This is a genomic window from Pigmentiphaga humi (genome assembly GCF_900606115.1).
GTDB classification, from domain to species: Bacteria; Pseudomonadota; Gammaproteobacteria; order Burkholderiales; family Burkholderiaceae_B; genus Pigmentiphaga; species Pigmentiphaga humi.
The window spans coordinates 1-56,208 of the sequence record NZ_UWPJ01000024.1; the positions used below are offsets into that span (position 1 = coordinate 1).

49 protein-coding genes (1 of these 49 only partly in view) are annotated in these 56,208 nt (G+C 67.4%); 18 read left to right on the plus strand and 31 right to left on the minus strand.

Going from position 1 to position 56,208, the window contains the following annotated elements; translation table 11 throughout:
• The coding region (mltA, locus tag PIGHUM_RS15350) for a murein transglycosylase A (RefSeq protein WP_124080447.1) at positions 1-1,184 on the plus strand (1,184 nt) is incomplete at its 5' end.
• Positions 1,185-1,268: 84 nt separating this feature from the next.
• Here mltA and PIGHUM_RS15355 read toward each other — a convergent pair.
• Genes PIGHUM_RS15355 through PIGHUM_RS15365 form a run of 3 tightly spaced genes read right to left on the minus strand, consistent with a single transcriptional unit; the run spans position 1,269 to position 4,157 of the window.
• Entirely contained in the window at positions 1,269-1,997 is a 729-nt protein-coding gene (locus PIGHUM_RS15355) for a DsbC family protein (protein ID WP_124080448.1), read from the minus strand.
• Positions 1,998-2,045: 48 nt separating this feature from the next.
• Positions 2,046-3,272: an FAD-dependent monooxygenase gene (locus PIGHUM_RS15360; RefSeq protein WP_124080449.1), complete on the minus strand. Its 1,227-nt coding sequence runs from the start codon at positions 3,270-3,272 to the stop codon at positions 2,046-2,048.
• A 30-nt stretch (positions 3,273-3,302) separates the two neighbouring features.
• The gene (locus PIGHUM_RS15365) at positions 3,303-4,157 is read right to left on the minus strand and encodes a mechanosensitive ion channel family protein (RefSeq protein ID WP_124080450.1); all 855 of its coding nucleotides are present in this window, start codon (positions 4,155-4,157) and stop codon (positions 3,303-3,305) included.
• A 355-nt stretch (positions 4,158-4,512) separates the two neighbouring features.
• On the opposite strand from PIGHUM_RS15365, the gene PIGHUM_RS15370 reads away from it, so the two are divergent.
• A complete protein-coding gene (locus PIGHUM_RS15370; RefSeq protein WP_160142296.1) occupies positions 4,513-5,262 on the plus strand; it encodes a DUF481 domain-containing protein in 750 nt (249 codons plus the stop codon).
• A gap of 108 nt (positions 5,263-5,370) precedes the next feature.
• Here PIGHUM_RS15370 and PIGHUM_RS15375 read toward each other — a convergent pair whose 3' ends face one another.
• Entirely contained in the window at positions 5,371-5,694 is a 324-nt protein-coding gene (locus tag PIGHUM_RS15375) for a DUF4148 domain-containing protein (protein WP_160142297.1), read from the minus strand.
• Positions 5,695-5,838: 144 nt separating this feature from the next.
• On the opposite strand from PIGHUM_RS15375, the gene PIGHUM_RS15380 reads away from it, so the two are divergent.
• A complete protein-coding gene (locus PIGHUM_RS15380; protein WP_124080453.1) occupies positions 5,839-6,780 on the plus strand; it encodes a LysR family transcriptional regulator in 942 nt (313 codons plus the stop codon).
• Positions 6,781-6,789: 9 nt separating this feature from the next.
• Here the strand turns inward: PIGHUM_RS15380 and PIGHUM_RS15385 are convergent, their stop codons facing one another.
• The 6 genes from PIGHUM_RS15385 to PIGHUM_RS15410 all read right to left on the minus strand — a co-directional run bounded on the left by PIGHUM_RS15385 (position 6,790) and on the right by PIGHUM_RS15410 (position 14,065).
• Positions 6,790-8,394, minus strand: a complete 1,605-nt coding sequence (locus PIGHUM_RS15385; RefSeq protein ID WP_124080454.1) for a bifunctional 3-(3-hydroxy-phenyl)propionate/3-hydroxycinnamic acid hydroxylase — start codon at positions 8,392-8,394, stop codon at positions 6,790-6,792.
• A gap of 5 nt (positions 8,395-8,399) precedes the next feature.
• Positions 8,400-9,161: an IclR family transcriptional regulator gene (locus PIGHUM_RS15390; RefSeq protein ID WP_124080455.1), complete on the minus strand. Its 762-nt coding sequence runs from the start codon at positions 9,159-9,161 to the stop codon at positions 8,400-8,402.
• Between the two features lie 7 nt (positions 9,162-9,168).
• Positions 9,169-9,996: a VOC family protein gene (locus tag PIGHUM_RS15395; RefSeq protein WP_124080456.1), complete on the minus strand. Its 828-nt coding sequence runs from the start codon at positions 9,994-9,996 to the stop codon at positions 9,169-9,171.
• A 210-nt stretch (positions 9,997-10,206) separates the two neighbouring features.
• Complete coding sequence (locus PIGHUM_RS15400) at positions 10,207-11,184, minus strand: Bug family tripartite tricarboxylate transporter substrate binding protein (RefSeq protein WP_160142298.1); 978 nt, start codon at positions 11,182-11,184, stop codon at positions 10,207-10,209.
• A 108-nt stretch (positions 11,185-11,292) separates the two neighbouring features.
• Entirely contained in the window at positions 11,293-12,774 is a 1,482-nt protein-coding gene (locus PIGHUM_RS15405) for an aldehyde dehydrogenase family protein (RefSeq protein WP_124080458.1), read from the minus strand.
• 22 nt (positions 12,775-12,796) lie between these two features.
• A complete protein-coding gene (locus PIGHUM_RS15410; RefSeq protein WP_124080459.1) occupies positions 12,797-14,065 on the minus strand; it encodes an aromatic ring-hydroxylating dioxygenase subunit alpha in 1,269 nt (422 codons plus the stop codon).
• 337 nt (positions 14,066-14,402) lie between these two features.
• Here PIGHUM_RS15410 and PIGHUM_RS15415 point away from each other — a divergent pair, with 337 nt between their 5' ends.
• From PIGHUM_RS15415 to PIGHUM_RS15440, 6 genes are all read left to right on the plus strand, one after another.
• Entirely contained in the window at positions 14,403-15,596 is a 1,194-nt protein-coding gene (locus tag PIGHUM_RS15415) for an FAD-dependent monooxygenase (protein WP_124080460.1), read from the plus strand.
• On the plus strand, positions 15,593-17,350 hold the full coding sequence (locus tag PIGHUM_RS15420) for a thiamine pyrophosphate-requiring protein (RefSeq protein ID WP_160142299.1): 1,758 nt from the start codon (positions 15,593-15,595) through the stop codon (positions 17,348-17,350). The genes PIGHUM_RS15415 and PIGHUM_RS15420 overlap by 4 nt, the downstream gene beginning before the upstream one ends.
• 27 nt (positions 17,351-17,377) lie before the next feature.
• Positions 17,378-18,352 (plus strand): tripartite tricarboxylate transporter substrate binding protein, encoded by a 975-nt coding sequence (locus PIGHUM_RS15425; protein WP_124080462.1) that lies wholly within the window; start codon positions 17,378-17,380, stop codon positions 18,350-18,352.
• Positions 18,353-18,376: 24 nt separating this feature from the next.
• A complete protein-coding gene (locus PIGHUM_RS15430) occupies positions 18,377-18,895 on the plus strand; it encodes a cupin domain-containing protein (RefSeq protein ID WP_124080463.1) in 519 nt (172 codons plus the stop codon).
• Positions 18,892-19,707 (plus strand): alpha/beta hydrolase, encoded by an 816-nt coding sequence (locus PIGHUM_RS15435; protein ID WP_124080464.1) that lies wholly within the window; start codon positions 18,892-18,894, stop codon positions 19,705-19,707. Before PIGHUM_RS15430 ends, PIGHUM_RS15435 begins: the two co-directional genes overlap by 4 nt.
• Before the next feature lie 93 nt (positions 19,708-19,800).
• Positions 19,801-20,331, plus strand: coding sequence for a MarR family winged helix-turn-helix transcriptional regulator (locus tag PIGHUM_RS15440; RefSeq protein ID WP_160142300.1), 531 nt, complete (start codon positions 19,801-19,803; stop codon positions 20,329-20,331).
• A gap of 198 nt (positions 20,332-20,529) precedes the next feature.
• On the opposite strand, the gene acnB is transcribed toward PIGHUM_RS15440, so the two are convergent.
• The 3 genes from acnB to mhpA all read right to left on the minus strand — a co-directional run bounded on the left by acnB (position 20,530) and on the right by mhpA (position 25,506).
• The gene (gene acnB / locus PIGHUM_RS15445; protein WP_124080466.1) at positions 20,530-23,115 is read right to left on the minus strand and encodes a bifunctional aconitate hydratase 2/2-methylisocitrate dehydratase; all 2,586 of its coding nucleotides are present in this window, start codon (positions 23,113-23,115) and stop codon (positions 20,530-20,532) included.
• Positions 23,116-23,241: 126 nt separating this feature from the next.
• The gene (locus PIGHUM_RS15450) at positions 23,242-23,994 is read right to left on the minus strand and encodes an IclR family transcriptional regulator (protein ID WP_124080467.1); all 753 of its coding nucleotides are present in this window, start codon (positions 23,992-23,994) and stop codon (positions 23,242-23,244) included.
• A gap of 9 nt (positions 23,995-24,003) precedes the next feature.
• The gene (gene mhpA / locus PIGHUM_RS15455; protein WP_246013224.1) at positions 24,004-25,506 is read right to left on the minus strand and encodes a bifunctional 3-(3-hydroxy-phenyl)propionate/3-hydroxycinnamic acid hydroxylase MhpA; all 1,503 of its coding nucleotides are present in this window, start codon (positions 25,504-25,506) and stop codon (positions 24,004-24,006) included.
• A gap of 124 nt (positions 25,507-25,630) precedes the next feature.
• Between mhpA and PIGHUM_RS15460 the strand changes: the two genes are divergently transcribed.
• Positions 25,631-26,605 (plus strand): Bug family tripartite tricarboxylate transporter substrate binding protein, encoded by a 975-nt coding sequence (locus tag PIGHUM_RS15460; RefSeq protein WP_124080469.1) that lies wholly within the window; start codon positions 25,631-25,633, stop codon positions 26,603-26,605.
• 124 nt (positions 26,606-26,729) lie between these two features.
• Positions 26,730-27,020 (plus strand): CCDC90 family protein, encoded by a 291-nt coding sequence (locus tag PIGHUM_RS15465; RefSeq protein ID WP_124080470.1) that lies wholly within the window; start codon positions 26,730-26,732, stop codon positions 27,018-27,020.
• Between the two features lie 19 nt (positions 27,021-27,039).
• Here the strand turns inward: PIGHUM_RS15465 and PIGHUM_RS15470 are convergent, their stop codons facing one another.
• The 3 genes from PIGHUM_RS15470 to PIGHUM_RS15480 all read right to left on the minus strand — a co-directional run bounded on the left by PIGHUM_RS15470 (position 27,040) and on the right by PIGHUM_RS15480 (position 29,217).
• On the minus strand, positions 27,040-27,351 hold the full coding sequence (locus PIGHUM_RS15470; RefSeq protein ID WP_124080471.1) for a non-heme iron oxygenase ferredoxin subunit: 312 nt from the start codon (positions 27,349-27,351) through the stop codon (positions 27,040-27,042).
• A gap of 10 nt (positions 27,352-27,361) precedes the next feature.
• Entirely contained in the window at positions 27,362-27,835 is a 474-nt protein-coding gene (locus PIGHUM_RS15475; RefSeq protein WP_124080604.1) for an aromatic-ring-hydroxylating dioxygenase subunit beta, read from the minus strand.
• 122 nt (positions 27,836-27,957) lie between these two features.
• A complete protein-coding gene (locus PIGHUM_RS15480; protein ID WP_124080472.1) occupies positions 27,958-29,217 on the minus strand; it encodes an aromatic ring-hydroxylating dioxygenase subunit alpha in 1,260 nt (419 codons plus the stop codon).
• 248 nt (positions 29,218-29,465) lie between these two features.
• Between PIGHUM_RS15480 and PIGHUM_RS15485 the strand changes: the two genes are divergently transcribed.
• A complete protein-coding gene (locus PIGHUM_RS15485) occupies positions 29,466-30,371 on the plus strand; it encodes a LysR family transcriptional regulator (RefSeq protein WP_124080473.1) in 906 nt (301 codons plus the stop codon).
• A gap of 28 nt (positions 30,372-30,399) precedes the next feature.
• Here the strand turns inward: PIGHUM_RS15485 and PIGHUM_RS15490 are convergent, their stop codons facing one another.
• The 3 genes from PIGHUM_RS15490 to PIGHUM_RS15500 are packed head-to-tail and all read right to left on the minus strand — an operon-like array spanning position 30,400 to position 34,453.
• A complete protein-coding gene (locus tag PIGHUM_RS15490; RefSeq protein ID WP_124080474.1) occupies positions 30,400-32,058 on the minus strand; it encodes a thiamine pyrophosphate-binding protein in 1,659 nt (552 codons plus the stop codon).
• On the minus strand, positions 32,055-33,506 hold the full coding sequence (locus tag PIGHUM_RS15495) for a sulfatase family protein (RefSeq protein ID WP_124080475.1): 1,452 nt from the start codon (positions 33,504-33,506) through the stop codon (positions 32,055-32,057). Before PIGHUM_RS15495 ends, PIGHUM_RS15490 begins: the two co-directional genes overlap by 4 nt.
• 5 nt (positions 33,507-33,511) lie before the next feature.
• A complete protein-coding gene (locus tag PIGHUM_RS15500) occupies positions 33,512-34,453 on the minus strand; it encodes a tripartite tricarboxylate transporter substrate-binding protein (protein WP_160142301.1) in 942 nt (313 codons plus the stop codon).
• 121 nt (positions 34,454-34,574) lie between these two features.
• On the opposite strand from PIGHUM_RS15500, the gene PIGHUM_RS15505 reads away from it, so the two are divergent.
• On the plus strand, positions 34,575-35,504 hold the full coding sequence (locus PIGHUM_RS15505) for a LysR family transcriptional regulator (RefSeq protein WP_160142302.1): 930 nt from the start codon (positions 34,575-34,577) through the stop codon (positions 35,502-35,504).
• Positions 35,505-35,517: 13 nt separating this feature from the next.
• Here the strand turns inward: PIGHUM_RS15505 and PIGHUM_RS15510 are convergent, their stop codons facing one another.
• From PIGHUM_RS15510 to PIGHUM_RS15550, 9 genes are read right to left on the minus strand one after another with little or no spacing between them, the layout of a single operon-like run.
• On the minus strand, positions 35,518-36,945 hold the full coding sequence (locus PIGHUM_RS15510) for an NAD-dependent succinate-semialdehyde dehydrogenase (RefSeq protein ID WP_124080478.1): 1,428 nt from the start codon (positions 36,943-36,945) through the stop codon (positions 35,518-35,520).
• Between the two features lie 23 nt (positions 36,946-36,968).
• The gene (locus PIGHUM_RS15515) at positions 36,969-37,946 is read right to left on the minus strand and encodes a Bug family tripartite tricarboxylate transporter substrate binding protein (RefSeq protein ID WP_124080479.1); all 978 of its coding nucleotides are present in this window, start codon (positions 37,944-37,946) and stop codon (positions 36,969-36,971) included.
• Positions 37,947-38,005: 59 nt separating this feature from the next.
• Entirely contained in the window at positions 38,006-39,622 is a 1,617-nt protein-coding gene (locus tag PIGHUM_RS15520; protein WP_124080480.1) for a sulfatase-like hydrolase/transferase, read from the minus strand.
• Positions 39,619-41,283, minus strand: a complete 1,665-nt coding sequence (locus PIGHUM_RS15525; RefSeq protein WP_124080481.1) for a bifunctional 3-(3-hydroxy-phenyl)propionate/3-hydroxycinnamic acid hydroxylase — start codon at positions 41,281-41,283, stop codon at positions 39,619-39,621. The genes PIGHUM_RS15520 and PIGHUM_RS15525 overlap by 4 nt, the downstream gene beginning before the upstream one ends.
• A 19-nt stretch (positions 41,284-41,302) precedes the next feature.
• Entirely contained in the window at positions 41,303-41,602 is a 300-nt protein-coding gene (locus PIGHUM_RS15530) for an NIPSNAP family protein (RefSeq protein WP_246013226.1), read from the minus strand.
• A 25-nt stretch (positions 41,603-41,627) separates the two neighbouring features.
• Positions 41,628-42,110 (minus strand): VOC family protein, encoded by a 483-nt coding sequence (locus tag PIGHUM_RS15535; protein WP_124080482.1) that lies wholly within the window; start codon positions 42,108-42,110, stop codon positions 41,628-41,630.
• 9 nt (positions 42,111-42,119) lie between these two features.
• Complete coding sequence (locus PIGHUM_RS15540; protein WP_124080483.1) at positions 42,120-43,163, minus strand: WD40/YVTN/BNR-like repeat-containing protein; 1,044 nt, start codon at positions 43,161-43,163, stop codon at positions 42,120-42,122.
• Between the two features lie 37 nt (positions 43,164-43,200).
• Positions 43,201-43,995 carry an SDR family NAD(P)-dependent oxidoreductase gene (locus PIGHUM_RS15545; protein WP_124080484.1) on the minus strand — a complete coding sequence of 265 codons (795 nt, stop codon included), beginning with the start codon at positions 43,993-43,995 and terminating at the stop codon, positions 43,201-43,203.
• A gap of 44 nt (positions 43,996-44,039) precedes the next feature.
• Positions 44,040-45,584: an acetolactate synthase large subunit gene (locus tag PIGHUM_RS15550; protein ID WP_124080485.1), complete on the minus strand. Its 1,545-nt coding sequence runs from the start codon at positions 45,582-45,584 to the stop codon at positions 44,040-44,042.
• A 202-nt stretch (positions 45,585-45,786) separates the two neighbouring features.
• On the opposite strand from PIGHUM_RS15550, the gene PIGHUM_RS15555 reads away from it, so the two are divergent.
• On the plus strand, positions 45,787-46,536 hold the full coding sequence (locus tag PIGHUM_RS15555; protein ID WP_187697797.1) for an IclR family transcriptional regulator: 750 nt from the start codon (positions 45,787-45,789) through the stop codon (positions 46,534-46,536).
• An 18-nt stretch (positions 46,537-46,554) separates the two neighbouring features.
• On the opposite strand, the gene PIGHUM_RS15560 is transcribed toward PIGHUM_RS15555, so the two are convergent.
• A complete protein-coding gene (locus PIGHUM_RS15560) occupies positions 46,555-48,189 on the minus strand; it encodes an FAD-dependent monooxygenase (RefSeq protein ID WP_246013228.1) in 1,635 nt (544 codons plus the stop codon).
• A 151-nt stretch (positions 48,190-48,340) separates the two neighbouring features.
• Here PIGHUM_RS15560 and PIGHUM_RS15565 point away from each other — a divergent pair, with 151 nt between their 5' ends.
• The 3 genes from PIGHUM_RS15565 to PIGHUM_RS15575 are packed head-to-tail and all read left to right on the plus strand — an operon-like array spanning position 48,341 to position 52,149.
• Positions 48,341-49,273, plus strand: a complete 933-nt coding sequence (locus tag PIGHUM_RS15565; RefSeq protein ID WP_124080487.1) for a LysR substrate-binding domain-containing protein — start codon at positions 48,341-48,343, stop codon at positions 49,271-49,273.
• Positions 49,274-49,307: 34 nt separating this feature from the next.
• Complete coding sequence (locus PIGHUM_RS15570) at positions 49,308-50,729, plus strand: DUF2868 domain-containing protein (protein WP_124080488.1); 1,422 nt, start codon at positions 49,308-49,310, stop codon at positions 50,727-50,729.
• The gene (locus PIGHUM_RS15575) at positions 50,719-52,149 is read left to right on the plus strand and encodes a DUF3482 domain-containing protein (protein WP_124080489.1); all 1,431 of its coding nucleotides are present in this window, start codon (positions 50,719-50,721) and stop codon (positions 52,147-52,149) included. Before PIGHUM_RS15570 ends, PIGHUM_RS15575 begins: the two co-directional genes overlap by 11 nt.
• Before the next feature lie 79 nt (positions 52,150-52,228).
• Here PIGHUM_RS15575 and PIGHUM_RS15580 read toward each other — a convergent pair whose 3' ends face one another.
• Positions 52,229-53,443 (minus strand): GGDEF domain-containing protein, encoded by a 1,215-nt coding sequence (locus tag PIGHUM_RS15580; protein ID WP_124080490.1) that lies wholly within the window; start codon positions 53,441-53,443, stop codon positions 52,229-52,231.
• Between the two features lie 243 nt (positions 53,444-53,686).
• On the opposite strand from PIGHUM_RS15580, the gene PIGHUM_RS15585 reads away from it, so the two are divergent.
• Positions 53,687-55,633: a PhoX family protein gene (locus PIGHUM_RS15585; RefSeq protein ID WP_124080491.1), complete on the plus strand. Its 1,947-nt coding sequence runs from the start codon at positions 53,687-53,689 to the stop codon at positions 55,631-55,633.
• Between the two features lie 64 nt (positions 55,634-55,697).
• Here the strand turns inward: PIGHUM_RS15585 and PIGHUM_RS15590 are convergent, their stop codons facing one another.
• Positions 55,698-56,208 carry the 3' portion of an SDR family NAD(P)-dependent oxidoreductase gene (locus tag PIGHUM_RS15590; RefSeq protein WP_124080492.1) on the minus strand. The gene runs 257 nt beyond the window's last position, so only the last 511 of its 768 coding nucleotides appear in the window; the start codon falls outside the window, past its right edge — the gene reads right to left on this strand; its stop codon occupies positions 55,698-55,700.

The window sequence follows — 56,208 nt, forward strand, 5'->3', positions numbered from 1 at the left end:
GCCCGCTGCCACCCCCCATCGCGCGCCCGGCCAACCTGCCTCCGCTGGCGAGCAGCAAGCACTACGCGCGCGCGAGCTGGCAGCAGCTCCCCGGCTGGAAGACCGATACGCTGGACGTGCTGTGGCGGCCGCTGCTGGCCAACTGCCGCACCCTCATCCTGCGCACCGGCAAGCCGGCGTCGAACACGGCGCCGCCTGTGGCCGACTCCTATGCCTGGCAGCGCACGTGCGCCGCCGCGCGCGACATGCCCGCCGTCCCGTCGGCCGAACAGGTCCGCGCGTTCCTGGAGCTGTGGCTGCAGCCCTGGTCGGTCCGCGGCCCCGCGGGCGAGCCGGCAACCGGCCTGGCCACCAGCTACTACGAGCCGCTGGTCCATGCCTCGCGCGAACGCGGAGGCGCCTATCAATGGCCGCTCTACGCGGTGCCGCCCGACCTGCTGACCATAGACCTGGGCGGCCTCTACCCCGAACTGGTCGGCAAGCGCGTGCGCGGCAAGCTCGACGGCCGGCGCGTCGTTCCCTACGACACACGCGCCGAGATCGAGCGGCCCGAACGCCAGCCGCCAGCCATCGTCTGGGTCGACGATCCGGTGGAAGCCTTCTTCCTGCAGGTACAAGGCACGGGGCGCGCAGTGCTGGACATCGGCCCCGGCCAGGGCAGCACCATCCGGCTGGCCTATGCCGACCATAACGGCCACCCCTACGTGTCCATCGGGAAGTGGCTGATCGACAAGGGCGAGCTCACCATGGCGCAGGCATCGATGCAGGGCATACGCGCCTGGGCGCAGCGCAATCCGGCGCGCGTCAAGGAGATGCTCAACGCCAACCCCGCCGTGGTGTTCTTCCGCGAAGAAGCCGTGGCCGACGCATCGGAAGGCCCCAAGGGAGCCTTGGGGCTGCCGCTGACGCCGCTGCGCTCGATCGCGGTGGACCCGTCCATCGTCCCGCTGGGCAGCCTTGCCTACCTGGCGACCACGCGGCCCAATACCCGCCAGCCCATGAACCTGGCCGTCCTGGCGCAAGACACCGGCACCGCCATCAAGGGGCCGGCGCGGGTGGACCTGTTCTGGGGATTCGGCGACGAAGCCGGCGACATGGCCGGCCGCATGAAGCAGGAAAGCCGGTTGTGGGTGCTGTGGCCGAAAGGTGAAGGCGTGCCTATAGGTTCCCCCCCTATGCGCTGACGCGCGCCCCCCAGGGGGCGGCACTGGCGGACCGGCAAAGCCGGATCCGCTGTGCCCTGGGTCAAAAAATCCTCGGCGGGATCTCTACATCGCCTCCAGGCGTTGCTTGAGGCTCTCGGCGGGAATCGCGCCGCCGACCCGGGTGTTGTCGCCGAAGATGATGGTGGGCGTGCCGGTGACCTGGAGCTTCTTGCCCAGGGCCAGGACTTCCTGGATGGGGGCGTCGCAGTTGGCGGACTTGGGGGCCTTGCCGTTGAGCATCCAGTCGTCCCAGGCCTTGCCGCGGTCGGAGGCGCACCAGACCGCCTGGGATTTGGTGGTGGAATCAGGCGACAGGATGGGATAGAGGAAGGTATAGATGGTGACGTTGTCTATGCCCTGCATGGTCCGCCGCAACTGCTTGCAGTAGCCGCAGTTGGGATCCTCGAACAGCGCGATCCGGCGCTTGCCGTTGCCGCGCACCTGCTTGATGGCGAGCTTGAGCGGCAGCTCGTCGAACTTCACCGCGAGCAACTGCTCCTTGCGTTCGCGCGTGATGTTCTTTTTGGTCGCGGCATCGATCAGGCTGCCGTCGAACACGTAGCTGACGTTCTCGTCGGTATAGACCAGTTCGCCGCCGATGCGGATCTCGTACAGCCCATAGGGCGTGCGGGAGACGCCGTCGATGCCGACTGCGCCGAAGCGTTGTTCGAAGCGCTGGCGGACAGCGCTCTCGGCCGCCGACGGCTGGGCCGCGGCGGCCTGCGCCCAGGCGGCGCCCACCGGCACCGCGCAGGCGGTCATCAATACCAGGGATGAAAACAGGCGTTTCATGGATTCTCCTCATCCGGCATACGGACTGCCTGCCGGTCTTCGTTCATTTCAAGCACCTGCCGCGCCATTGACCAGCAGTCGCTTGAGCAGCGGCAGCTTGTCCACGACGTCCAGCCCGGCATTGCGCAGCCACCCCACCGGAGCCGCCGGCGCGCCGAACAGATGGAACAGGCCGTCGGTGACGATCCGCATCGCCATCAAGGGCTCGGCACGCGCCCGCGCGTAGCGGCGCAGCAGGCGTTCGTCGTCCACGGCGCGGAACGGCTCGCGGCCGCCCAGCACCTCGGCCAGCGCTGCCACGTCGCCCAGGCCGAGATTGAGCCCCTGGCCGGCGAGCGGATGCACCAGATGCGCGGCGTCGCCCACCAGCACCACGCCGCGATGCGCGAGCAGCGGGCTGTGCTGCAAGGCCAGCGGAAAGCCCAACAGCGGACTGCGTACGCGCAGCGCCCCCAGCCTGCCGGCGGTTGCCTGCGCCAATCGGTGTTCGAGCACGGCGGCCTGCTCGGCCTCGGGCAGTTCCAGCAGCGCACGGGCCTGACCGCGCGGCATGGACCAGACCATGGAAACCTGGTGTCCGGCCGCCGTGTCCGGCATGGGCAGCAGCGCCAGGATGCCGTCCTGGGTGAACCATTGGCAGGCGCATTCCTGGTGCGGCAGCCCGGCATCCAGGTGCACCACGACGCCGGTGGCGTCGTAAGGCGTGCGCGCAACGGCCAGCCCCGCCATCTCCCGCAGGCGCGAATCGGCGCCGTCCGCGGCGACCGCGAGCCGTGCCCGTAGCGTCTGCCCCGAGGCGGTAGACAGCGCCAGGCCGCCTCCCGCGGGCGCCGGCGCGAATGCCGCCAGCGTATCGTCGGTCCAGCGTATGCCCGACCACTGCACGGCCTGCCGCAGCACCCGTTCCAATTCGCGCGATTCGACGATCCAGGCCAGGTAGTCGCTGCCCGCCTGCCAGGCGGACAGGCCGAGGCGGCCGGGACGACGGCCCGAGGCGGCATGATCGCCACGGATGTCCATGGTTCGCACGCCGGTGATGCGTTCGGCCGGCAAGGCCTCCCAGATGCCCAGTTGCGCCAGCATGCCGCGGCTGGCCGGCGACAGCGCATAGACGCGCGGATCGTAGGCGTCGGCCTCGGGCGCGGGCAGCGGTTTGCGCGGGCCCAGCAGTTCCACCCGCAAGCCCTTGCGCGCGAGCGCGAGCGCGGCGGCCAGGCCGGCAATGCCGGTTCCGACCACAGCGACGTCGGGAAGCGAAGAAGCGGCAGATGTCATATCAGGTTGTCCACAGTGTACAGCGCTCGCTCAGGCGCGGCCGGCCTCGGCCGCGAGCTGGCGGTAATAGTGGGCCAGGATGTCCTGCCCCGTTGCCACGCGCGCATTGCTCGGGCACGGGAAACGCAAGGCCACGTCCACCCGCTTCGCATCGACCGGTTCGATCAGCACCAGCGGCTGGCTGGCCGGCAGCGCGATCAGGTAGGCGCCCTCGATATGGCGGAAATGCGCGTCCGCCTGTTCCAGCCAGGGCGCGCAGACATTCTTGCCGGCCTGCAGCAGGCGCGCCTGCGCGCCGGGAATGTCGTCGCCGGGTTCGAGCGGCACCCGCACCGTTTCCAGCACGAACGTCCCCATCGCCGAATAGACCCGCACGGGGTTGGTCAGCAGGAGCATATTGGGAAAACGGCAGATGCGCCCGTTCACGTAGCCCGACGAGGATTGCTCCAGCAGCGCGGTGGTGAAGAGGTCGATGGTCAGCACCTCGCCCTTCATGCCGTTGATCTCGATGACGTCGCCGACCGAATACGAGCTCTGCGTGGCTCGCATCAGCGAACCGAGCGCGCTCATCACGTATTCCTTGCTCGCGATCGCGACCGCCGCCGCCAGCGCCGCGACCGACAGCGCGAAATGGCGCAATTGCCCGCCCCAGATGAACAGCATCAGCAGCAAGGTGAGGATGACGATGGTGTTGCGCACGGTCAGATAGCCCGTGCGCCGTTCTTCGTTCGACCCCGAGCCCTTGGCGCGGTAATAGCGAATGGTGGCGCGCGTGGCGAAGGTCGCCGCCAGCAGCACCAGCAGCGTGATGACCAACTGGCCGGGCGTATCGGAGGACTCGAACCACCTGATCAACGGGGCCCACAACGACGAGATGGCATCCATGACATGCAACGGCGGCAACCGTTCAGAAACAATTCACGCCATTCTACGTTGGCGGGAAAAGGCTGGGCAGTGTTAAGGTTCGGCGTGGGCGCCTCGCGCCCCGGCGATGCGGCAAGCTCCGCATCGCGCGCAGGAGCCGCTCCCGGGCACGTTTGATGCTGACCGGAATCGCGGCGGCTCTTGCATCATCGCCGCGTCTTGCGACGCGCTTCCCAGAGCCGCTTCCGGCTGCAAGGGCCGCTTTGGCGGGCCCTGCCGATGGCTCGTCAACCTCCGAATGGCTCACCGTCATCACGGATGCCAGGCCGCGTTCCCACCGGTATGCGGCCATGGCGCAACCATGGAGAACCTCTCGATGTTCCATACCGCACGCATCGCCGCGCTGGCCCTTGCCGTGGCCGCCCTGCCCGTCTGGGCCCAGGCGCCCTTGAAGACCGATGGGCAATGGCGCGGCTCGGTCAACGCCGGCGCCAGTCTCGCCAAGGGCAATACCGACTCCACCACCCTGAACATAGGCGCCAACGCCGGCAAGGCGACCGAGACGGACCGGTTGAATTTCAGTCTCACGGCGCTGTACGGCACCAAGAATGAAAACGGCGACAAGTCCGAGACCGCCAATCTCTGGCGCATGGGCGGCAAATACGACCGCGACATCACCGACCGCATGTTCGGCTTCGGCTCGCTGGACCTGGAGCACGACAAGCTGCAGGAACTCGACCTGCGCGGCGTCGCGGCGGGCGGCGTGGGCCGGCACATCGTCAAGACCGACAAGACCCTGTTCGACGTATTCACCGGCCTGGCCTACAACCATGAGCGCTTCACCCACGACACGCGCAATTCCGTCGAGTGGCTGCTGGGAGAAGAGTCGTCGCACAAGATCTCGGATACCACCTCCTTGCACCAGCGGCTGGCGGTCTATCCCAACCTGAGCAACGGCGGCGAATACCGCGTGCAGCTCGATGCCGGCCTGACCACCTCGATTACCAAGAAGATCGAGTTGAAGCTCACGCTGTCCAACCGCTATATGAGCAATCCGCAGCCCGGCGTGAAAAAGACCGATACCCTGCTGCTGACCAGCATCGGCTATCGCTTCGGGCCCGACTGAGCCCATCCCGCGCGGAAAATGTGAAAAAGCCCGCCGGCGTGTGGCTGGCGGGCTGGCGCGCAGGCGAGGTAACGCCCGCGCGCTGCGGCTATCGACGGCCGGCGCGCTTTATAGCGCGGCAGGCTCGTCGCCTGGCACCGTCACGCGGTGGCTCAGGCGGAACTCCTTGAGTTCCTGCTGCACCCGGGCGCGGTCCACGGACTGGCCGGCCTGTTGCAGCGGCGCGCTGGCTAGGTCCTCACGGCCATAGACGATGCCGCCATTGGCCTTGGCTTGCGCCAGTTCGGCCAGCACCTGGGCGCGGCTCAGCTCATGGGTGGCCGAGATCCCGGGGGGCGGGAAATCGTTGCCGTAGTTGTTGCCTTGGTCGGCATGGGCGGCGGCGCCCAGCAGCGAAGCGGCAATCAGAGCGGTATAGGCGAAGGCTTTCATAACTAACTCCATCTTGTTATCGTTGAAAGATCAGTCACGTTCAAGGGTATGTACTGATTGCTTGAATGACCGTGGAGTTATAGTGCGCCTTCCTGAGCGATAATTGAAATCAATACTCTCGATTATTGGTATAAGGATTCGATTATGCCTAGCCGCACCGACCTGAATCTGTTGCTGACGCTGGAGACCTTGCTGGCGGAACGCAACGTGACCAAGGCCGCGGCCAAGCTCAACAGCAGCCAGCCCGCCGTGTCGGCGCAGCTGGTCAAGCTGCGTCGCATGTTCGACGACCCGCTGCTGATACCGGGCGCCCGCGGGATGACGCCGACGCCGCGCGCCCTGGAACTGGCGCCGCGGCTGTCCGAGCTGCTCGATGGCTTTCGCTCCATCGTCCACGCCGAAGACTTCGACCCAGCCACGGCGCAGGCCCGCATCCTGATCGGCACCAACGACGCGACCCAATGCCGCATGGTGCGATGGTTCGGCGAGCTTGCCACGACGGCGCCGGGCATACAGATAGGCTTCGTCTCGGCCACTCGCGTCATGGTGCCCGACATAGAACAATACATGGCGTCGGGCCAGGTCGATATCATCATTTCCCGGCGCAGCGCGTTTCCCGACCGGCTGCACGTGCGCGGACTGGACGACGAATATTTCGTCTGCGCCATGCGCTGGGACCATCCTTTCAACAAGAAGCAGCTCACTGCCAAGGCCTTCGCAGCCATGCGGCACGTCATCGTCTCGCCGTTGGGCGGCGATTTCGCCGACACGACCGACGAAACCTTGCGCGAGATGGGGCTGTCGCGCACCACGGGGGTCTCGGTGCCGAACTTCCTGGTCGCCGAACAAATCCTGCGCAGCACGGATATGGTCGCGGTATTCCCCGCATCGCTGGCGCGCTCGATGGCGGCCAGCCTGAAGAGCTATCCCCTGCCCTACCCGGCGCCCAAGATAGAACTGGCGATGGCCTGGCACGTGCGCACCCACCAGAGCCCCGCGCACCGCTGGGTGCGCGACCAGCTCGCGGACCTGCTCATCGGCCAATTGAAGAACGACGCCGGCCCGCTGGCGCAGGTCGCCTGGTAGCCGGCCCGCTCAGCCCCGCCCGGCCGCGGCGTAGCGCGCGTACAAATCGTCCAGGCGCGCGGCATCGCCATCGCGCAGGAAGGCAAGCACGTAGCGATCCGGGCGGACCAGCACGGCCCGCGCCTGCGCGGCCGCCAACAAGCGTTCCAGCGCCCCCTCGCAATCGCGCACGAGAACGCGTCCGTCCCGCGGCTGCGGCATGGGCCAGGGGAAATCGTCCTCGGGCCGGACCAGCTCGACGCGCCGCATGCCCGTCGCGGCGATCAGGCGCTCGGCCTGCTCGGGCAGCGATTCGCCAACCCAGCTCACGCAGGCAAAGCCCTGCCCCAACGCCTCATCCAGCAACCGGCGCGCGCCCCCCGGCCACTCCACGCGCGGCTGCGGCAGCAACTGGCCGGCCTTGACCGCGTCGTCGGGCGCCCGGCAGGGCACGAAGAAGCCGTCGGCAAAGCGCGGCTTGGGCTTGAACTTGAGCTGCAGCACATAGTCGCGCGCGGGCCGATACAGGCTGCACAGCTTGAGCGCCCATTGCGCAGCCATCGCTCCCAGCCGGGATTTGGGCTGCATGTAATGGCCGATGCGTATCGCCATCTTGATCAGCGCCCAGGCGTGCGGCTTGCGTTCGGTCTCGTAGGTGTCCAGCAATTGCGGCCCCTGCCGGCCCTGCACGACGGCCGCCAGCTTCCAGGCCAGGTTGGCGGCATCGCGTATGCCGCTGTTCATCCCCTGGCCCGCGAAAGGCGGCGTCAGGTGCGCGGCGTCGCCGGCCAGGAAGATCCGGCCCTGCTGCCAGCGCTCGGCCTCGCGGGCATGGAAGGTGTAGACCACCTTGCGCGCGATGACCAGGTCGGCGTCCGAAGGCTCCCGGTCGCGTATCCAGCCGCGCAGGCGCGTGTCGTCGAGCACGTACTCCGGCGTCTCCCCGTCCTTGAGCATGAACTCATAGCGCACCGTGCCCTGCGGCCCGGGCAGCCGGATCGCGGGTCGCACGGGGTCGCAGTACGTACGCGTATGGCGGAACGGCGTCTTGCGGTCCAGCATGTCCACGATCAGCCATTTCTCGGCGAACGTGTTGCCCGACAGCGCGATGCCGAGCTGCTCGCGCACCCCGCTGCGGCCGCCGTCGCAGGCCACCAGCCAGTCGCAGCTCAGCGTCGCCGGGGCGCCGTCATGGTCCACTTGCAGCACCACCTTGCCGCCGTCCTGCGCGAAGCTGCGCAGCTCATGGCGGAAACGCACCTCGACATGCGCGAACCGCCGCAGCCCCTCGCGCAGCTGCGCCGCCAGGACGGCCTGGCGGAAGGCATTGCGCTTGGGATAGCCGAACTCGACCGACTGCGGTTCGATGCGGGCGAACTCCTTGTCCGCCCACGAGAAGTAGTGGACGCCATAGCCCGGCACGATCTGCGGCATGACCGCATCCACCAGCCCCGCGGCCTGCATCGTGCGCAGGCTCTCGTCGTCGATGGAGACGGCGCGCGGCTCGTCCACCGTCGAGACATTGCGTTCGAGCAGCAGTGTGGGGACGCCGTAGACCCCGAGCAGGTTGGCCAGGGTCAAGCCGGTCGGGCCGGCACCGAGGACGATGACCGGAAAGTGTGTGGTTGCTTGCATGGTGCTTATCTTTTCGTGCGTGCCCGCAGGCGTTCGGTTTCAAGGGCCGATTCGATGGACGAGGCGGCCGAGAAGAGCTTGGACAGCACCGCCTGGCTGCGCCCCCCGGGCAGCCTGGACAGGGGAATGACCACGCTGAGGCTGCCCAGCACGCGCGCGCCGTCCAGCAGCGCCACCGCGATCCCCGCCAGCCCCGGATCGACCTCGCTGTGCGTCACGCAGGCCTTGGCCTGCTTGAGCGGCTCCAGCGCCGTGAGGAAGCCGTCGAAAGCCGCCGGGAAACCCGCCGCCTCGATGGCCTTGCGGTCCCGCTGCCACAACCGCTCCAGTTCGCCCTGCGGCAGGTGCGCCAGGATCACCTTGGAGGTCGCGCCGCGGTACAGCGGCATGGCGCGCCCGCGCTCGTAGCTCACCGGCGTCGCGGCATCCGTCGGCAGCTCCTGGTGGATGCACAGCACCTTGTCGCCATGGACCCTGCACAGCAGGATCGTGCCGCCGGTGTCGGCGGCCAGCCGCCGCAGCATCGAGCCGGAAGCCTGCAGCAGCGGATCGGCCAGCCGGATCTGCCGGTCCAGCTCGACGATCAGCGGCCCCAGCGCATAGCCCCGGTCCGCCACCCGCTCCAGCAGGCCGGCGGTCTCGAGCGCCTTGAGATCGCGGTAGATGCTCGCCCGCGACACGCCCAGTTCATCCATGAGCTGGGCCGGCTTGCGGACCGGATGGTCCAGGTCGAAAGACCCGAGGATGCGCAACAGTCGGTCTGACATGGCCGGCTCAATCGCGCATGATCGCCTTGCCCCATTGGTTCAGCGTGCGCTCTTCGTGCACCCAGAGGCCAGTGGGCCGGTCCGGGGCGCAGACCTCGATCTCGGCCGAGATCTCGGCCAGGTTGCCGTCGGGATCGCGCACCATGAAAAACACGTCGTCGCCCGGGCCGTGGCGGCCGATGCCCCAGACGATGGTTTCGCGCACGGCCGCCATGTGGTCGCCCCAGTGCTTCATCGCATCCCACGAGGTGGTCTCGAAGGATTGGTGGTCGAAGCCGGCCATGGGCGCGCGGAACAGCGCCAGGGCATGGTGCAGGCTCTCGGTGCGAAGAAAGCAGGCGCGCAGCACGCCCTCGTCGTCCTGCACGCGATCCGAAATCACGAAGCCCAGCACCTCGCCATAGAACGCCGCCATCGGCGCCGGGTCGAGCGTGCGCAGCGCGAAATGCTGCAGGTGGGCGGCGGGCAGCGCATCGGCCGCCAGCGCGGGGCGCTCGGGCGCGTGCATGAAGACGATCCGGTTGCCGTCCGGATCGCGCACCGCCACGGCATCCTCGCAGGTCACCGGCAGGCGCGGCACCTCCGTGGCCACGCCCGCGGGCAGGCGGCCGCGGAAGGCTTCCCAACGCGCAGCATCGGCAAAAGCGTAGGCCGCATAGACCAGTTGGTTCGCAGGACCCGGCGAGACCAGCAGCAGACGCCCCTCGGCTTCGCAGATCCAGGTCTCGCCATCCTGGCGGGGAGCCATCCCGTGGCTGCGCTCATAGAACGCGGCCAGTTTCTGGGGATCGGGTGAGGTCAGATGCAAATGATGAAGTGCGCAGCCCAGTTCCATGTCGGTCTCCGATGGATTTCTCGATGGCTGCAACTATCGGCGCTGGGCCATGATGCGTCAACGCATTTTCTCACCGGCTGAGACAAACCCGTAGGCCAAGACTGGGCGGCCAAGCCGTTTCCAGGGCTCTGCCGGGCGGCGGCCCGTACTGCGGATCATTGCCCCATGGCCGGCACGGGGCAATGACGCAAGGCGATGCCGACCCAATGCTCAGTCGGCCGTCACCCCGGTCGCCTTGACCACTGCGCCCCATCGGGCGATTTCTTCCTTCATGAAAGCACCGAACGCCTGGGGCGTGCTCGGGGCGACTTCGAACTGCATTTCTTCGAGCTTGGCCTTCACATCGGGCATCTGCAGAATCCTCGTCAACTCGGCGTGGTAACGCCGGACGACGTCGGGAGACGTCCCGGAGCGAACGAGGAAGCCGATCCAGGCTATCGCCTCGAAGTCCTTAAAGCCGCTTTCAATCATCGTCGGCACATCAGGCGTCGCTGCAACACGCTGCCTTCCGGACGACGCAATCAGCCGCAGCCTGCCGCTGGGGACGTAGGGCAACGCATTTCCCGGCACAAGGAAAGCTGCCTTGACATTCCCGGCGACCAGGTCGGTAAGCGCGGGTCCCGCGCCTCGATACGGAACGTGCGTCATCTGCAAGCCGGCCGAGGCGCGGAACATCTCCATCGTGAGATGCGACGCGCCGCCAGTCCCTACCGATGCGTACGGAAGGCCCGGGTTCGCTTTGACGTACGCGACGAAGTCTTCGACCGAGCGCACGGGCAACGAAGGATGCACCACGAGATACTGAGACGTCGAAACGCCCATGGTCACCGGAGAGAAATCCCTGACGGGGTCGTAGGGAAGGTTCTTGAACAAGGTATTGTTCACCACCAGCGGGGCATTGACTCCGACCAGCAAGAGAGAGCCGTCCTGCGGACCCTTGGCTACGTGATCGGTTGCTATGTTTCCCCCTACACCGGGCCTGCTATCCACGATCACCGTTGTGGACAGCGCCTGCGCCAGCTTCGGTGCGACGAGGCGCCCAAGCACGTCGGCGGTGCCGCCGGCCATCGGCACGACTACGTTGATCTGCCGAGGTGGAAACGCCGGCTGGCTTCTCGCCGCGAAACTCGCGAACAACGCGACGAGAAGCGGCACGACAAGAATCTTGCTCGAGGACAATGTGTTCATGATGCGGGACTCCATCGTATTGAGCGTGCTCGGCGAGTCGGAGTCGATCTCGCCGCAGTTGTTATCCTGGTTATTCGCCGGGCTGACAGGCCTTGGGGGCCAGCGTACTTACGGCGATTGCTCGAATGACGTGATGGTCTGGCTGTGCAAGTACTCACGGATTCCCTGCAAGCCCGACTTTCTGCCCATCCCGCTTTGCTTTACGCCGCCATAAGGCGCACGATGGTTGATGGCGAGAATGCCGTGGCTATTGATCCAGACTTGTCCGGACTCGATCCGCCGGGCTACTTCGATGGCCTCTTCCACATCCCGTCCCCAGACGGATCCACCAAGGCCAAAGCAGGTTGCGTTCGACCTGCCGATCGCCTCGTCGATGCTGTCGAACGTGCCGACGGGGACTGCTGGACAGAACTGCTCCTCCATCACGAGCCGCGCGTCGTCGGCCAGATCGGTGACCAGCGTGGGCCGCATGAAGTAGCCGTCATCGAATACCCCGGCGTCCAAGACGGTGCCCAGTTCGGACACGCTGGCGCCGCGCGTTTCGGCATCGAGAACCAGCTCTCTTGCGCGCGACAGGCCGGCCTTGCTGTGCAGCGGACCAAGCGTCACTTGCGGCAGCAGGCCGTCGCCGACGACCAGCTCGTCGATCGCCGCAGAGAATTTTTCAAGGAATTCATCCTTGCGGGATCTATGCACGTAATAGCGCTTGATCGCCATGCATACCTGGCCGGACATCATGAATGTCGCCGTCATCATTCGCGCGATCGCCGCCTGATCGAGCACTACGTCTTTCAGCAGGATGGCGGGATCGTTGCCCCCCAGTTCGAGCGTCAAGCCCTTGATGGTTTGAGCGGCGTTCGACATGATGTGCCTGGCGGCGGGAATGCTGCCGGTGAACCCGATCTTCCCGACATCCGCGTGCGTCGTGAGCGCATCGCCGATCTCGCCAGGCAAACCCGTCACGACGTTAATAATTCCCGGCGGCAGGCTTTCGGCGAACCGGCGGACAGAATCGATCAAGGTGAGAGGACATGATTCCGGCGGTTTCAGAACGACGCCGTTTCCGGCCAGGAGCGCGGCGACGACCTGCGTGAACGCCAGAATGTCCGGCGAATTCCAGGGCACGATCGATACGACCACGCCATAGGGCCTGGATGTCACTATCGTGCGGCCCGTTTCGCACTGGACCCGATGCTCGGCGTCGAGTTCATCGGCGAACGAGAGCGCCACGCGCTGGCGCTTCGGCACGCTGACGAGCTCCGCGCGCGCCTGGGAGAACGGTTTGCCGTTCTCGCGAACGAAAACCTCCGCGCGGGCATCGACGTCCTCCTCCAGCTTTTTCAGCCCCGCTTCGAGCGCAAGCGCCCGCTGTTTGAAGGTGAGACCTTCCCAGGCGGGCTGTGCCTTCCTGGCCGCCGCCACGGCGGCATCGACCTGGGCCGGGGTGCCTCGAACGACCATACCGACGACTTCAGCAGGCCGTGCAGGATTGCGAACTTCGAGCCGATCGGAACTGGCGATCTCCTTTCCGCCTATCAGCAGATTAGCGACTATCGGCTCTCGATGACGAGCAGCTTGATCAAGCATCATGGTTTTCCAGGTTGGTTTCAAGTCAAACGCTGAAAACGGGCTTTTCCAGCGATGTCAAAGCATCTTTGGCCCATTCCTCCGCCTTCGCGCCGCGATCCAGGAGCACCGATGCTGCGCGAACACGCTGCGACATCGCATCCAGCGCCGGAGGTTCGGCGCCGCCGTCGAGCTCTCGCGCCGCCCGCGCCAGCATCCTGCGCGCCATGACGATGGCCCGGTCTGTGGCAACCAGGTGCTCCTTCGAATAATCCTGGATCGGACCCATGCTTTCTTGCAGCGAAGCATCCTGCACCGAGAACCCCTCCACCCCGCTGAAAGACATCTTGTCCTTCTGCGCCTTGCGGTCGACGAGCCAATCGTTGCTCGGGTTCGCCAACGGGACGAATGTGCCGGGGATGTACTTCACGTGGATGCCTTTGCCCTCTCTCATGGCTTGGAGCTCATCGTCAGGCAGCGGACGATCCGGCAGGAAGTTGATGCTCCACGCCCAGCAGCTCTCGTCGTCGATGGGAATCCACATGTGGCCGCCCAATGCATGAGGGCCGAACGGCGGGATCAAGGTAAACCACGGGAATATCCATTGCGTAATGCGCCAGTAGTGTGAGTCTTCTTCACCATTTCGCCGGCCGAAGATCGTCAAGCCGTGCGCGGCCTCTTCGATATCGAAAACGGCGTTCGTATCGGCTTTGATGTACTTGTTGGCCTCCGCCTGCCTGTGCATCGGGTCCTGGTCCAGTTCGAACCGATGAACCCAGGACGCATGCGTCGTGTCGATGCCTCCTTCCATTGCCTGCAGCCAGCCGCTTTCCTGATAGCGCTTGCTGACGAACCGGTGGCTGGCCGGAACCATGCACCATTCGAGCTCCGGGGGCTCGGGCATCCGGTCGGACTGGCCCATATACGCCCACAGGACGTCGCCCCGCTCGATACATGGATAGGACCTGATGTGCATCCTGTCTGCGAGATGCGGAACCGACGGCAACTCCATGCAGCGACCGTCGACGCCGAACTTCCAACCGTGATAAGAACAGCGAATCCCCCCCTCCTCGTTTCGGCCCAGAAAGAGCGAGACGCCACGATGCGCGCAGAACTCGTCCACCAGCCCTGGTCGACCGTCGGTGTCGCGAAAGGCGATCAGCTTCTCGCCAAGTATCTTCACCCGCACGGGTGGGCAATCAGGCTCCGCAATTTCCGATGCGAGCATCACCGGAACCCAGAATCGGCGCATCAACTTGCCCATGGGTGTATCGGGACCCGTGCGCACCAACAGTTCTGCAGTCACCTTGTCCATAAGTTCCTCAAAGAGTGGGAGAGTGGAGCAGCGAACCAAGTCGCTTTTATGTATGTATACATACAATATTAAACAGTGGCAAGACGATCGTCAATAAAATCAGCTCGGTGAATATCCATGAAAAACATTGATATGTATGGCATATCCTATTCAAAAATGCTGATGTAACTTTCCGATTGACAGAGCATCAACCCATCTTTATTGTATGTATGAATACGTTTAAACGCACGACCACTAGCCAAACGGCCGAGTTCCGCATTGCCTCGGTTGCGTTGCCGGGGCAGACCGTGTGGATGAGGGTCGTTCGGACCGGTTTTAGAGAGCCTTACAGGAAATCATGAATACGAAGCTTCGCGTCACCATCATTGGAGCCGGCCTCGGCGGCCTGGTCGCGGCCATCGCGTCCAAACGCGCCGGATTCGAGGTCCGCGGTTTTGAACAAGCGAAGGCATTCGGCGAAGTCGGCGCCGGAATCCAGCTCGGGCCGAATGCGGTAAAAGTCCTGCGAGCGCTCGATCTCGAGCAAGGCCTGTTCGAGTTCGGCGCACAGCCTCGAAATCATGTTGCCCGCAGCTGGAAATCAGGACGCGAACTGTTTCGCTCGCCCACTCGGGATGCATGCGTAGAACAATTCGGGTCTCCCTTCTTCCAGGTGCAGCGCTCGGATCTCCACCAGCACCTGCACGGCGCGCTTCCCGATGACACGTTTCTGCTGAACAAGAAGATGACCGGGTTCACCCAGAGCGAGAACTCGGTCGTGGCGCGCTTTGACGATGGAACCGAGGTCGAATCCGACGTCCTCGTCGGTGCGGACGGCATCCATTCCACCGTCCGGAATGAGCTTCTAGGAGCGGGGAAGCCGCGCTACACGGGAGTCATTTGCTGGCGCGGCCAAGTCGACGCCTCCCGTTTGCCGTCCGACCTCATCCCTCCGGATTCCTTGAACTGGATGGGGCCAGGCGGCTGTGTGGTGCACTATTTCGTGCGGCCGGGACGGCTGGTGAATTGGATCGCACATCGGCAAGTCGACGTCTGGGCGGACGAATCGTGGTCCAGGCCCGGCGACAAGAATGAGCTGCTGGAAGCCTTCACAGGATGGCACCCGTCGCTGCTGCAGATGTTCGAAGCCACGGAAACCTGCTTCAAGTGGGCGCTGTTCGACCGCGATCCGCTTCCGACCTGGACCAAAGGCCGAGTCACGCTCCTTGGCGATAGCGCGCACCCCATGCTGCCTTTCTTTGCGCAAGGAGGCGCGATGGCGATGGAAGACGGCTACGTCCTTGCCCGGGCGCTCGCGCGCAATCCCGATCCGATTGCAGGTCTGCAAGCCTATGAGGCGCTGCGGAAAGAAAGATCCACGCGCGTGCAGCTCAGTTCACGGGCGCGCGCCGATTCTATTCAAACGACTTCGCGGCTGGCCCAGGTCAAGCGCGACATCGGATTCAAGGTCGATCAATGGTTGCGTCCCGCAGGGGCCATCCGGCGCGCCGATTGGATCTACGGCTACGACGCGACGGCGGTGTCCGCATGAACGCGCGCCTGTCGTATTCGAGAGAGCTTGTCGAAGTGCCCGAAGGGGATGCAGGCGATGCCATCGTCGCGGCCCTGGCAGCGGGTGGAGTCGACTATGTGTTCTTCACGTCGGGGTCGGAAATCTGCTTCTATCAAGAAGCGATCGCCAAGGCCAGGGCAACCGGCCGCCCGGCGCCGAAGCTGATCGTCATGACGCACGAGCACGCCAGTTTGAATGCCGCGCTCGGGTACAGCGCCGTGACGGGCAAACCTTCTGCGACGGCGGCTCATGTAGACGCCGGAACCTTGCATCATGGCGCTGCAATCCACACCACAATGCATGCGCACCTGCCCATCATCATGACGGCGGGCTTTCCTCCCACCAGCGCAACGGGATCCACGCGGGCGGCCAGAAACACCGGTGCGCACCTGTGGCTGCAGGAGACCTTCGACCAGCACTCGGTCGTCCGCCAGTACGTAAAATGGGATCACCAACTGAAGGGGCATGACGATCCCGGCCTCCAGGTAAGCCGCGCGATTCAAGTGGCGACGTCCGAGCCTTGCGGGCCCGTCTATCTTTCGGTGGCTCCCGAGGTCTCGATGGCTGCCAGGCAGGCGAGCAGCTTTCCCAGCGCCCGGGCGCTGGGAGCCGCGACACCGCCCGCGCCGGATCCGGATGGAATCGAAGAGATCGTCGCAAGAATTCTTGCTGCGGAGCGTCCCTGTCTGATCGTCTCCGGCTCGGGGCGAAATCCCGCGACCGTCCCGGAACTGGTGTCTCTGTGCGAGCTGCTGGGGCTGCGCGTCGTTCACGGGGCGACGCAAAGCTATCTGAGCTTCCCTTTGGCGCACCCGTTGATGCAGATCGAGTCCGATCTGCGGAATTGCGACGTGGCCGTAGTGCTGGAGACCGACGTTCCGTGGATGCCTGGAGAGCGGGCGCCGGGTGGCGATGCGTGGGTCGCCGTTCTCGGCCTCGATCCCATCAAGGGCAAGATTCCCACGTACGAGTTCACGGCCGATATGCGGCTTACCAGCGACTCGCTTCGCGCCATCCGGGCCCTTCGGGCGGAGGCGGACAGAACCATGACGCAGCGTGACCGCGATCGCGCCGCGTCGCGGCGAGAAGCTGCGGGGCAGGAGTCGAATGCGCAAAGAGAGGCCTTGTCCAGACTCGTACCGCCGGTCGAACCCGGCGCTCCCATTCACCCCTTGCATGTCAGCCAGGCGCTTGGCGAGTTGCTGAGCAGGGACTCGATCGTCTTTGACGACACCCTGCCCCACAACCGGATCCATCAGTTTCTTCGCAACGACGCGCCAGGCAGCTTCTTTCACACGCCGGGCACCAGCGGCGGCTGGGCGGCCGGGGCGGCATTCGGGGCCAGCCTGGGCGCGCCCGGAAAAGACATCGTGGCGATAACAGGCGACGGTTTCTACATGTTCTCGACACCGACGCCGGCTCTTTGGGCCGGCGTCCGGTACGCAGCACCGTTCCTGACGGTGGTCTACCAGAACCGAAGCTGGGCTACGGGCACAGTGCGGCTGGCGTCCATGTACCCCGATGGCCACGCACTGAAGGCCGACTGTGACGGCGGTTACTTCGATCCTCCGATGGATTTCGCGCTGGAGGCCGAGTCTGCGGGCGCGTACGGCGAGAACGTCCGCGAAGCATTTCAACTCAAGCCGGCGCTGGAGCGTGGCCTGAGGGCCGTCAGGAGCGGCAGACCCGCGGTGATTTCCGTTTGGCTGCCACGCCACCTGCACAAAGATTAACTCCCCCCACGAACCAGGACTGACATCATGGACGCTTTCCGTCGGCATTCCCTACGCCTGCTGCTTTCGCTTGCCGCTGCCTGTAGCTTCCCGGCAGCCGCCCAGACTTTCCCGTCCCAGCCGATCACGATCATTCTTCCATATTCGCCGGGCGGTGCCGTGGACGCGATGGCGCGTCTCCTCGCAACAAAGCTCGGGGAACGGCTGCAAGTGCCTGTCGTGGTCAAGAATGTCGCAGGCGCCAGCGGAGCCATAGGGATGGCAGAGGTTGCCCGAGCCGCAGGGGACGGTTACACCCTTTTGTACGCCCCCAGCACCATCGCCATTCTGCCCGCTTTCTATCACAAGCTGAGCTTCGACCCCGGGAAGGACCTGGTGCCAGTGAGCCAGTTCCTGGAGGGCACGTTGCTGGTCGCGGCGAATCCGAATACCGACATCAAATCGCTGCAGGAACTCATCTCGCAAGCCAAGGCCAGACCTGGAAAACTCAACTTCGGCTCTTCAGGAGTTGCCGATACCCTGCAATTGGGTATCGAGATGCTGAAGGTAGACACAGGTACCGACATGGTGGCTGTACCTTACAAGGGCCAAGGGCCCATGCTTGTCGCCCTCCTGGCCGGGGAGGTGGATGTGGCGGTCGTGTCGGTCCAGCTCTCGCTGCCGTATATCCGCAATGGGAAGCTGCGCGCACTGGCGGTAACCAGCCCGAACCGCTCGCCCGCATTGCCCGAGGTTCCGACCGTGAGCGAGCTTGTTCCGGGATACGAGCTCGCCAGTTGGCATGGCGTCTTTGCTCCGGCGAGCATGCCTCCAGATCTCGTGCGACGCCTCCAACGCGAAATTGCCGAGGTCAGCAAAGATCCCGCGGTCCGAAAGACCGTAGAAGATGCGGGAAACGCGGTCCTGGGAAGCACTTCCGAAGCATTTAGGAAAAAATTCGAGGCCGAGATCGTAAAGTACAAGAATGTGGTCAAGCAGGCACAGCTGCCACTCCAGGATTGATCCAGGACCGGCAAGGAGAGCGTCATGAATGAACTCACGAAAGGGCCGTCTCGGGTGATCGGGCCCGACGAGGGCCAATCTTTCTGGCAGCCCGGCCCGCATCACGGCCATATGACCATCAAAGTCGGGCCGGGCGTCGAGGACGACTCCGATCCCGGATTCGCCTTCGGCACCCAGGTGCTGCCGCCGGGATGCTACGTCAGAGAGCACGGCCATGCGCGAAACACCGAGATTCTCTTTATCTATGAGGGCACGGGAAGTGCAGAGCTCGACGGTGTTTCGCAACGCATCGGGCCCGGCTCGACGATTCTGCTCGGCAAGTATGTCGGGCACACCATCACCAATGACGGCGCCGTCGACATGAAGTTCGCCTGGTTCTTCACGCCGCCCGGCCTGGACGACGTCATTCGGGCCGTAGGCATTCCGAAGTCCGAGGGTGACAGCCCGCCCCAAAGCTTCGAGCGCCCGGCAAACATGCCGGAGATACTGAAAGCGGCGGGCTACGCCACTGCCGAAGAGATAGCCGCCGCGGTGCGAGAATGAGCGGCGTCGTTTACGGCAACATGAGCCGCGCCGAGTTGGATGCGGCCTACAACAACCAGGCAGCCCACCGGGACTTCGCTGCGCAAACCGCGATGTGGCGGTCTCGGTCCGACGCGCTGCGCGAAGAATGCAACCCTCGATCGAATCTGCGTTATGGCGAGCGCCCGCGGGCGGTGCTCGATTACTATCCGGGCAACGCCGCCGAGGGACCGCTGCTCGTCTTCGTGCATGGCGGCTACTGGCAGGGCGGCTCCAAAGAGTCCGTGGGTTTTCTGGCGCGCGGACCGTTGGCGGTCGGATTCTCTGTCGCGCTGATCGAGTACACCATCGCTCCCCAGGCCAAGATCGGCGACATGATCGAGGAGGTGGGAGAAGCCCTGCGCTGGCTTCGCTCGCACGCTCGCCAGCTCGGATTTGACGAGCGCCGCATTGTCATGGCGGGGCACTCTGCCGGCGCGCATCTGATGTGCAACCTGATGGGCGAGGTACCGCTGCTTGGCGGCGTGGCAATCAGTGGAATCTACGATCTCGAACCGATCCGGTACTCCTACCTCAACGAACAACTGGGCCTGAACGAACAAGACGTCCGCAGTTTCAGCCCGATCCTGATGCCGCGGACCTCCAGCGCCACCCTGGTAGTGGCGGTAGGGGCCGACGAACTGGACGAACTGATTCGCCAATCCCGCGACTTCTCCCGGGCCTGGAATGCTCCGCTCCTCGAGCTGCGCGGGCGCGACCACTTCACGATTCTGGAAGAACTCGCCGGCAGCGACGGGCAGTTGTGTCGCGCGCTGCGCCAACTGGCTGCTTGAGCACTCGTTCGGGATCGGAACGCCGCCCTCGGGATGCTTTGGCCGGCCAGGTCTGCGCCTATAATCTCCGGACAGGAGTACGCCAGACCAAGCATGATCCAGTTTCCCGACGACCTTCACAATCTTTCGCACCGCCCCGGTTTTCTTCTCCGCAAAGCGCACCAGGTAGCGGTAGCGATCTTTGGCGAGGAGATCGGCAAACTATCGTTGACGCCTCCTCAGCACAACGTGCTGTCCGCGCTGATGGCCAATCCCGGTTGCCACCAGACCGAGGTGGGACGGATAGTGGGGTACGACCGAGCCACGGTCGGCGCCGTACTGGCAGGACTGGAGTCGAAAGGCTTCATAGAAAGAACCGACTCGGACAAGGATCGTCGCTTGAAGACATTGCTGCTTACCAAGAAGGGGAAATCTCTCCTGGAAGCTTCCAATGCGGCGCTGGATCAAATCAATCAGCGGATCCTGGAACCTCTCGCAGAACACGAGCGTCCCATGTTTCTCGCCCTGCTTGCGCGCGTCGCCTATCCTGCGGGAGCCCCGGCGCGACCAGGCCTGGACGCCGCTCCGGCGCCTCGCCGTCCGGGCAATAGGAACGACTCGAACACGGCGACGCTTCCGGATTGAAGCAATCCGGAAGCATCGCCTCGGTCGCCGGACGTCGGAACATTCCAGCCGGCTGTTGCACGGCAAGCCGTCCTCCGCCATGAAAAAACCCTCCGCCATTGCTGAGGGAGGGTTCATCGGCACGCCGCGGCGTCCCATCCAGGACGCCCTTCAGCATGACGGGACAGCCCGGATGAGCCGCCCGCCGTCACCTATCGGTCAGACACCGACAGAATCCGCCACATCCTTGAAGTCGGGGATCTGGTCGAAATTCATGTAGCGATAGATGGTCTTCTCGTGCTCGGCCAGGATGCCGGTCTCGGCCATGTACTCTTCCTTGGTCGGGATGCGGCCCAGGCGCGAGCAGATGGCGGCGAGTTCGGCGGAACCCAGGTAGACGTTCGAGTTCTTGCCCAGGCGGTTCGGGAAGTTGCGGGTGCTGGTGGACATCACCGTCGCGCCTTCGCGGACCTGCGCCTGGTTGCCCATGCACAGCGAGCAGCCCGGCATTTCCATGCGTGCGCCGGCCGAACCCAGGACGCCGTAGTGGCCTTCCTCGGTCAGTTGCTGCTGGTCCATCTTGGTCGGCGGTGCGACCCACAGCTTGACCGGAATGTCGCGCTTGCCTTCCAGCAGCTTGGAGGCTGCGCGGAAGTGGCCGATGTTGGTCATGCAGCTGCCGATGAACACTTCGTCGATCTTGGCGCCGGCCACGTCGGACAGCGTCTTGACGTCGTCCGGATCGTTCGGGCACGCCACCAGGGGCTCGTGCACGTCGGCCAGGTCGATTTCGATGACGGCGGCGTATTCGGCGTCGGCATCGGGTTCCAGCAGCTGCGGGTTGGCCAGCCAGGCTTCCATGGCCTTGATGCGGCGGCCGATCGAGCGCTCGTCTTCATAGCCGTTGGCGATCATCCACTTCAGCAGCGTGATGTTGCTGGTGAGGTATTCGATGATCGGTTCCTTGTTCAGGCGCACCGTGCAGCCGGCGGACGAACGCTCGGCCGAGGCGTCGGACAGTTCGAACGCCTGTTCCACCTTCAGGTCGGGCAGGCCTTCGATTTCGAGGATGCGGCCCGAGAAGATGTTCTTCTTGCCCTTCTTCTCGACGGTCAGCAGGCCTTGCTGGATCGCGTAGTAGGGAATGGCGTTGACCAGGTCGCGCAGCGTGACGCCGGGCTGCAGCTTGCCCTTGAAGCGGACCAGCACCGATTCCGGCATGTCCAGCGGCATGACGCCCGTGGCGGCGGCGAAGGCGACCAGGCCCGAGCCGGCCGGGAAGCTGATGCCGATGGGGAAGCGGGTGTGCGAGTCGCCGCCGGTGCCGACCGTGTCGGGCAGGACCATGCGGTTCAGCCACGAGTGGATCACGCCGTCGCCCGGGCGCAGCGAGATGCCGCCGCGGTTGCTCATGAACTCGGGCAGCGTGTGGTGCGTCTTGACGTCGACGGGCTTGGGATAGGCGGCGGTGTGGCAGAACGACTGCATCACCAGGTCGGCGGAGAAGCCCAGGCAAGCCAGGTCTTTCAGCTCGTCGCGCGTCATGGGGCCGGTGGTGTCCTGGCTGCCGACCGAGGTCATGCGCGGTTCGCAGTAGGTGTCCGGACGGACGCCCTGGCCTTCCGGCAGGCCGCAGGCGCGGCCGACCATCTTCTGGGCCAGCGTGTAGCCCTTGCCGGTGTCGGCCGGGTTCTTGGGCAGGCGGAACAGGGTCGAGGGCGGCAGGCCGAGGGCCTCGCGCGCCTTGGCGGTCAGGCCGCGGCCGACGATCAGCGGAATGCGGCCGCCGGCGCGCACTTCGTCGAACAGCACGTCGGACTTGATCTCGAACTCGGCGATCACTTCGCCGTTCTTGAGAGCCTTGCCGTCGAACGGACGCAGTTCGATGACGTCGCCCATCTCCATCTTGGAGACGTCCACTTCGATGGGCAGGGCGCCGGCGTCTTCCATGGTGTTATAGAAGATCGGGGCGATCTTGCCGCCCAGGCACACGCCGCCGAAGCGCTTGTTCGGCACGAAGGGAATGTCCTCGCCGGTCCACCACAGCACGGAATTGGTCGCGGACTTGCGCGACGAGCCGGTGCCGACCACGTCGCCGACGTAGGCGACCAGGTTGCCCTTTTCCTTCAGGTCATTGAGCAGCTCGATCGGGCCGACCTTGCCCGGATCCTGCGGCTCGATGCCGGGACGGGGGTTCTTGAGCATGGCCAGCGCATGCAGCGGAATGTCGGGACGGCTCCAGGCGTCGGGCGCGGGCGACAGGTCGTCGGTGTTGGTCTCGCCGGTCACCTTCAGGACCGTGAGCGTCAGGCTCTGCGGCACTTCGGGACGGCTGGTGAACCACTCGGCCTCGGCCCAGCTCTTGATCACGGCCTGGGCGTTGGCGTTGCCCTGGTCGGCCTTTTCCTTCACGTCGTGGAAGGCGTCGAACATCAGCAGGGTTTTCTTCAGGCCGCCGGCGGCGATGGTGCCGACCTGGGCGTCGTCCAGCAGTTCGATCAGCGCGCTGATGTTGTAGCCGCCCAGCATGGTGCCGAGCAGCTCGGTCGCCTTGGCGCGATCGATCAGCGAACAGACTTCCTTGCCCAGCGCCACGGCAGCCAGGTAGGAGGCCTTGACCTTGGCGGCGTCGTCCACGCCGGCGGGTACGCGGTGGGTCAGCAGCTCGACCAGCTCTTTCTCTTCGCCAGCGGGCGGGTTCTTGAGCAGCTCGATCAAGTCGGCGGTTTGCTGCGCCGAAAGCGGCAGCGGCGGGATGCCGAGCGCGGCCCGCTCGGCGACGTGTTGGCGGTAGGATTCAAGCATTGCAGTGTCCCGTTCTGGTTGGGATGGGGGGATACCGCGGGATTGTAGGACTATGGGCAGGCGGCTGCAAGCTCTTATATCTTATATAAGACATGCGCAACCCCGCGCCAGGCCGCATGGCGGGCGTCAGGCCAGTTCCGCCTCGATCAGGCCGGCGGCCTGCACCACCCGCTGCGCCACCTTGTCGAGATCGACCACGTCGATGCGCTGCATATCCATCACCAGCGACAAGGCTCCCCAGACGCCGCCGTCCGGCTTGCGGATGGGAGCCGCCACCGCGGCGAGCTGCGGCTCGAGCTCTCCGCGCGAGATGTAGAAGCCCGCCCGGCGTATGGCGGCGTAGTACTTGCGAAAGCCCGGCCAGTCCGGCGGCAGGCCGGCGGCGGCGATCTGGGCGGGATGGGTGTCGAAGAGCCTGCGCAGCTGGGCCGGCGCGAACGAGGCCAGGATGACCTTGGGAGCGCCGCCGCTGAACAGCGGCCGCGGCCGCCCGCGCCCGTAGGAAAGGGTCGCGGGGGCGCGGCCTTTCTCGCGGTGGGTATCGAGGATCTGCGAGCCGAACCACCCCGAGGTCACGCAGTCGAAGCCGGTCTTGTCCACCAGTTCCGCCATGTAGGGGACCGCCACATGCAGCAGCGGATCGGTGCGGCGCATGTAGTAGTCCAGGACGATGATGCGCGGACCCAGCGTATAGCGCGAATCGCCGGCGCGCTGCAGCAGCCCGGCATCGCAGAGCATTTTCACGTAGCGGTAGCCGGTCGGCAGCGATACGTCGAGCAGCGCGGCGATCTCCTCGGCCGTATGGGCCGGACGCTCGTCATCGAACAGGTCCAGGACGCGCAGCATGCGCTCCAGGCTGGAGGCGGATTTTTCTTCCATGGAATCTTGTCAGCAGCGCCGCTCGGCCTCCACGCAGGGCGCGCTCAGGCGGGAGGCCAGGCTCTCGAGCTCTTCCGCGGTACGGGCCATGCCCATCAGGTAACGGTCCGGGCGCAGCACGATGGCCTGCGCACCATGCGCATCGAGCCAGTCTTCCAGTGTACGGCCTGGACGGTCGAGCACGCATGCCCCCCACGCCGCCCAGGCCGCGCGGGCCGCCGGGCTGGCCGCCTGCAGCGCGGCCGGCCGGCCGATGACCGCGAACCGGCTACCCACCGCATCGTCCAGCAGGCGTCCGTCGTCCAGGCGAGGCTGGGCGAACGGCATGCCGACCGGGGCAGCGTCGTCGGCCAGCATGCCCGGCCCCAGCCCTGGCGAGGGGAACTCGAAGATCTCCGGCCCCCCCGCGTCGAAGCGGGCGTCGCGCGCGCGTGCCGCCTCGAGATCGGTGGCCTGGATGATGCCGCCCAGCCGTACCGCCAGCTCGACGAAGGCGCGCACGTGCGGCGCGCGTTCGGTCTCGTAGGTATCGAGCAAGGCGGACTCGGCCCGGCCGCGCAATACCGCTTCGAGCTTCCAGGCGAGATTGGCGGCGTCGCGCATGCCGGCGCACATGCCCTGCCCCAGGAACGGCGGCGTCTGGTGCGCGGCGTCGCCGGCCAGCAGCATGCGCCCCTTGCGCCAGCCGTGGGCCAGCACCGAATGGAAGGTATAGACCACCGCGCGTTCCAGGTCCGCCTGCGCCGGGGTCACCCAGCGCGCCACCAGCTGCCATAGTGTCTCGGGCTCGACCAGCCTGACCCGATCGTCGCCCGGCATGACCATGATCTCCCAGCGCCGGCGCGCGCCCACCACGTTGCAGTACGTCATCGGCCGGCCGGGATCGCAATACTGGACGGTGTGATCGGGCAGGTGGGCGGCCACGCCGTCCTTCAGGATCGCATCGAACACCAGCCAGGGCTGATGCAGGCCCAGGTCCTCCATGCGGCTGTCCATGGTCTTGCGCACCAGCGAACGCGCGCCGTCGCAGCCGACCACGTAGCGCGCGCGCAGCACGCCCTCCTCCTTCGCGCACGTCAGTTCGACGCAGTCGCCCCGCTCTTCGAGCGACGCTACCTCGCACTCCAGGCGCACCGTTACGTTCGCAAAGCGCCGCACACCCTCGCGCAGGACCCGCTCGAGCTCGGGCTGGTGGAAGTAATAGTTGTTGGCGCAGGCGTGCGGCCCTTCTTGCGCCGTGCCGCCGCGGATCAGCAGCGTCCGTCCTGCGGCGTTGACGAAGTGCATGCCCGCATGGCCCGGCCGCGAGACGGCCTGCACCTCGGCTTTCAGCCCGGCCGCCTGGAAGACGCGCATCACCTCGCCGTCGAAGTGGATGGCGCGGGGCAGCGGATAAACCTCGGCATCCCGATCCAGCACCAGCACCGACAGCCCCGCCCGGCCCAGCAGGTTCGCCAGCATCGCGCCCACCGGGCCGTAGCCGACGATGGCGACGTCGAAGATCTTCTTCAAATTTTCTCCTGCGTTCTCTTTTATCGAGAAAAATATTGATTTGAAATCGCATACATGTTTTAAATATACATAAATTCTTGTATTTTGATAACAGACAATATTTTTTAACCAAAGGAGATCAACCATGCCTGCTTTGTTGCGCAACCTCGGCCTGGCCGCCCTGGCGGCCGCCACCTTCGCTTCGGCCGCCGTCCAGGCCGAGGATTACCCGGCCCGCGCCGTGCGCATCATTGCGCCGTTCGCCGCCGGCACCGGGCCGGACGCCAACGCGCGCGAAATCGCCGCCGAGCTCACCAAGGTCCTCGGGCAGACCGTATTCGTGGACAACCGCCCTGGCGCATCGGGCATCATCGGGACGGAAGCGGCGGCCCGCGCCGCGGCCGACGGCTACACGCTGTACATCGGCACCACCAGCACGCTGTCGGTACTGCCGCATCTGTATTCGCGCCTGCCCTTCGACGTCGCCAAGGATTTCGCGCCGGTCAGCCTGCTCGGCCTGCTCAATACCGGCCTGATCGCCACGCCCCGGCTGCCGGCCGGCGACGTGCAGGGCCTGCTCGCGCTGATGAAATCCAAGCCCGAAAGCATCAACGTCGCCACCCAAGGGCCGGGCAGCTATTCGCACCTGTCGGGCGTCTGGTTCGGCATGGCCACGGGCAGCCAGCCCAGCTTCGTGCCCTACAACAGCAACAGCCCGTACGCCGACCTGCTGGCCGGACAAGTCCAGATCATGTTCGACGGCCTGCCTGCGGCCGCCGGCAACATCCGCGCCGGCAAGCTCAAGCTGCTGGCCATCACCGGCAAGCAGCGCCATCCCGCCTTTCCCGACGTGCCCACCTTCGCCGAGGCGGGCCTGGCCGACTTTGAACCCATCGCCTGGCAAGGGCTGCTGGCGCCCAGCGGCACGCCCAAGGCCATCGTCGACAAACTCAGCGCGGCCATGCGCAAGGCCGCGCAGTCGCAGGAACTGGCGGCGAAGTGGCGTTCGTACGGCGGGGAACTCAAAGGCAACACGCCCGCGGAATTCGCGGCGTTCATCGAAGCCGACCGGGCCAAGTGGGGGGCGGTGGCGCGGCAGGCCAACGTCAAGCTCGATTAGGCGTTTCCCGTCCGTCGTATTCCCCCGCACAGACCCGACGGCGCGGAACAGGCATGCTGGCATATCGAAGAGGGGTTTTCCCCCGCCACTTTTGCTACGATAGCCACATACAGGAAGAAAGGACATGCCCGCCGTGCCCTACGCACTCGACACCCTCAAAGTCACCGAGCGCCTGGAGGAATCGGGTTTCACCCGTGAACAGGCCAAGGCTCAGGCTCAGGTGCTGGCGGAGATCGTCCAGCTCGACAACCTCGGCGGCGTCACGCAGGAGGACCTCCGGCAGGCCGTGCAGCAGTTGGAGGGACGAATGGATAGGCTCGGCGCGGACCTGAATCTTCTGCGCTGGATGACGGGCTCCCTCATTGCCGGCGTGGTCGCCATCCTCGCCCGCCTGTTCCTCGTCGTGCCCGGCTGACGGTCCGGGCCTGTCGACGCTAGCCGAGCTGCAGCCAGATGCGGCCGGCCTCGACCTTGAGCGGATAGGTCTTGACGTCTTCGGTCAGCGGAGCGCACATGGCCTTGCCGCTGCGCACGTCGAACCTGCCCTGGTGCAGCGGGCATTCGATCTCGTGTCCTTCCAGGAAGCCATCGCACAGGCGTGCGTGGCCGTGCGTACAGAGATTGTCGGTCGCGTAGTACTCGCCCTCGACGCTGTACAGCGCGACGTCCTTGCCCGCCGCCGCCACGCCGATGACGTCCTCTTCGGGCACGTCGTCGGTCGCCGCCACATCGATCCATTCAGACATATCGGTCACCTCAGATGGGGTAGATCAGGGAATTGGGAATCATCTCGGTATCGAACACGCACAGGCGCGACGCGAACTTCAGCCCGTCGGGCGTGCGCCGTATGCGGTCGATGTAGCGGCCCACGTTGAAGACCGTGGACTCGCCCGTGAGCTTGGTGCGGAACACGGCGTAGTTGGCCTCCACCTGCAGCTCCCCGCCCGCTTCCTGCAGAATGCGAGGCAGGCCGCACACATGCCGCTGGTAATAGGGGTCGTGGAACAGCGTCTCGCTGATGCCGTACACGCGGTCTTTCAGCATGGCCTTGCTGATCAGGTAGAGCGTGGCCAGCGGCAGTCCGCGATCGAAGTTCTCGCGCGGCTGGATCTTGTACTCGCACTCGTCCAGAAAGAACTCGGGCCACTCCGCCCATTGCCGGCTGTCCACCGCCGCCGCGTAGTCGGCATGCAGCCGGGCCACGTCCAGGTAAGTCTGCAAATCGTTCATCATTCTCTCTCCAAGCACTTCTCGCTTCCCCCTCTTACCCGACCCAGGGCACAGCGGATCCGGCTCCGCCGGTCCGCCAGTGCCGCCCCCCGGGGGGCGCGCGCAGCGCGTAGGGGGGGACCTCACATTTCCATGACCTTGCGCCAGTAGTCGTACATGCCGCGGATCAGCGTTTCGGTCACCATGTGGTCGGTGTTCTCGACGCCGGTGCCGCCCAGTTCCGCAAGCGCGCGATGGTAGGGCTTCTGCTCGAAGCCGCTCTGCGAAAACTCGATCACCTCGCCGTCGTCGGCCGATACGAAGCCGGCCGGGCCGAACAGGTTGGCCTGGATCAGGCGGCGCTGGACCATCTCGGGCGTGTCGTCCTCGAATGCGAAGTGCGTCCAGACAAAATCGAACGAACCGTGGCCGTTGGGCTGGATGTGGCGGGTAGAGACGCTGTTGACCTGCTGCTGGAAGATAACGCTCGGGAAGATGGTCATCATCACGGCGGTGGGCTCGCCCCACCACGGCTCGTGCACGATGTCGAGCAGCCGCTTGTCGTTGATCTCCATCTTTTCCTTGAAGCTGGTCACGCCCGCGGTGACCTCCGACTTCACGCCGGCCGAGCCGCGCGTGGAGATCATCGCGGCATGGCGGAACTGCTCGTCCATCTTCAGTTCGGATTTGTTGTCGGCGCGCCAGAGTCCGTAGGTGATGAACCAGGTGTGCAGCAGGCCCGGGTGGTAGGGGTCCTTGATGTTCTCCTGCATCAGCTTCCAGTTGCCGGGGATGCGCTGGCGGTTGTAGCCCAGCAGCTTGAGCTTGCGGCCGTTGAACAGGCGGTCGAAGTAGCCCAGGATCACCGGCCCGAGGAATTCCTCCAGCGGCGGCACCTCGTGGTCGAAGGAGGCGAACACCACGCCGCCACGCGTAGCGACCTCGAGCTTGTTCAGGTTGTTGTCGGCCGTCTTGAAGTCGGCCGGCATGCCGCCGTTGACCTTGCCCGCCTGCTTGACGCCCCGGCGGAACGGCACCCCTTGCAGGTCGCCCTTCAGCGTGTAGTTCCACTGATGATAAGGACAGACCAGTTCCTTGCGGTTGCCGCTGCGCTCGCGGCAGAACTGCATGCCGCGGTGGGCACAGACGTTCTCGATCACATGGATGGATTCGTCTTCCGCGCGCGTCATGAGGACCGAACGCTCGCCGATCGCGGTGCGCTTGAAATCGCCGGGATTGGGAATCTCTGCTTCCAGTCCGACGTAGTTCCAATGGCCGGAATAGAAAAACCGCTCCAGCTCTCTCTTGTACAACGACTCGTCGGTATAGGCCCAGAACGGGATGCGGCTCGAACCGCTGCCCTGCCATTCGAGTTCGCGGGGGAAGACGGCCATGTCGTTCATGCGTGTCTCCAGGTGAGGATAGTGATGCCGCGTCCGCTGCCGGCATGGAATAGCTCTTGCTTTTCGACGCCAGTATAGGAAGCCCCCGCACATTTATATATAGCACCCGGTGAATAGTCCCCATAAAATCTATGAATAGGATAGCCCCCCCCTGCGCGCTGCGCGCGCCCGCAGGGGGCGGTGCTGGCGAACCGGCGAAGCCGGATCCGCTGCACCCTGGGCCGAACGAAAGAATTGTCTCAAGACGGATGAACATTAAAGACATCGATCTCAATCTGCTGGTGGTTTTCAACCAGATGCTCATCGAGCGCAAGGTCTCGGGAACGGCGGAGAAGCTGGGGCTGACCCAGCCGGCGGTGAGCAATGCGCTGAACCGGCTGCGCAAGCTGCTGGGGGACGAGTTGTTCCTGCGCACGACGCGCGGCATGGAGCCCACGCCGTATGCGCGGCAATTGGCCGAGCCGATCGCCCGCGCGCTGGGCACCATTCAGGACACGCTGAATTTCCGCAGCAGCTTCGACCCCGCCGCCAGCAACCGCAGATTCACGCTGGCCGTGACCGACATCGGCGAGATCTATTTCCTGCCGCGCCTGATGGAAGCCGCCGCGCGGATCGCGCCGGGAGTGTCGATCAACACGGTGCGCAACACCACCATCCATCTCAAGGACGAGATGGAGACCGGCCAGGTCGACCTGGCCATCGGCCTGCTGCCGCAGTTGAAGGCCGGTTTCTTCCAGCGCCGGCTGTTCACGCAGAAGTACGTCTGCCTGTACCGGCGCGGCCATGAGCTGGACGGCCAGCGGCTGACGCTGGATGCGTTCCGCCAGGCCGAGCACGTGGTCGCGGTATCGGCTGGCACCGGCCATGGCATGGTGGACGAGTTCATGCAGAAGAAAGGCATCGCACGCAAGGTCCGGCTGACCGTGCCGCACTTCGTGGCCATCGGCCACATCCTGCAGACCACCGACATGATCGCCACGGTCCCGGAACGGTATGCCGACCAATGCCTGGAACCGTTCGGGCTGAAGGCGGCCGCGCATCCGGTCGCCCTGCCCAAGATAGGCATCCACTTGTTCTGGCACGCCAAGTACCACCGCGAACCGTCCAACCAGTGGCTGCGCAACCTGATCTTCGACGAGTTCTCGGACAAGTAGCCGGCGGCCCGCGCGGCCGGCCGCGGCGCTAGCCCCGGGCCAGCGGCGGGCCGGAGAACGGCTTGGCAAACGGCCCGATGGCCCGCATGTCGAACTCCACCAGCACGGCCGGCGCGTCGCGGCCGGCGGCATCGCGCAGCACGTCTTCCAGCCGGTCCAGGCTGCGCACGGCGATGTGGTCCATGCCCACGGATCCGGCCAGGGCGCCCAGCTCGAAGCCGTGCAGATCGCAGTAGTAGCGCCGCCCGCCGTAGTCGGCGTCCTGCAGGTTGCGCAGGATGCCGTAGCCGCCGTCGTTCATGACGAGCATGACGATGCCGGTGCGCTCCTGCACGGCGGTTGCCAGTTCGCCCAGGTTCAGCATGAAGCCGCCGTCGCCGGCCAGCAGCCAGGTCTTGCGCTCGGGCCTGCCGGTGGCCGCGCCTATCGCCATGGCCAGGCCCTGGCCGATACCGCCGCCCACGGCGTGCACGCCCTGGCCGGGCTCGAAGACCTCGAACAGCCGGTTGCCCCAGGTGCTATTGGAAATGGTGACGTCCCGCACCCAGCCGAAGTCGCGGCCGCACACGGCCTGCAGCGCATCGGCGATGCGGTCGTACGGCGCGATGGCGCCGCGCATGGCGCCCTCGGCCTGCCGGCGCGCGCGCGCCGCGTCGTCGCGCAGGGCAGGGTCGATACGCATGCGCCCCTGCAGCAGATCGGCCAGGCGCGCCAGCGTCAGCTTCGCGTCGGCCTGCACGAAGCGCGCGGTCGGGTAGGCGCGCTGGTCGGCCAGCGCGTCGGAATCGACCTGCAACAGCGTGCGCGGCAGTTTCAGGGTATGGGTCAGCGTTTCCGGCACGCGCAGGCGCGAGCCCACCACCAGCATCGCGTCGCAGGTTTCGTAGAAAGCCTCGATGGCGGGCTGGCCATTGAAGGCGCCCAGCGTGCGCGGGTCGTCTTCCGGCACCGTGCCCTTGCCCTGCAGCGTGGTCACGGCCACGAAGCCCAGGTCCAGCAGCCGTGCGATCTCCGCGCCCGCATGGCGCGCGCCGCCGCCCACCCACAGCACTGGCCGGCGCGCGGACGCCAAGGTGTCCGCCAGGTCGCGCAGGGCTTCCCGGTCCGGTTCGAGCGGCACGATGCGCGGGCGGCCGGGCGGGTTGCCCGCATTGACCAGTGCTCCCTGCAGATCGATCGGAATCTCCACGCTCACCGGCCCGCAGGGCGGGGTCAGCGCCAGCCGCACCGCTTCCTGGAACGTGGCCATCGCGGTTTCCGCCGACCAGACGCGCAGCGCCGCCTTGGACACGGACTGCAGCATGCCGAGCTGGTCCTTGGCTTCGTGCACGTAGGAACGGCCTCGTTCCAGGTAGGGCAGCGCCACTTGCCCGGTGACGTGCAGCAGGGGCGTGCCCGCGGTCCAGGCCTCGACCAGCGCGCCGGCGGCATTGCCCGCGCCCGTGCCGGTGCTGGTGAACGCCACCCCCAGCCCGCCGGTCACGCGGGCGCACGCATCGGCCATGCCCACGGCGCCGGCTTCGCCGCGCGCGCCGATGTAGCGGATCCGGCCGTCGCGGCCGAGGGCGTCCAGCAGCGGCATGTTGTGGATGGACAGCACGCCGTAGGCCTGCCTGACGCCGAGCGCGTGCAGGTACTGGGCCAGGGCATCGCCCACGGTATGGCGGTTGACGGTCGATGCGCTCATGAACGGGGATCTCCGATGGCGGATGAAGGAACGGGCGTGGCGCCCCGGTGTCCGGTCTGCAAGGCGGCCTGCGGGCCGCCGGCCTTGCTCACTAGGGCATCCTGGTCGCGCTTGGCCAGCGCATCGACGGCGTCCGGGTCCAGCCGCGCATACAGCGCATCGCGCAAAGCGCGCAGCGTGGCGGCCATCTCCGGCCGCGCGGCCAGGTCGATCCGTTCGTGCGGATCGGCGTCCAGGTCGAACAATTCGGGGGGATAGCCGACGTAGTGGTGATACTTGTAGCGGCCCTGCACCAGGTAGTAGCCCGCGCTGGGGGAGCCGACGCCGTGGTACTCGCCCAGCACCACGCGCGTCGCGTCTTCGGGTTCGCTGGCCAGCCGCCGCAGCGAACGGCCAGGCAGCCCGGCGTCCGGCTCGGGCAGCGCCATGGCGTCGAGCACGGTCGGGTAGATGTCCACCAGGCTGGCATGGGTGCGGCAGCGCTGGCCCACCGGCACGCCCGGCCCGGCGAGCAGCAGCGGAATGCCGGCGGCCTCGCGGTATAGCGTGCCCTTGTTCCAGAGGCCCCGCGCGCCGAGATTGTCGCCATGGTCGGAGGCGTAGATCACGGTGGTGCGTTCCGCCAGGCCGGTCTGTTCGAGCGTGTCCAGGACGGTTCCCATCTGGTCGTCCATGAACTCGACCAGCGCCAGATAGGCCGCCACCGCCAGCTTCACCCGTTCGGCCCCGCCCAGCGCGGCGCCATGATCGATGTAGGCCAGCGCGCGCGCGATCCAGGGATGATGCGCCGCGTCCCGCTCGGGCAGGCAGGCGTCCAGCGCGGGATCGTCCAGCACGCGGCGCAGGTAGGCCTGCGGCACGACGAGCGGAAAATGCGGCGCCACCAGGCCGACGAACAGCGCCCACGGCCGGGCATCGCCGGCATGCTCGCGCAGCCAGGCTCGGGCCTCCCCGGCCACCGCCCGGTCGTAGCGGTTGTATTGCGACTCGCCCGCGCCGAGCGACTTGAACATGCCGGAAGGCATGGATTCGTCGGGCAGCGGATTGCGCACCGAACCCCAGACCTGGCCGATGCCGCCGGGGATGTGCATGGGCAGGATCTGCTGCCGGAACCCGGCGGGATCCTGCTCGCTGCGGAAATGCAGCTTGCCGATGGAGTCGGCGACCAGGCCGGCCTGCGAAACTTCCTGCATCCACGACCGCTGGCTGCCGTCGTAGGCCAGTGCGTTGTCCCAGCATCGGTGCTGGTGGACGTATCGCCCCGTGGCCAGGCTGGCGCGCGCCGGCACGCATAGCGGGCTCGGCGTCCAGGCGCGTTCAAACACGGTGCCGCGCCGCGCCAGCGCATCCAGGTTGGGCGTGCGCACGCAGGCGTGGCCGGCAAAGCCGCCGGCCCACGGATTGTGCTCGTCCGAGAGCAGTACCAGGACATTGCCGGAAGCGGTCATGCCTGCTATTTCTCCAGCGTGAAGCCGGTGCGCTTGATCACCGCCGCCCACTTGGCATCCATGGCCTGCATGGAAGCGTCCAGTTCGGCGCTGCTCAGGGTCAGCGGATCCAGCGACATGCGCCGCAGCCCTTCTTCATAAGCCGGCACCTTGCATGCGGCGATGATCGCCTCGGTCAGCGCGGCGCGCACCGGCGCCGGCACGCCGGCCTGCGTATAGGCGCCATAGAACAGATTGCTCGCCAGCTCGGGAAAACCGCATTCCGATACGGTGGGGACGTCGGGCATGAAGGCGCTGCGCTGCGATCCGGTCATCATCAGGACCTGGGCCTTGCCGGCCTTGTACGGCGTCACCAGATTGGGCAGGGCTGAAATGACCGCCGGCAGGTGGCCGCCGGACAGATCGTTCATGGCCTGCGCGCCGCCGCGATAGGGCACGTGTATCAGCGGTGCGCCCGACAGCCGCTCGATCTCGGCGCCGATGAAATGCGGCTCGGTGCCCGCGCCGGGGGTGCCGTAGGAGGCCTCCGCGGGATGCTTCTTGGCCCAGGCGAGGAAGTCGGCCATGGTGCGCGCCTTGGCAGCCGGCCCCACTGCGAAGGCGAACTGGTAGCCGCACAAGGTGGTCAGGCAGGAGACGTCGGCGAGCCGGTAGCCGATGCCGGCATTGACGTGGGGCGCGATGGTGAACACGCCGGGCGGCGTGACGAGCACGGTGCCGCCGTCGGCGGGCGAACGCAGCAGCGCCTCGACGCCCAGCTGGCCGGCCGCGCCGGCATGGTTCTCGACGATGGCCAGATAGCCCGCCGCCCGCAGCTGGTCGCCCACCATGCGCGCGGCAACGTCCACCGCCCCGCCCGCGGGCCCCGCGGCCAGCAACCGCAGCCGCTTGGCGGGTTGACTGCGTACTGCGCCGCACGTCATCATGGACGCGGCCGCAGCACTCATGAAAGTGCGCCGGGTAAGCATCGTCGTCTCCGAAACTGGATGGAGATTTCATTCTAGGGAGGACGAACCCGCGCGGATAATGAAAAGCGCAGTGCCGTCCATAACTCCCTGTTTATGCCCCATGAGCGACCTACTCCGCCGCCTCACGCTGCGCCACCTCCGGCTGCTCGTCATGCTGGGCGACCAGGGCAGCGTGACGCGCACCGCCCAGTCGCTGCACATTACGCAGCCCGCCGTATCCAAGGCCATCCGCGACCTGCGCGAGATCCTGCACGACCCGCTGTTCGACGCCACCCCCGACGGCCTGGCCTGGACCCGCGCCGGCAAGGCCGCGCTGCAGCGCGCCCGCGCGGTGCTGCGCAATGTCGAGGACCTGGAACGGGAAACGGGGTCGCGCGGGCGCAGCGGCCCGCTGGCCGTGGGCGCCACGCGCTTCGCCGCGGCGCAGGTGGCCGCGGCGCTGCCTTACGCGCTGGCCCGGCAGGACGTATCCGTCAGCCTGCGGCACGGCACGCGCGAACAGATGCACGCCGAGCTGGCGGCCAAGTCGATAGACATCGCATTCGGCCGCTGCGACGCCGGCTTCCGGCTGACCGACTTCGAGTACCACCCGATCTACCGCGACAGCTATGCCGTGATATGCGGTGCCTCGCATCCGCTGGCCGGCGCCGGGCACGCCGAGCTGGCGGCGCTGTCGGCCCAGACCTGGGTCATGCCGCCGCCGGGCACCTTCGCCTACCATCTGGTGGAGCAGGCCTTTCTGGCCGAGAACCTGGCCCCGCCGCCGGCCCGCATCGTTTCCACGCTGGGACCGGAGGACGTGCGCATGGTGGAACTGCATCCGGTGCTCGCGCTGGTGCCGCGCAGCGAAGCGCGCCGGCTGGCCGCGCTGGGCGGCGTCCGCTGCCTGGAAGGTCTGGCGCTGCCGACGCAGCAGATCGGCGCGATCCTGCCGCGCGGCGGCGAGCGCCACCCGGCCTGCGAACTGGCCATCGGCCTGCTGCGGGACTACACCCTGACACTGCGGGGAGAAGACGGCGGCGCCGCATAGCGCCGCCGCTGTCTCAAAGCTGGGTGATGAACTTGGTCACGAGATAGCCGTCGAAGGTCTCGGCGCCGCCCTCGGTGCCGATGCCGCTGTCCTTGATCCCGCCGAAGGGGATCTCGGCCGGCCCCATGCCGAAGTGGTTGATGTTGACCATCCCCGCCTCCAGGCCGTTGGCCACGCGCGTCGCGGTCTTGAGCGATTCGGTGAAAACGTACGAGGCCAGGCCGAACGGCAGGGCATTGGCGCGCTGCAAGGCCTCGTCCTCGGTGTCGAACGGCACCACCGGCGCGACCGGGCCGAACGGCTCTTCCCGCATGATGCGGGCATCGTCGCCCAGCCCCGCCAGCACGGTCGGGGCAAAGAAGCAGCCCTCCTCGCCCACCTTGCGACCGCCCGTCACGACCTGCGCGCCGCGGCCGGCGGCGTCCGCCACCAGGTCGGCCATGGCCGCCACCCGGCGCGGGTTGGCCAATGGCCCCATCTGGGAAGACGGATCCAGGCCGTCGCCCACGCGCGCCTGCGACAGCTCGTGCGCGAATGCTTCCAGGAACCGTGCGTAGGCTGGGCGCTGCACGTAGAAGCGCGTGGGCGAGACACACACCTGGCCGGCATTGCGCAGCTTGAAGCGCGCCAGCATCTGCGCCGCGCGGTCGACGTCGGCGTCGGCGAACACCAGCACCGGCGAATGGCCGCCCAGCTCCATGGTCATCCGCTTCATGTGCGCGCCGGCCAGCGCCGCCAGTTGCTTGCCTACCGGCACCGAACCGGTGAACGAAATCTTGCGCACCGCCGGCGCGGTGATCAGATGCCGCGAGATCGCCGCCGGATCGCCCCAGACGATGTTGAGCACGCCGGCCGGCAAGCCCGCATCGTGGAACAGTTCGGCCATGGCAACCACGGCGCTGGGCGACTCTTCCGGACCCTTCAGGATCAGCGTGCAGCCGGCGGCCAATGCCGCGGCCACCTTGCGCACGGCCTGCGCGAACGGAAAGTTCCACGGCGAGAACGCGGCGCAGACGCCGACCGGCTCGCGCACCACGAACTGCCGCACATCGGGCTGGCGCGGCGGAATCACCCGGCCATAGATGCGCCGGCATTCCTCGGCATGCCACTCCACGTGCTCGGCGCAGGAAGTCACTTCCACCAGCGCTTCCTCCAGCGGCTTGCCCTCGTCCAGCGTGATGTCCCGGGCGATATCGGGTGCGCGCTCGCGGATCAGCGCCGCGACCTTGCGCAGCAGGTCGGAGCGGGCCAGCGGAGACGTCCGCCGCCAGGACGCGAAGGCGCGTTCGGCCGCCGCGACCGCACGGTCGAGATCGGCCGGGCCGACGTGGGGCAGGCGCCCGATCACCTCGCCGGTGGCGGGGTTGGCGACGTCCCCGGCGTGGCGCCCTTCGGCGCCGGAGAATTCGCCGTCGATGTAGAAAGCCAGTTTGCGGTACATGGATGCGCTCCCAGCGGCGGCCGTCATTGCGACGTGATGCCCAGCTTCTTGATCAGCTTCTCGTAATCCACCGAATCGCGCTCCATGTCGGCGCGCGGCCGGGCCGGCGCGGGAACGCGGATCTCCACGCCGCGCTTGGCGTAGTTGGCGCGCAGCGCGGCGTCGTCCATCGCCGCCCGGATCTCGCCGTTGATCCGCTCGGCCAGCGCGTCGGACATCGTGCCCGGAGCGAACATCGAGAACACCGTGGACGGAATCGCGCCGGGCTTGCCGCCCGCTTCCGCGAGCGTCGGCACGTCGGGCATGAAGCCGCTGCGCTTGTCCGCTCCCATCGCCAGCACCTTGATCTTGCCGCTGGGCAAGTGCTGGCTCATCACCAGGCCGCCCGCCATGAGCACGTCCACCTCTCCGCCCAGCAGCGCGGTGACGGCAGGCGCGACGCCCTTGAAAGGCACGTAGGTGAAGTCGACCCCTTCTGAATTCGCGAGCATGGCCATGCCCAGGTGGGTGACGTGGCCGTTGCCGCCGGTGCCGACATTGACCGCGCCCGCGGACGACCTGGCCTTGGCGATCAGCCCTCTGTAGTCGTTCACTCCCAGCGAGGCGCGCACCGCCACGTACAGGTCGATGTGGCCCACGTCGGCCACCGGCTTGAGCTCCTTGCGCCAGTCGTAGGGCAGGCTGGCGTACAGGAACGGGTTGGTGACCAGGGCGAGCCGGTCCACCATCAGCAGCACGGAACCGTCCCCGGCGGATTTGGCGACGTTGGCGGCGCCGATGATGGCGTTGGCCCCGGGCTTGTTCTCTACGACGAAGACCTTGCCGGTGCGCTTGCCCAGTTGGTTGCCGATGTCGCGCGCCAGCACGTCGGGCTCGGTCCCCGGCGGGTAGGGCACCACGATCCGGACTTGCTCCGGCGTCCAGGCCGTCTCGGCGCGGGCAATGGAACTCAGGACGCAGGCCAGCGCGAGGAAGGCCGAAAGAAACTTCAGACTAGCCATGATGCTCTCCGGTAACGGCGGGGCCGGGATGCCCCCCGGCCTTGATAAAAGGAGCGGGCCTACCAGCGCCCGATGACGATGTTCATCATTCGTTCGTGGGCATGGGTGCGGGCTCGGACCTGCTCGAAGGTCTCCGTGCAGCGCCGGCTGCGCTGCCAGTTCCACTCGCACAGCGCCTCGCCCATTCGCTTGAGCACCGGCGCCGCCCGGGCTTCCGCGGCCAGGTCGCGCAGCTCGTGCGGATCGTCCCGCAGGTCGAACAGCTGCGGCCGGAAGCCTTGCCAGTACAGGTATTTGTAGCGGCCGTCGGCCAGCATCATGCCGCCGCATTCGGTCACGCCGCGCTCGAGGAACAGCCGCGCCTCGCGGTAGGCGTAGTCGAGAAAGCCCACCGCGAACTCGCGCACCGGACCGGCGTCGCGCCCGCGCGTCGCGGCCAGCAGCGAGCGGCCCTCGACGCGGTGCGCGGGGATCTCCAGGCCGAGCGCATCGAGGATGGTCGGCACCACGTCCACGCATTCGGCGATCCCGGCGGCCGTGTGGCCGCGCCGCGCATCGGCTTCGCCCGCGGGGTCGTAGACGATCAGCGGCACGCGCACCGCGCCTTCGAAGAAATACTCCTTCTCGCCCAGCCAGTGGTCGCCCTGCAGGTCGCCGTGGTCCGAACAGAACACGATCATGGTGTCGCGCATCCGGCCGGATCGCTCCAGATGGTCGAGCAGCCTGCCGATGTGATCGTCGATCTGCTTGACCAGCCCCATGTAGACAGGGCGCACCGCCTGCCAGACTTCGTCCTGGGCGAAGGACAGCGATTCCTCGTGGCGCTGGTAGGCCGCGTGCACCGGGTGCGGCCGCTCGCGCTCTTCCCTGCCCCGCAGCGGCGGCGCGGCGTCGGCGGCCGTGAACATGTCGTGATAGGGCGCCGGGGCCTTGTAGGGCCAATGCGGCTTGATATAGGAAAGGTGCAGCACCCATGGCGCTTCGCCCTGCGCGTCGATGAACGCCATGGCGCGGTCCGTCAGATACGCGGTCTCGGAGTCGCGCTCGGCCACGCGCGCGGGCAGGCCGGCGTGTCGCAGCAGCCAGCCTGTGGCGAAGCTGCCGTCCGCATGGTCGCTGCCGATCACGTCGCGCTCCCAGGGCCGTTCGCGGTCGTAGCCGCGCGCCACCAGGTAGTCCCGGTAGGCGCTGCCGGGCTCCATCTCGAAATGGCCGTCGTAGCGCTCCAGCACCTTGAAGCCGCCTTCGTCCAGGCGTTCGCGCGCCGCGCCCTCGGCGGACAGGCCGCGCGCGGCCAGCCCTTTGCGGTCCGGCACGAAATGGGTCTTGCCCAGCAGCCAGCAGTCGCGTCCCGCCTGGGCCAGGTAGTCGCCCAGGCTCCATTCGTCCGCCGGCATGGGGACGCGGTTCCAGGTGACCCGGTGCGAAGAGGGGTAGCGACCGGTGTAATACGAAGTGCGCGAGGGGCCGCACACCGCCGAACTGACGTAGGCGCGTTCGAAGCGCACGCCCTGCCGCGCCAGGCGGTCGATGTTGGGCGTGCGCAGCGCGCCCGCTGCGCCATAGCAGGACAGCGCATCGGCGCGCAGTTGGTCGCACATGATGAACAGCACGTTGCGCACCGGAGAGGCGGGCGCGCCCTCGCCGGAAAGCGCCGTGGGAGCTTGGATATTCATGCCGCCTCCAGTGCGGAAGGTACCCTGGCCTCAGCGGCGCGGGCGGCGCCGGCTTGCGGTACGAAGGCGGCGACGAAGCGTTCGAGCGCCGCGATCATATCGGCCCGGCGGCCCGCCGCGGCGACATAGCGGTCGGGCCGCAGCAGCACCCAATCCGCGTGCGCGGCGGCCAGCCAGCGATGCAGCGCGTTCTCGGTATCTTCCAGCAGCAGCATGCCGGGAGGGACGTCGGGAAGCACGCCGGGCGCCGGTCCGCTGCGCGGCAGCGCCGCCACGGCCAGCCGGCACGACAGCAGTTCGAGCCGCCCGGCCAGCTCGGCGGGCAGAGGCTGGCCGGGGGCGCCCATCAGCAGCGCGAAGCCCGGCCCCAGCGCATCGTCGAGTCTGACCGGCGCGCCGCCGCCGGGCTCGACCAGCGGCTGGATGAACATGCGCCCGACCCGCTGGTCGCGCGCGGCCAGGCCGCTGTCCTGCACGACGCCGTCGCGGTAGCGCGGCATGGGCTTGAATTTCATTTGCAGCACGTAATCGCGCACGACCGGAACGCCGCGGATGGACGTGAAGAAGGCATCGCGCAGCGCCGCCAGCCAACGGTTGCGCAGTGACAGCACCGCGCCGAACTTGTCGGCCAGGTCTATCATGGCGCGCGCATGGGCGTGGCGCTCGGCGTGGTAGGACTGCAGGGCTTCCGGCTTGAGCCGCCCCTGCACGATCCACGCCGCTTTCCAGGCGAGGTTGCAGGCGTCGCGCAGCCCCGCATTGAGGCCCTGGCCTATCCAGGGCGGCGTCAGGTGGGCCGCGTCGCCGGCCAGACAGATGCGGCCGACGACGAACGATCCGGCAATGCGCGAATGGTGGGTATAGACGCGCGCGCGGATCACGTTCAGCCGCGCCGGGTCGGGCACGTGCGGCGCCAGCAGCTCGGCCACCTTGGCCGGGTCGAGCACCTGCTGTTCGTCTTCGCCGTCGAACAGCATGAATTCCCAGCGCCGCAGGCCATAGGGCAGCTTCAGACAGACGTAGGGCCGCGCGGGCTCGCAATGCAGCGCCGTATAAGGCGCGTCGAGCGGATCCTGGTCGCACTCGATCACTACCCATTTGTGCGAATGCGTCTGGCCGCCGAAGGGCAGCTTGAGCAGTTTCTCGCGCACCGTGCTGCGGCCGCCGTCGGCCGCCAGCAGATAGGCGGCGCGCACCGTGCGCTCGGCGCCGGCCGCGTCGCGCAGCGTCGCGGTCACGCCGGCGGCGTCCTGCTCGACCGCGGTCAGTTCCACGCCCAGCTCCACGGCCACGTGCGGAAACCGCGCCAGGCCCGCGCGCAGCGCCTGCTCGCCCAGCGGCTGCGAGAACAAATTGCGCCGATACCAGCCGAACTCGCGCGTGGCCGGCAGGATCTCGGCAAAGCACTGTTTCTTCGCGCCATACATGCGCATGGGCACGTTCTGGATCATGTCCTTGAGCATGGCGTCGGCCACGCCCGCCGCCTGGAAGGTCCGCATGGCCTCGTCGTCCAGGCCGACCGCGCGCGGATATTCGAGGATGGCCGGGCTGCGGTCGATCAGCAGCGCGCCCACGCCGTAGACGCCGAGCAGGTTGGCCAGGGTGGCGCCCACCGGTCCGGCCCCGACGATCAGGACCGGCACGTCGCAGGTCTGGTTCATGGCGATTCTCCTGCCGTCCTCAGGCCTGGCTGAGCAGGCGGCTTTCCTGGCGCACCAGCAAATGCTTGACGGCCTTGCGGAAGGCCGCGAACTCCGGGTCCTGCATCAGCGCGGCGCGGCGCCGGGCGCGTTCGTCCAGCGAGTCGTAGCCCCACAGGAACACCAGCTGGTTCAGCTCGCCGCTCTCGGTCTGGTAAAGCCCGGCCAGATCGCCCAGGATGCGGGCCTGCAGGGCGCGGGCCGATTCGCCATAGACGCGCAGGTACTCGGCGGCGCCGCCGGGGACCAGCGTGTAGGTACGCATTTCCACCATCTTCATGTTCGTCTCCTGTCTGCGCGGGCGCTTACAGCGGCTGCAGATCGATCGGTTCGCTGGGCGCGTTGTAGTCGTGCAGGATGCGTTTGCCTTCTTCGTCGTCGTGCACCGTGTGGCAGAAGAACTCCAGGCGGTGGCCATCGGGGTCGTGGAAGTACAGGCCGTAGCCGACCTTGTGGTCGGTGGTCTTGAACACCTCCACGTTCTTGCGCAGCAGCATCCCGTACAGGCGCCGCAGTTCGTCCACGTCGCCGTCGATCTCCAGTCCGTAGTGCTGCATGTTGATCTGGCCGCGCACGAGCGGCGCGCCGTCCGGCGACTCGGCGCGTATCAGCGCGATGTCGTGGTGCTTGACGCCGAACGAGAGGAAGACCCATTTTTCGCCGCGCGCCGTCTCGGTCATGCCCAGCACGTCCTCGTACCAGGGGCCGGACTTGAACGGGTCGGCCACGAACAGGGCGAGATGGGTGCGCGTGATGCGCGGCTTGATGTCTTGCGGGGTCGCTTGCATGGCGATTCCTCAGGCGATCGATTGGGGATGCGCGGTCACCGGCGCGACGAACGGCGTCCAGGCCACCGAGGTGATCTCGCTGAAGTCGCGCCAATCCTTGAACCAGCTGCGGCCGCCGTCCATGGAGCGGAACAGGTGGCCGTACTTGGTGCCCGCCAGCACGAAAGACGGATCGGCCGCGTGCGTGCCGAAGGTCCAGAAGGTGGAGTTGGGCGCGGTGTGCAGCAGCGCCCGGCGCCAGCTCGCGCCACGGTCGGTCGAACGGTAGATGTGGCTGCGCGTGCCCGGCGTGCCGTCGCCGATCGCCAGCAGCAGCGCGCTGCCGTCGGCCAGCGGCTGCGCCGTGCGGGTGTAGTACATGCCGTCGAAGCGCAGGCGCGACGGTTCGCCGTGCCAGCTTCGGCCGTCGTCGGTACTGGCATAGACGGTGTTGACCGACAGCACCATCGTAGTCTTGGGTGATCCGCCGGCCGGCGGCAGAATGGTCACGCCGTGGATGTCGGGATTGGCGATGGCGCCTTCCCGCTCGCCCTCGCGGTCGACACGGATCCAGGTGTCGCCATGGTCGCCGCTGCGCCAGGCTCCGCCCTCTTCGACGCCGAACCAGACTTCGCCGGAAACCGCGGGATCGACGCAGATGGCCAGGATGCGCGGCCGGTTCACGCCGCGGCAGAACTCGGGAATATCCGGCGGCAGCCGCGTCCAGCTTGCGCCGCCGTCGCGCGACCGGAACATCGCCGCGCGCGACGGCGCGCCGGTGCCGGCATACATGACCGACGGGTCGAGCGGATCGATGGCGAACGCCCACACCGCCATGCCGTCGGCCGGCGAAGCGATGCGCGCAAAATGTGCGCCGCCGTCGGTGCTGAGGCAGATGCCGCAGTCGGCGCCGGCGAACACGCGGCGTGGATCCGCCGGATCCACCGCCAGGCAGCGGACCGTGCCGTCGAACTCGATCGCTTCCTTCAACCCCAGCCTATGCCACGTCGCGCCGTCATCCGTGCTGCGCAGAATGCCCTGCCCCGCCGTCCCGACCAGTAAGGTGCCTTCCATGTCTTTTCTCCCAACCTATGCCGCCGCCCGAGGCTGGCTACAGAAAGATCCCGCGCGTAATCCCGCCATCCACCGCCAGCGATTCGCCGGTGATCGCCGACGCGCGCGGCGAAGCGAGGAACAGGATGGTGTCGGCGATCTCGGCCGGCGTGAGCGTGCGCCGGATCGGCGTGACCCGGACGTAGTTCGCCTCGACCTCGTCCACCGTCAGCCCCTGCTTGGCGGCCTCTTTTTCGTACAGCTCGCGGATGTGGGGCGTCTCGACCACGCCGGGGTGGATCACGTTGACCGTGATGCCGTGCGGACCGAGCTGGTCCGACAGGGTCTTGGTCATATGGCAGATGGCGGCGTTGCGCATGCCCGAGAGCTGCTTGCTGCCGCGGCCGGTCAGGCCGCCGATGTTGACGATGCGGCCGTAGCCGCCGGCCCGCATGTGGCGCGCCGCCGCCTTGGCGCAGCGCATGTAGCCGACCACCTTGATGTTGATGTCCTGCAGCAGGCCTTCCGGATCGGCCAGCTCGATCTCGCTGCGCACCAGGCCGCCGGGATGGGCGGCGCCGTTGACCAGGATGTCCAGCCTGCCGAAGTGGGCGGCGACCTGGTCCATCATGGCCGTCACTTGTTCCGTATCGGACACGTCGGCGGCCACCGGCAGCACGTTTACGTCATAGGCCTGGCGGATCTCCTCTGCGGCGGTGTCGAGCTGCGCCTGGGTGCGCGAGACGATCGCCACGTGCGCGCCCTCGGCCGCGAAGGCCTCGGCGGTGGCGCGGCCGATACCCAGGCTGCCGCCGGTGATGACCGCCACGCGGCCTTTCAATTGCAGGTCCATGAATGTTCTCCGATGAGTCGTGGGCTTGCCGCGCCGCGGCAGCTTTAGAGTTGCATTTCGATCAGGTACGGTCCGCCCTGCGCGCAGGCGGCGCCGAAGGCATCGGCCAGCGCTCCGGCGGTCTCGACCCGGCGCGCCGGAACGCCATAGCCGGCGGCAAGCGCCGTCCAGTCGATGCGCGGACGCTCCAGGCTGGTCAGGGCCTCGGCCCGCGCGCCGGGCGCGGCGCCCCGCGCCAGCTCCTTGCGCAGGATTCCGTACTGGTGGTTGGCGGCGATCAGCACGATCACCGGCAAGTTCTCGTGCGCCAGCGACCACAGCGTCTGCACCGTGTACTGGGTGCTGCCGTCCGACAGCAGCGCCACCACGGGCCTTCCGGGGCAGGCAACGGCGGCGCCCAGCGCGACCGGCAGGCCCTGCCCGATGGCGCCGCCGGTATTGGTCAGCGCCGTGTGCCGGGCCGACGCGGCCGACGCCGCATAGAAGGGATAGCCGCAGGTGCCGCCTTCCACCGAGACGATGGCGTCTTCGGGCAGCAGCCGCGCAACAGTGGCGGCGATGCGCTCCGGCGTCAGCCTGCCGCTGGCCGGAGCCAGGGGCGGCGTCGCGTCGGCGTTCCAGGCCGGCGCGCCGAGCCGATCCGCCAGGGCTTCCAGCAGGTCGGCCACCGGTTCTCCCGGCGCCCCCACGGTCAGCAGGCGCGCCGGCTCGACCATCCGGCTCGGATGGCCCTCGTAGCCGAAGTAGGTCACCGGCGGCAGCGCGCCGACCAGCACCACCAGGTCGGCGGCATCCAGCACCTGGCGGGCCGGTTCGGGGAAGTACGGCAGGCGGTCGAAGTCGGGCAGGCCGCCGCCGCGCTCGGCGCGGGCCGGGAAGGTTTCCGCGTAGGCCACGGCATCCAGCGCCCGGCACAGGCGCGCGACGGCGCACTGGGCGCGTGCTCCCAGGCCGCTGGCCTCGCCGCCTCCGCCCAGCAGGAACAGGACTTTGCCGGCGGATTCGATACGGGCGGCGCACTCGGCGAGATCCGGTCCGGAGGAGGCCGGCGCGCTTTCCCATGCCTGGGCGCCCTCCTCGCCGCCGGCCTGCCCGACCTGGAAATCGGCCGGGAAGATCACCGTCGCGCCCTGCCCGCCCGACGCCAGGCTGGCGCGCACGGCGGCGCGCCCGACCTGCGCGGCCTCGGCGGCGCTCGTCACGCGGTGCACCCAGCCGGAAACCGGCCGAGCCAGCGATTCGATGTCGGACGTCAGCGGCGCATCGACCGGCAGGTGCCAGCTCATGTGGTCGCCGATCAGGTTGACGATGGGCGTATGGGCGCGCCGGGCGTTATGCAGGTTGGCAATGCCGTTGGCGAATCCCGGCCCCAGGTGCAGCAGGGTGGCCGCTGGAACGCCGCGCATGCGGCCGTAGCCGTCGGCGGCGCCGGTGCACACATTCTCCTGCAGCCCGAGCACGCAACGCATGCGGGGAACGGCCTCCAGGGCGCGCACCACGTCCAGCTCGGTCGTGCCGGGATTCGCGAAACAGACTTCCACCCCCTGCTCGTGCAGGGCCGTCAACAATGCTTGGGCTCCATTCGCCATGGCCAACTCCTTTTTCTCAGTATTATCGCTATTAGATAAAACTGAAAATTAAATAAAAGAATAGCCCGGCTATTTTTGATAGTAATTTTATTTATTTGATAAATTTGCATAAAAAAGCATGATCGTCCAGCATCCGACTTGCCAAAGGCCGTCCATTGCGGCACGCTGGCGGGCCTGTTTCTTTCCTGCCCGCTCCCGCTTCATGAACAGTCTGCGACGCATGCTCGACGTCCTGGACCTCTTCAGGCCCGACCAATCCGTCGTGGACGTCGAGGTGATCTGCCGCCAACTGGGCTATGCGCCCGCCACCGCCTACCGCTACATCCGCGAACTGTGCGCGGTGGGCCTGCTGGTGCGGCTGCCCGGCGGGTACGCGCTGGGGCCGCGGGTGATCCAGCTCGACCTGCAGATGCGCGAGTACGACCCGATGCTGGCGGACAGCCGGGAACTGATGGAAGAACTGGGGGAAGAAACCGGCCTGAACGTGCTGCTCAGCGAGCTGTACGGCAACTCGGTGATCACCGTGCATCACCACCCGGGGCGGGATCCCGAGCCGCTGCGCTTCGGACGCGGCCGTCCCATGGCGCTGCTGCGCAGCGCCACCGCGCGCGTGGTGCTGGCGCACCTGCCGCCGCGGCAGTTGCGCAGGCTCTACGACGAACATGCCCAGGAAGCCGACATGCAGCGCCTGGGCAAGACATGGAAAGATTTTTCACGAGCGATGCTGGAGATACGGCGCAGCGGCTATTGCCTCTCCAAGGGCGATCTGGACCCGGACAAGGCGGGCCTGGCCGCGCCGATCTTCGACGAACGCAAGCGCATCCTGGGCAGCATCACAGCGGTGGGATCGCTCGAGCGCGTGCAGGCCTTCAACGAGGACTACCTGGCCAACCGGCTGCGCGATGTCGCGGGCGAGATCACGCAGCGGATTTCCCAACGCGCCTCGGCCTGAGGCGGAGTGCTTCCGGCTCTACGCCCGCGCGGCGGCGGTGCGCCAGCCGGTCGCCGTACCCAGCACGCCGGGGGTCCACGTGTCGCCGCGCCACGCAACGTGCTGGTCGGGGCGCACCAGCGCCAGACGAGCCCGGTAGAGGTCGCCCAGCACCGCCTCCCGCGGCCTGGCCACGGTCAGCGGCACGCCGGCCTGGCGCGCTTCCGACAGCGCCCGCTCGATGTCGCCCTCGTCCGCCCCGGCGGTGGCCAGCAGGGTGAAGCCCGGGCCGAAATGGTCGTACAGCGAACTGCCGTCATGCAGCCAGGCGTGCGGCGCCAGGCTTCCCGGCCGCGCGGACGGGACGTAGTTCAGGTAGTCGTCGGCGGGCGGCGCGGTGCCGTCGCCCACCACGATGGGCGAGCCGTCGTAGCGGTAGCCCAGCACGACGCCCAGCGTGACGAACTCGCGCAATTTGTTCGCCTGGATCAGCGCGCCGACCTGCGCCCGCAGCGCCCGGCCGGCTTCGTCGTCGGCCTCCAGGCCGTCGCGCCAGAGCTGGTTGCCCAGCAGCGCATGGTTGGCGACCGCCTCGTCCATCACCCGCTCGTGCACCGGCCGGCGTTCGGCCTCGTAGCTGGCGAGCAGGCCCGGGCCGCCCCAGCCCTGCAGCGTGGCCGCGAGCTTCCAGCCCAGATCCACGCTGTCGGCCACGCCCATGTTCATGCCATAGCCGCCGAAAGGCGGATGCAGGTGGCAGGCGTCGCCGGCCAGGAACACCCGGCGATCCGTATAGCGTTCGCCGATCAGCTTGCTGGCCGTCCACTCGTCCGAACTGAGTATCTCGTACGGCATGGCGATACCCGTGGCCGCGGCGATTTGCTGCGCGACCCCGGCGGGATCGAACTGCTGGCCGCGCGCGACGCCCGTGCCCATGAAGAACCATTTGTCGCCGCTGTCCATCGGACCGACCAGGCTCGGGGATTCGCCGTTGACCTGCCAGTACATGATGGCCGGGCCGTGGCGGTGCGCCTGCGCCAGCCCGGGGGCGCGGAAGATGATGTTGGTGTTGGCCGACAAGCCGTACGTGCCCTGCATGGCGATGCCCAGCATCTCGCGCACCGTGCTGCGCGCGCCGTCGGCCCCGACCAGATAGGCGCCGTGCAGGCTGAGCGGCTGCCCGCTCGCCAGGTCGGCGGCCTGGGCCCGCACGCCCTGGCCATCCTGCTCGAACCCCTTCAGTTCGTGCCTGAACAGGATGCGCACCGTGGGCAGCGACTCCGCGCGGCGGCGCATGACCTCTTCGACGCTGTACTGGGGGATCCACTGCGCATGCTCCGAATACAGCGGGTTGCGGCCCGGCGCGCAATAGAAAGCGTTCTCGAAGCGCGCCAATTCGTGGCCCGCCAGCCGCGTCACGAAGACGACGTTGGACGGATAGCTCACGCCCAGCGGCGAGGCGGCGCGCAGCGCACCGGCGATGCCCCAGCGCCGGAAATGCTCGCGCGTGCGCACGTTGGTGGTCTTGGCACGCGGCGCATAGCCGACCCGTTCGTTGCGCTCGACCACCACGCAGTCCACGCCGCGCAGCCCCAGTTCTATGGCCAGCCCCAGGCCGGCCGGCCCCGCTCCCACGATGACCACGTCGGTCTTGATCGTCTGCGTTCCGCCCATCGCTTTTCCCATTCTGCTGTCGCCCGCGTCGCGGCGGCATGCCTGGACGCTATCGTGGAAGGGATTCTAGGGATGGCCGGCCGCGCCTATAAGATGGCAATATCGCCCAACCGATACCTATGAGGTATCACCACCCTCCGCCTATCCCCAGATGAAGCTCCACCAATTGCGCGATTTCATTGCCGTGGCCGAACGCGGCAGCATCCGCGCGGCCTCGCGCCAGATCGGCATCGCCCAGCCCGCGCTCACGCGCAGCATCCATGAACTGGAGCGGCAACTGGGCGTCGACCTGTTCGAGCGCCAGGCGCGCGGCACCTCCCTCACGCCCATGGGCGAGGTCCTGATGCGGCGCGCCAGCGTCATCCAGGGCGAATTGCGCCGCGCCCAGGAAGAGATCGAGCAACTGCGCGGCATGGCGCGCGGACGCGTCAGCGTCTGCCTGTCCAGCGTGCCGCACATCGCGCTGCTGCCCGGCGCGCTCAAACCGTTCCGCCAGCGCTATCCCGAAGTAGAGCTGGACCTGTTCGACGGCGTGTTCCAGCGCGTCGAGTCCGACCTGCGGGAAGGCCGCCTGGACTGCTACATCGGGCCGCCGCCGCGCCAATTGCCGGCCGGGTTCGCGCAGGAAAAGCTGTTCGACAACATCAGGATGATCGTGGGCCGCAAAGACCATCCGCTGGCAGGCGCATGCTCGCTGGGCGAACTCGCCGGCGCGCAATGGATCTCGACCTCGGTCACGCTGCGCGCCGAGGAAGAACTCGGCCCGCTGTTCGCCTCGCACGGCCTGCCGCCGCCGCGCCTGGCCATGCAGGCGCATTCCTCGCTGAGCTACATCACGGCATTGGCCTATAGCGACCTGCTCGCCATGCTGCCCATACAGTGGAGCCGCTTTCCGCTCACACGCGAAGCGCTGCAACAGATCCACGTGCGCGAGCCGCTGCCCGGCCCCGCCATCTGCATCATCCGCCGCGCGGCGCTGCCGCTCACGCCCGCCGCCGAGTACTTCTGCGACATGATCCGCCGCGCCTGCCCGCCGGAGCAGGCCGGCGGCACGGACTGCGGCCGCGCACCGATTCCGATATAGTCGGCCTATCGACTGGACAATCTTCAGGACGCCGATGGACGAACGTGCGGCCAGGGACGTGGTGCTGGTCCACGCGCTCGAAACCACCCACCCCGACGCCCCGCTGCTGCGCAGCGACGAAAGCCGGCAGGCCGGCATCAGCGCGCGCAACATGGGCACGCTGGGCCGCGCGCGCCAGGCGGACGCGGCCGACGCTTTCCTGCATACCCGGGCGGTGCTGTTGCTCGACGTGCTGGAGCGCCGCCTGCCGGCGCTCGGCGCGGTCCGCCGTCCCTATCCGCTGGGCCGCACGGCGGGCTGGATCGTTCCCATCGCCGGCCTGCTGGCCGGCGCCCTGACCGAGCGCATCGCCAACCCGCATCGCCTGGACCTGCTGTCGCTGCCGCTGCTGGCGGTGCTCGGCTGGAACCTGCTGATGTACGCGGCGCTGCTGGCGGCCTGGCTCATGCCCGGCGCGCGCCGCATCGCCCTGCGCAAGATGCGGGGGTGGCATGCGCCGAGCTGGCTGCGGCGGCGCCCTCCCGCCACGCTCGCTGCCGCGCTGGCGCGTTTCGCGGGCGAATGGCAAAGGCTGTCCGCCCCGCTCACCGTGGCGCGCAGCAAGCGCATGCTGCACCTGGCCGCCGCGCTGTTCGGCGCCGGCATCGCGCTGTCCCTGTACGCGCGCGGCCTGTTCGTCGAATATCGCGTCGGCTGGGAGAGCACTTTCCTGTCCGCGCCCCAGGTGCATGCCCTGCTCGAGGCGTTGTTCGCGCCGGCGGGATGGCTGTTCGGCGTCGCGCCGCCTACGCTGGAGCAGGTGCAGGCCATGCGCTTCGGCGCCGCGGACGGCGTGGCGGACGGTGCGCGCTGGGTGCATGCCTACGCGGCGCTGCTGGCCGTCGTGGTGGTCGCGCCGCGCCTGCTGCTGGCGGCATGGGCGCGCTGGCGCGAAACCCGGCTGCACGCGGCATTCCCCCTGGATCTGTCGCAACCCTATTACCGCCGGCTGCTGGGCGCCCTGAGCCCGGTGCCGCTGCGCATGCTGGTCCTGCCCTACAGCTATGCCCTGGATGAAACGCGCACGCAGGCCCTGCAAGGCGTGGCCCGCGCGCAGCTGGGCGATACCGCGCAGGCCGTGATCCTGCCCTCTTGCGACTATGGCGCCGACCCCGACGAGGCGCCCGGCCTCGATGCCGCCAGCGAACCGCCCACGCTCGCGGCCGCGCTGTTCAGCCTGGCGGCCACGCCCGAGCAGGACGCCCACGGCCGGTTCGTCGCCCACCTCGCCCAGGCGCTGCCGGGCAGGCTGATCCTGCTGATCGATGCCTCCGGCTATGCGTCGCGGCTCGCCGGCCAGGCCGACGCCGGCCGGCGCCTGGCCGAGCGCCAGCGCCTCTGGCAGGACTTCGCCGACCTGTATCGCGTCCCGGCCCGCTTCACCGACCTGCTCCCGCCCCCCGCCGATGCCCGATGACTGCCTGCGCATCCAGCTCTGCCTGGTCTCCCACACCAACGCCGGCAAGACCACGCTGGCGCGCACCCTGCTGGGCGCGGACATCGGCGAAGTGCGCGATGCCGCGCACGTAACGCAGGACGCCGAGAGCCACGTCCTGCTGGCCGCCGACGGCGACGAGCTGATCCTGTGGGACACGCCCGGTTTTGGCGATTCCGCGCGCCTTGCCAAGCGGCTGGCGCTCGCCGGCAACCCCGTGGGCTGGTTTCTCACCGAAGTCTGGGACCGCGTGCGCGACCGCGCATTCTGGCTCAGCCAGCGCGCGCTGCAGGCTGCGCGCGACCACGCCGACGTCGTGCTGTACCTGGTCAACGCCGCCGAAGATCCGCACGACGCGGGCTACGTGGCCCCCGAGATGCAGATCCTGCAATGGCTGGACAAGCCCGTCCTGGTGCTGCTCAACCAGATGGGTCCGCCGCGGCCTGCGGCGCAGGAGCAGGCCGAAGCCGCGCGCTGGGCCCGGCATCTGCAGCCCTACGGCGTGGTGCGCGGCGTGCTGCCTCTCGACGCCTTCGCGCGCAGCTGGATGCACGAGCGCGCGCTGTTCGACGCCATCCGCGACTGCCTGCCCGCCGCCAGCCAGCCGGCCTACGCGCGCCTGACGGCGGCCTGGGACAAGCGCAATCTCGACCGTTTCCGCCAGTCCATGGCACTGCTCGCCGGCCAGCTCGCCGAGGCCGCGCGCGATAGCGAGCCGGTGGACGAAGGATCGGCCGTGAAGGCCGTGCTGGGCCTGGGCCGCACCGCGGCTCACGCGGCGCGCGAACGGGCCATGAACGCGCTCGGCACGCGGCTGGCGGCCTCCGGCAGCCGCACTGCCGCCAGGCTGCTGGCCCTGCACGGCCTGCATGGCAGCGCGGCCGAACGGCTCGACCGCCGGCTGCGCGACCGCTACGCCATCAGCGCGCCGGTCAGCGTCGGCCAGGCCGGGCTGCTGGGGGCCATCGCCTCCGGCGCCGCCACCGGCGCCTCCGCCGATCTGCTCGCGGGCGGCCTGACGCTCGGCTCGGGCATGCTCTTGGGCGCCCTGGCCGGGGCGGCCTCGTTCGCCGGCGCGGCGTTCGCCATCAACAAGGCGCGCGGCACCGAACGGGCCACCATGCGCCTGAACGACGAATTCCTGCAAACCCTGGTGGTGGCCAGCCTGTTGCGCTACCGGGCCATCATCCATTTCGGGCGCGGCCGCGGCGATTATGTCGAAGGCGAAACGCCGGAGTTCTGGCGCCGGGAAACCGAGCAGGCCGTCGCCGCCCGCGCCGCCGCGTTCGCGCGCATCTGGGAACGGATGCGGGCCCAGCCGCAGGACCCGGCCGAGCCCGACGCTCCGCGCGACGACCTCGCCCGGCTGCTCGAAGACCTATTTCCCCTCTCTGCGCGCTGACGCGCGCTGCCGAGCGAAGCCGGCGGACGGGCAAGGCCGGATCCGCTTTTTCCTGGATGTGAAGCAGCCTCTTGGGCCGTTATGGGCCGGGAGCGGGAGGGCGCAGCAGCAGGTCCGCCGGCTCGGCGTCCGGCCGGATCTCTTCGTACGGCACGCCGACCACGCGGTCCCGGCCCATGGCCTTGGCGGCGTAGAGGGCGGCGTCCGCCCTGGCCATCAGGCTCACCAGCGCCTCGCCCGGGCGGTACTCGTCCACGCCCGAGCTGAAGCGCACGTCCAGCGCCTCGCCCTTGAGCATCCAGCCGGCCTGGGCGACCTTGGTGCGCAGCCGGTTCAGCAAGGAGGTGGCATCCGCCAGGCGCGTTTCCGGACAGAGGACGGCGAACTCTTCGCCGCCCAGGCGCCCGAAGGTGTCGCTCGCCCTCAGGCTGCCCGTCACCACGCTGGTGAAATGCGCCAGCACCTGGTCGCCCACGGCATGGCCGTGCGTATCGTTGATGCGCTTGAAATGATCGATGTCGAGAATGGCCAGCGACAGGGGCCGGCCGGTGCGCGCCGCGGTCCGGATCGCCGATTCGGCCTGCAGCAGAAAGGCGCGCCGTCCCAGGATGCCGGTCAGTTCGTCCAGGTTGGCCAGGCGTTCGAGCCGGTACGCCAGGCGGTCGTGGGCCAGCAGCACCATCCCGATCGACAGGCAGGGCACGGCCAGGATGCCTATCGCCATGAAGACCATGTTCAGGGAGTCCGATTCCATCAGCTCGGTCTGATGGGCGAACTCGAAGCAGTACAGCAGCGCCCTGAGCCCCTGTCCTGCCGAGCCGATGGCGGCCGTGATGCCGACGAAACGGTAGGCGTAGCGGGGATGGGAAAAAGGCTGGGCGCACGAAATGGCCCAGGCGAGCGCGCCGTAAAGATAGGCGTGGAGGGCCGACACCACGACGATGCGCGGATTGATGTCGGGCAGGACGTAGGTCCAGAAAGCCAGGCAGGCCAGCATGCCGCCCCAGGCCAGATACTCCCCCACCCGCTGGGGCTTGCGGCCCAGGAACTGCCGGCACCCTTCCAGCACCACCATCAGCGCCAGCGTCATCAAGGCGTTGGCGCACAGGATGGAGACCCAGTCCGGCGCCGCGCCCCGCAAGGCGAACAGCAGCAGCGCGGCGGTAGCCAGGAGGCAGGAGCAGAACCACCGCCGCACGCCCGGGATCCCGCTGCGCAGCAATGATCCCAGCACCGCCATGCCCATGACGGCCGAACCTATCGTAATGATGAGCAGGCTGAGCGGGTCGAGCATCGTTTATCGTCGAATCGGCGACCGGTTTCCCGGCCTGCGTCGCATGGGGAGGTCATGATAATCCATTCGCCCCGCCCGAACCGCTGCACTCGCATCCCTCCCCGCGCAAGATGCGTTCAACTCCATGTCAGCGCTTCTTCACAGTCATGTCAATGCATTTTCCTAGGATGTCGCCGTCGCGCCGCACGGCTGCTTCGCTCCGGCGAACAGTCCAGGCGCTTTCTACGAGCGTCGAGCATCCAGATGTCCAATCACCTGCCCAACCCCACCCGCCGCCACGCCCTCAAACTGCTGACCGGCGCGCCGATGCTGCCGCTGGGCAGCCTCTCCGCCACCGCCCTGCTGAGCGGCTGTGGCGGGGACGGCGCCGTTGCCGCCACGCCTCCCGGCCCGGCTAGCTACGTGTCGGCCGCCTTCACCGGCATGAGCGCGCCCTCGCTGTCCGCTCCGGCCGCGATGGCCACCACCACCGTGGGCTCCGGCCTCACGGTCACCATGAGCGACGGCAGCACCCGGAGCTACAAGCTGGCCTACCAGCCTTTCTTCATCACGGGCGACAAGGTGCCCGACGGCAAGGGCGGCACCCTCGTCGCCGGCGGCTATTACGACATCGGCAACAAGCCCATCATCGACAAATCGGTGCCCGGTTCCGAGCGTCCGTTCTACTCGGACTCGCCCGACGGTTCTTCCTTGCTCACCCTGCCCAGCACCAGCATTCCCGGCATCAAGGGCAACGCCGTGTTCGCCGTCGTCCAGTTCGAGTACAACTCGCGCGACCTGGCCGGCAACTCCACCTACGGACAATTGCCCTCGCCCATCGCCGTGCTGACGCTGGACCAGGATCCGGCCACCGGCAAGCTCACGCTGGTCAAGTACCACAACGTCGATACCTCCGGCGTGCGCGGGCTGTGGATCACCTGTGGCGCCAGCCTGTCGCCGTGGAATACCCACCTGTCGAGCGAAGAATACGAGCCGGACGCCACCTCGATCGCCGCCAACACCCAGTTCCAGGCCTACAGCCTGAACCTGTACGGCGACGCCGCCAAGGCCAACCCCTACCACTACGGCCACGTGCCCGAAGTTACCGTCAACCCGGACGGCACCGGCAGCATACGCAAGCACTATTGCCTGGGCCGCATTTCGCATGAACTGGTCCAGGTCATGCCCGACCGGCGCACCGTGCTGATGGGCGACGACGCGACCAACGGCGGCCTGTTCATGTTCGTGGCCGACCGCGAGACCGATCTTTCCTCCGGCACGCTGTACGTCGCCAAGTGGAACCAAACCTCGTCCACCGGCCCGGGCTCGGCCACGCTGACCTGGATCAACCTGGGCCACGCCACCAGCGCGGAGATCGAGGCGCTGGCGAACACGCATGCCGCGGCCGACATCATGGACCTGGCCACCGCCGACCCCGGCGATCCCAGCTACACCAAGATCCCGTTCAACGGCAAATACAACTGGATCCGCATCAAGCCGGGCAAGGAAAAGGCCGTGGCGTTCCTCGAAACCCACCGCTACGCGGCCTACAAGGGCGGCAGCATGGGCTTCACCAAGCTCGAGGGCACGACCGTGAACGCCAAGGACAAGATCGCCTACTCGGCCATGTCCTACATCCAGAGCACCATGCTCGACGGCTCGGGCGGCGTCAAAGTGGAAGGCCCCAGGGCCGGCGCCGTCTACGCGCTCAACCTGAAGAGCGGCCAGAAGGACACGGCAGGCGGCGCGATAGACAGCGCCTGGGTGCCCGTGGACATGGCCGCGCCGGCAGCCTTGATCGGCGAAGACCTCGCCGCTCCCGACAGCCTGGGCAACACCGCCCATCCGGACAAGATCGCCAACCCCGACAACATCAAGTTCGCGGAAAAACTGCGCACCCTGTTCATCGGCGAAGACAGCGGCATGCACGTCAACAACTTCCTGTGGGCGTACAACGTCGACACCAAGAAACTGTCGCGCATCCTGTCCGTCCCCTCGGGCGGCGAATCGACCGGCCTGCATGCGGTCGACGAGATCAACGGCTGGACCTACGTCATGAGCAACTTCCAGCACCCCGGCGACTGGGAAAGCCCGCTGCACGACGTGGTCAAGCCCACGCTGGACCCGCTGGTCCGCGCCAACTACAAGGACCGCAACGGCGCCGCGGTAGGCTACCTGACCGGCGATGCGACGGGAGTGAAGCTGGGCTGACCGTCCCCGGCGCACCGTGAGCGGCGCCTTGCGCGCCGCTCACGGTGCGACTTGCGGGCGGGTCTCAAACGGCCAGCCTGCCGCCCGCATCCAGCTGCACCAGCTCCCCCGTCAGCGCCGCCGGGCCGTGCGCCAGCCACCAGATCGCCTCGGCGACTTCCTCGGGCGTCTGCACCGTCTTGAGCGGGTTCTTGGCGATCAGCCCGGCGCGCACCGTTTCATAGCGCTCGCGCCCCATGCCGTTGATCAGCCAGTCGCCCTCGATGAAGCCCGGCAGCAGCGCATTGACGCGCACTTCGGGCGCGAGCACCCGGGCGAACGAGAACGTCATCGCATTGAGCGCGCTCTTGGACGCCGCGTAGGCCATGCTCGACCCCGTGCCGCGCAAGCCGCCGACCGACGAGATGTTGATCACCGAGGCGTTGCCGGTGCGCCGCAGCAGCCCGGCCATGGCACGCGTGGCCACGTACACGCCCGAAACGTTGACGGCGAACACGCGCTGGAAATCGTCGAACGACAGGCCATCGAGATTCTTGTGGTCGTTGAAGGTCGTGACGGCCGCGTTGTTGACCAGC

Bases quoted from the DNA above. Each gene is read 5' to 3' on its own strand.
- PIGHUM_RS15355 (WP_124080448.1), bottom strand. From the start codon at position 1,997: ATGAAACGCCTGTTTTCATCCCTGGTATTGATGACCGCCTGCGCGGTG.
- PIGHUM_RS15360 (WP_124080449.1), bottom strand. From the start codon at position 3,272: ATGACATCTGCCGCTTCTTCGCTTCCCGACGTCGCTGTGGTCGGAACC.
- PIGHUM_RS15365 (WP_124080450.1), bottom strand. From the start codon at position 4,157: ATGGATGCCATCTCGTCGTTGTGGGCCCCGTTGATCAGGTGGTTCGAG.
- PIGHUM_RS15370 (WP_160142296.1), top strand. From the start codon at position 4,513: ATGTTCCATACCGCACGCATCGCCGCGCTGGCCCTTGCCGTGGCCGCC.
- PIGHUM_RS15375 (WP_160142297.1), bottom strand. From the start codon at position 5,694: ATGAAAGCCTTCGCCTATACCGCTCTGATTGCCGCTTCGCTGCTGGGC.
- PIGHUM_RS15380 (WP_124080453.1), top strand. From the start codon at position 5,839: ATGCCTAGCCGCACCGACCTGAATCTGTTGCTGACGCTGGAGACCTTG.
- PIGHUM_RS15385 (WP_124080454.1), bottom strand. From the start codon at position 8,394: ATGCAAGCAACCACACACTTTCCGGTCATCGTCCTCGGTGCCGGCCCG.
- PIGHUM_RS15390 (WP_124080455.1), bottom strand. From the start codon at position 9,161: ATGTCAGACCGACTGTTGCGCATCCTCGGGTCTTTCGACCTGGACCAT.
- PIGHUM_RS15395 (WP_124080456.1), bottom strand. From the start codon at position 9,996: ATGGAACTGGGCTGCGCACTTCATCATTTGCATCTGACCTCACCCGAT.
- PIGHUM_RS15400 (WP_160142298.1), bottom strand. From the start codon at position 11,184: ATGAACACATTGTCCTCGAGCAAGATTCTTGTCGTGCCGCTTCTCGTC.
- PIGHUM_RS15405 (WP_124080458.1), bottom strand. From the start codon at position 12,774: ATGATGCTTGATCAAGCTGCTCGTCATCGAGAGCCGATAGTCGCTAAT.
- PIGHUM_RS15410 (WP_124080459.1), bottom strand. From the start codon at position 14,065: ATGGACAAGGTGACTGCAGAACTGTTGGTGCGCACGGGTCCCGATACA.
- PIGHUM_RS15415 (WP_124080460.1), top strand. From the start codon at position 14,403: ATGAATACGAAGCTTCGCGTCACCATCATTGGAGCCGGCCTCGGCGGC.
- PIGHUM_RS15420 (WP_160142299.1), top strand. From the start codon at position 15,593: ATGAACGCGCGCCTGTCGTATTCGAGAGAGCTTGTCGAAGTGCCCGAA.
- PIGHUM_RS15425 (WP_124080462.1), top strand. From the start codon at position 17,378: ATGGACGCTTTCCGTCGGCATTCCCTACGCCTGCTGCTTTCGCTTGCC.
- PIGHUM_RS15430 (WP_124080463.1), top strand. From the start codon at position 18,377: ATGAATGAACTCACGAAAGGGCCGTCTCGGGTGATCGGGCCCGACGAG.
- PIGHUM_RS15435 (WP_124080464.1), top strand. From the start codon at position 18,892: ATGAGCGGCGTCGTTTACGGCAACATGAGCCGCGCCGAGTTGGATGCG.
- PIGHUM_RS15440 (WP_160142300.1), top strand. From the start codon at position 19,801: ATGATCCAGTTTCCCGACGACCTTCACAATCTTTCGCACCGCCCCGGT.
- acnB (WP_124080466.1), bottom strand. From the start codon at position 23,115: ATGCTTGAATCCTACCGCCAACACGTCGCCGAGCGGGCCGCGCTCGGC.
- PIGHUM_RS15450 (WP_124080467.1), bottom strand. From the start codon at position 23,994: ATGGAAGAAAAATCCGCCTCCAGCCTGGAGCGCATGCTGCGCGTCCTG.
- PIGHUM_RS15460 (WP_124080469.1), top strand. From the start codon at position 25,631: ATGCCTGCTTTGTTGCGCAACCTCGGCCTGGCCGCCCTGGCGGCCGCC.
- PIGHUM_RS15465 (WP_124080470.1), top strand. From the start codon at position 26,730: ATGCCCGCCGTGCCCTACGCACTCGACACCCTCAAAGTCACCGAGCGC.
- PIGHUM_RS15470 (WP_124080471.1), bottom strand. From the start codon at position 27,351: ATGTCTGAATGGATCGATGTGGCGGCGACCGACGACGTGCCCGAAGAG.
- PIGHUM_RS15475 (WP_124080604.1), bottom strand. From the start codon at position 27,835: ATGAACGATTTGCAGACTTACCTGGACGTGGCCCGGCTGCATGCCGAC.
- PIGHUM_RS15480 (WP_124080472.1), bottom strand. From the start codon at position 29,217: ATGAACGACATGGCCGTCTTCCCCCGCGAACTCGAATGGCAGGGCAGC.
- PIGHUM_RS15485 (WP_124080473.1), top strand. From the start codon at position 29,466: ATGAACATTAAAGACATCGATCTCAATCTGCTGGTGGTTTTCAACCAG.
- PIGHUM_RS15490 (WP_124080474.1), bottom strand. From the start codon at position 32,058: ATGAGCGCATCGACCGTCAACCGCCATACCGTGGGCGATGCCCTGGCC.
- PIGHUM_RS15495 (WP_124080475.1), bottom strand. From the start codon at position 33,506: ATGACCGCTTCCGGCAATGTCCTGGTACTGCTCTCGGACGAGCACAAT.
- PIGHUM_RS15500 (WP_160142301.1), bottom strand. From the start codon at position 34,453: ATGAGTGCTGCGGCCGCGTCCATGATGACGTGCGGCGCAGTACGCAGT.
- PIGHUM_RS15505 (WP_160142302.1), top strand. From the start codon at position 34,575: ATGAGCGACCTACTCCGCCGCCTCACGCTGCGCCACCTCCGGCTGCTC.
- PIGHUM_RS15510 (WP_124080478.1), bottom strand. From the start codon at position 36,945: ATGTACCGCAAACTGGCTTTCTACATCGACGGCGAATTCTCCGGCGCC.
- PIGHUM_RS15515 (WP_124080479.1), bottom strand. From the start codon at position 37,946: ATGGCTAGTCTGAAGTTTCTTTCGGCCTTCCTCGCGCTGGCCTGCGTC.
- PIGHUM_RS15520 (WP_124080480.1), bottom strand. From the start codon at position 39,622: ATGAATATCCAAGCTCCCACGGCGCTTTCCGGCGAGGGCGCGCCCGCC.
- PIGHUM_RS15525 (WP_124080481.1), bottom strand. From the start codon at position 41,283: ATGAACCAGACCTGCGACGTGCCGGTCCTGATCGTCGGGGCCGGACCG.
- PIGHUM_RS15530 (WP_246013226.1), bottom strand. From the start codon at position 41,602: ATGAAGATGGTGGAAATGCGTACCTACACGCTGGTCCCCGGCGGCGCC.
- PIGHUM_RS15535 (WP_124080482.1), bottom strand. From the start codon at position 42,110: ATGCAAGCGACCCCGCAAGACATCAAGCCGCGCATCACGCGCACCCAT.
- PIGHUM_RS15540 (WP_124080483.1), bottom strand. From the start codon at position 43,163: ATGGAAGGCACCTTACTGGTCGGGACGGCGGGGCAGGGCATTCTGCGC.
- PIGHUM_RS15545 (WP_124080484.1), bottom strand. From the start codon at position 43,995: ATGGACCTGCAATTGAAAGGCCGCGTGGCGGTCATCACCGGCGGCAGC.
- PIGHUM_RS15550 (WP_124080485.1), bottom strand. From the start codon at position 45,584: ATGGCGAATGGAGCCCAAGCATTGTTGACGGCCCTGCACGAGCAGGGG.
- PIGHUM_RS15555 (WP_187697797.1), top strand. From the start codon at position 45,787: ATGAACAGTCTGCGACGCATGCTCGACGTCCTGGACCTCTTCAGGCCC.
- PIGHUM_RS15560 (WP_246013228.1), bottom strand. From the start codon at position 48,189: ATGGGCGGAACGCAGACGATCAAGACCGACGTGGTCATCGTGGGAGCG.
- PIGHUM_RS15565 (WP_124080487.1), top strand. From the start codon at position 48,341: ATGAAGCTCCACCAATTGCGCGATTTCATTGCCGTGGCCGAACGCGGC.
- PIGHUM_RS15570 (WP_124080488.1), top strand. From the start codon at position 49,308: ATGGACGAACGTGCGGCCAGGGACGTGGTGCTGGTCCACGCGCTCGAA.
- PIGHUM_RS15575 (WP_124080489.1), top strand. From the start codon at position 50,719: ATGCCCGATGACTGCCTGCGCATCCAGCTCTGCCTGGTCTCCCACACC.
- PIGHUM_RS15580 (WP_124080490.1), bottom strand. From the start codon at position 53,443: ATGCTCGACCCGCTCAGCCTGCTCATCATTACGATAGGTTCGGCCGTC.
- PIGHUM_RS15585 (WP_124080491.1), top strand. From the start codon at position 53,687: ATGTCCAATCACCTGCCCAACCCCACCCGCCGCCACGCCCTCAAACTG.